Below are 44,413 nucleotides of genomic sequence, written 5' to 3' on the forward strand. Positions count from 1 at the left end.
ATTTCCTGGAGATGAACTTCGATACACGTCCGGCGGACCCCGTCGCGAAACTCACTATACGCAATCTGATCGATGCACCGGACGCGGCGCCCCGGGGCGGCGGTGCTCTAACGATCGCCGGCTCCGCCATGGGCCGCGCGCGGACGAGCACATTACCCCCGGAACTCGTCACACTCCCCCTGGCGGATGTCCGTCTGAACCGGCTCACGGGAGAACCCATCCGTTCTTTCCGCTCGAATGCGGAGGGCCGGCTCGTGCACGGAGGCCTGATCGATATCCCCCCGGGCACGCCAATCGTGATGACGACACATACTTCATCCAGTGCGGATGCCAGAATCATCCAAACACTGCCGGTTTAATCGAAACAAAACACACGGTGTGGCACTGTACTTGAACATGCCGACTTGTCGCAATTTCTTACGTTTGATATTCCCGCGGGGCCGTGACGCCTCTCTTTTGTAACCAGTTCCTCGATGTCTCATAACGGTCATGTCCAGCCTGCTTGAAAAAGCGTCAAGCCGGCGTTCGCCCCTGGAGATCAGCGCGATGGTGCTCATCGCGCTGTCGTTTTTTGCATTTCTGGTGTTCGGGGGTGAAAAAGTCGTCCTGCTCCTGAACGGACTCTGTCTGGCCTTCGGATTGGTACTCGTGGCCTATAAATACCACTGGGTCATGGTGGGGCTCTGGGGGCTCGCGACGCAGATCATGGTAGAAGTCGTGATCTGGGACTATTCGAACTATGTCGAGCCTTCGATCAGCGCCGGGGGCGGCGTCGACATGTTATATGGCGACCCGATTCTGTTCGCCATGCTTACGGCAATGTCCATCAAAGTGGCTTCCGGCGATCTACGGGCCCGCCATGTACTGTTAAGGGAGAACCTGTGGTGGACCATCTTCATGGGCTGGATGGTGTTCGAACTGGCTCGCTCGATGATGCTGTTTGGTATTGTCAGCCCCATGGGCGAATTCCGCACGTACTTCCGCGAAATCCTCATCGTGCCCTACGTGATCATCTTTGCCCGCAGCCGGCACGATCAATGGCGCGTGTTCCAGATCCTGGTGGGCCTGTCTCTTTCCTTCATCGTGATCGGTCTTTTCCGCGGCGCGTACGTCCACAACTTCGCCTTTCATGCCTACGCCAAGTGGCTCTATCAGCATGGCTCGCTCGGGCTATTGTGGGGTACACTGGCGATCTACCTCATGAAGCAATTCGGCTTCTGGTGGCGGAGTAACACGTTGCTTGCGATGCTGATCGGTATCTCGATGGCGCTGACCATCATCGCCAGCCATCGCTCGGTATGGCTGGCGGCCATCGTGTCATTGTTCGTGCTGTTCCTGATGGGGTATTTCCGGATGGGCACGATCATGAAACTGGCGTTTATCGCCATGACCGCGACGATCCTGCTGGGTCTCGTCTATGAAGAACTGGATCTCTTCGGCTATATCCAGGAGCGGATGACCGCGTTGACAGCCCCATCCCAGGATCAGACGGCGAGTTGGCGCTTCTATTTGTGGATGGACGCCATTGAGCAATCGAAGGCGCATTTTCTCGAAGGAAAAGGACTCGGCAATTACTTTCAGTTGCGGTCTCCGACCGGATCGATTGTAACAGCGATGCTCCACAATCAATATATTCAGCTTCACTACCAGATCGGGATTATCGGGCTGGTGCTTTACCTCGCTTTCGCGCTCCAAACGTACGTACGACTGCGTCGTACGTACGTGGAGACGCTCGACCCCTTTTACAAGATGACGGCCCTGTTGAGCCTGGTGGTACTGCTGGGCGCGTCGGCCTATTACGTGGCGTACGATTTTGAACCGTTTACCTGGTTATTCGTGAGCCTCGGACTTGCGATTGCGCAAAACCACGCGGAGGAGAAAGAGGCCGCGCGGTTGTATTATCGGGCTTATTATGCCCAGAACCGAATGTGATACCCCTCCACGGCGCCCTTGCGTCGTGCATGCGATCTGCACCGATGAAACAAGCGTTCATAAATTCACTCCCGAAGTCGGGCACACACCTTACGGCGAAATGCCTCAAACTGATGGGGTATTCCGAACGGGACCATGTGGGATCCGCCCAGGTGCTCAACCCGGGCCTGGCGAGCAAACTCCGCCGGCTATCGTGGTTGCCGGTGCGCCAGGGTTACCTCGTGGGGATCGACACACCGGTGGAGATTTCGCGCAGGGCGGTGCATCGGATGCTCCGCCGAGCGCCGGCTCATTCGTTTTTCACGGCGCACGTGGGCTACGCGACAGCCTTGCTGGATGCCGTAGTGGCCCACGACGTGCGGCCGATCGTTGTTTTTCGGGATCCGCGTGCGGTGCTGGTTTCGTTCGTCCATTATGTCGCCGAGCGTAAAGAGCACGTCATCCACGAGGAGTTTGCGAGCCTCACCATGGAGGAGCGGTTCGACGCCGTGTTAAACGGCCGGCGCTTCCGCAACGCCTACCTCGAATCGCTGCGAACCCGCTGCCTCGCCCTAGAAGGCTGGCTGAATTCGGACGATACCGTCAAAATCCGATTCGAAGACCTGGTGGGTAATCGCGGAGGCGGATCGGACGAGATCCAGCGCAACACGTTGCAGCGTCTGTGCGACAGCCTGGACATTGTGAATCCGCCTATCGACAAAGTGGTCGAGGAGCTGTTTGGCCCCGGTCGTCACACCTTCCGTAAAGGCCAGGTCGCCTCCTGGCAGGAAGAGATTCCCGAATCCCTCATGCCGGCCGTCACCGCGAAGGTAGGCGACATCATCGAGCGCTGGGGGTACCACGAGCTGTACAAGGAGCTCGATACCGTTTCATCCTCCTGAGGACCTCGTTCCTCCGTCGGGTTTATCATGCACATCCAGGCTCGCTCGGGTATGGCGGGAGATTTTCTTGCGCGGCTCCGCGGCCAAGGACTGGTCGCCCAGCTCGTCCGTGGCTCTAGCAGCGGCCTCGTTTCGAGAATCGCTGCCGCCGGGGTCGGGTTCGTATCCGTCGGCGTGCTCACCAATTACCTGGGCATCGAGCACTACGGTGATTATGCGTACGCGCTCGCCTGGCTCACGATGCTGGCCACCGTAGGACGGCTCGGGTTCAATAAATCCGCGATTCGTTACCTCGCCTCGTATCGTGCTTCGTCGGACTGGCCTCGGATCCGCGGCTTCATCTTGTATTGCCGCAGGATCACCTACTGGATTTCGACGGCGGCGGCGCTGCTAGTGGCCGGCGTATTATGGCTCGCCTGGGATCCCATCGCTGCGTATTACGGCAACGAGCGATTTCTGATCGCCATGATGCTGGCGCTCATCTCCCTCCCCCTCCTCAGCTATTTACAGGTCAGTGAAGGCGTCCTGGATGGATTTAAAAAGGTCGCGCAATCTCAGATCCCCCTCCGCATCGCCCGTCCGGGGCTGATCGCCCTGTTTACGGTGATGGTCTATTCCTGGACGACGATGGGGCGCACCGTCAGCACCAGCGGAGCGACGGTCATGACGGTTGAATCCGCCATGATCATCAACCTCGCCGCGACGTTGATGGCCTTGCTCCTTGCCGGCGTGCTCGTACGCCGCACGCTGCCCGCAGAGGTCAAGACCGCTAATCCGGTGTTCGAATCCCGCGACTGGTTCATTACTTCGCGGGACATGATGTGGACATCCGGCTTCAACCTGGTGATCTTTGAGGCGGACCAGATTCTACTGGGCCTGTTTTCCACAACCGAGGATGTGGGCGTATTCAGCGTCGCCTCGCGTGTCGCCCAGTTACTCATTATCGCCCTCACGGCCACGAACGCCATTCTCTATCCGATGACAGCCGACCTCTTTGCGCGCAAGAAGATGCACGAGTTGCAGCGGATCGTGACGCTCGGCGCCAATGCGGTGTTTTTCATCGCGATTGCCCTGGCCGTCGTACTCTTCGTCGGCTCAGGCTATCTGGAGTTGATATTCTCGGAGGGATTCGGCGCCTCCACGCCGCTTTTACGCGTGTTGATCATCGGCCAGATCGTGAACGCGTTCACCGGGCCGGCGTTGTTGCTCCTCAATATGACCGGCCATCACCGGGATTCAGCTCGCATCCTCGGGTTCACGGCCATCATCAATGTCGTGATGAACGTAGGCCTGATCAAGCTGTACGGAGCGATGGGCGCCGCCGTCGCCACGTCGCTTTCCATCATCCTCTGGAACACGATTGCGGCCTTCGTCGTCTGGCATCGCTTAAAAATCGTATCGACTGCCCTCTACTGGCCCAAAAAACGGGGTAACACCAGTGAGTGAGACAGAGCGTGATCCAGAGCGTGAGACGAAGCCTAGGACAGCTCGTGATCCGGTCAACGACGCCGCGCAAAAGCCTGTCCAGCCCATCTTTCTGTTATCGCTCCCACGCAGTGGGTCGACGCTGCTGCAGCGCATCCTCGCCAAACACTCGGCCATCGACACGGCCGCGGAGCCGTGGATCCTGCTCCCGCTCGTCAGCACCATGCGCAGCGAGGGGGTCTACACGAACTACGATCAGAACGCCGTCGTCGACGCCATTCGGGACTTTTACACCGCGATGCCCGGCGGCCGCGCTACGTTCACCGGCGCCCTTCGCGATCTGGCCCTGCGGCTCTACACGGATCGAGCCCGCCCAGGGGCCCGGTATTTTCTCGACAAAACGCCCCGGTATCATCTCATCCTCGATGAGATTTTCGAACTCTTCCCGGACGCCCGCTTCGTCTTCCTCTGGCGGAACCCCCTCTCCGTCATCGCGTCCATGCTGGATACCTGGCACCGCGGTCACTGGTACCTCTACTTTTTCAAGATCGATCTCTACGAGGGATTCGAACGGCTCATGGCAGCCCATGAGAAGTATGAGAATAGGGCGTTCAGTATTCGTTACGAAGACATAATCTCCGAACCCGAACTATCTTGTAAGGACTTATGTAGGTACCTTGATATCCCCTTCGAGCCCGCCATGATCGACGATTTCCAAAGCGTCGACCTCGGCGGTGAGATGGGGGATCCGACGGGCGTCAAGGCGTACCGCTCCATCAGCGATGGCTCGCTGGATAAATGGAAGCAGTCGCTCCGGAATCCGATCCGCAAAGGATGGTGCCAACGGTACCTGACGTGGCTCGGCGAGCGCCGGCTCGCGGCACTTGGCTACGACCTTGATGAACTCCGTACCGAACTACACACGATCCCCTTTTCCATGAAACGAGCGGGCGGCGACATCCTCCGAATGACGTACGGCCTCGTGTATCAGTTTCTGGAATTGCGTTTACTCCAAGATAAACTCAAGCGTCTCCCCCAGCTGAAACGAGTTCATCCTCACCTGTAACTCCGATCGCCGAGCGTTTTCGCTCATAGAAGTCTGGTCACATGACGTATCTCATTGCGACTCACTCGCAATTGTTCGCTCTTACATTTGATGGGAACTGGCGTGTGACGGATGTCCGCCCGCTGGCCCGAGGCCATCATTACGGCATCGGCTTTCTAAAGAACGAGGAAGTGGACGCTGTGTTAGTGAAGCAAGATGACCGCCGGCTGCGCGTGCTAGACCGTCAATCGCTCGAAGAAGTGGCGGACCCTATCCCCTTCCTCGGCGAAACCGGCGCTATCCACCAGATCAGCTGTTCAAACGGCGGCCTGTATTTTACGAACACGGATTTTAATAACATCGTATACCAGACGCTGGATGGTACGACGTACCATTCGTACCACTTCGAAGGGAAGAGTTTCGATCACAACCACATCAACTCGGTGTTTCCCTGCGGCAACCAGATCTACGCCTTGCTGCACAACAAAGGACGCACGTTGACCGAACTGGCGATCCTGGACCACGACCCACGCGCCGGCTTCACCTACCGCCAGTCGCTCAGTATCTGGGACCACGGGTGCCACAACGTCTTCCTCGAAGGCACGCGGATGTATTATAATGCGTCCTCGACCGGTCAGTTTGTGGCCGTGGATCTCTCAACACAACAAATCCTCACCCGGCTCACCTACCCGGGGCATACCAAGGGCATCTCCGTCGTTGGGGATCACATCGTGATCGGCTTCTCAGAACACGCCGAACGCCACGCCCGCGATAAAACGCGGGGATTTCTGGCGGTGATCAACCAGAAGACGCTCAAGGAGATCGACATCATCGAGCTGGACGAACTTGATCTTCCAATCTCGGTGGGCAACATCAACGAGGTGCGCTGCATTTCGGGAGGCGAGCGCACCCATGCCGCGGAAGCGCCACTCGATCTGGACTGGACCTACCTGCGCCTTGCGCGCCGGAATCCAGCCGAGTATTTATTTAAACACGTCTCCCTGTACGCGACGCGGAGTCTGAAAAAACTCACGGGAAACCGCAAGCTTTAGACGCATTCCCGCGGCACCGATACCTCTGACGTCACGTGCCTTCGCTTTCAGCGAAACCCGGAGGGGTGTAACGAATTGGAAAGGCACACCATGGCAACGGATTCGCTCCGCGCGCCATTGCGCGCGTGCACCGGGTGAACCCGCCTCGTCCCTAAGCGCCCATCGCCTTTGTTACGCAGCCTCCACTCAATCCGATGTCCGCAACAACCCGCATTACAGCCGTCCTGGCCTGCCACAACCGCAAGCCCCTGACGCTGAAATGCCTTGAGAACTATTTCGCCCAGATGGTCGATGACACCGTGGCGTTGGAGGCCGTCGTTCTGGACGATGGCAGTTCCGATGGCACGAGCGAAGCGATTGCCGCGCGCTTTCCCCGGGTGCGGTTGCTCCATGGGGATGGATCGCTCTTCTGGAATGGCGGGATGCATCGGGCGTTTGGAGAGGCCACGGCCACTGGCTCGGAGTATTACCTGTGGCTCAACGACGATACCCAGCTCTATCCGGACACCCTCGGTCGGTTCATGAAAACCGTTCGCCAACTGGAGGTGGCCGGGTACGAGCGCAACATGATCGTCGGCTCGGTTCAGGACCCTGCGAGCGGCGCATTGACGTACGGAGGCTCCGTGCGGAGCAGCACCTGGCACCCCCTGAAATTCGAACTCGTCGCCCCGGCGGATCATCCCTTGCCGTGTGTGATCATGCACGGAAATTGTGTGCTGATCCCGGACGACGTGGCGCGGCTGGTCGGTAATCTCGATCGTGGGTTTTCTCACGCTATCGGGGATATTGACTACTCGCTGCGCGCCACCGAAAAGGGTGTTTCCGTGTGGATCGCCCCCGGGTACGCCGGCACGTGTGCGACGAACCCGATCGATGGCAGCTGGCTCGACACGCGGCTTTCGCTGCGCGAGCGCTGGCGCCAGGTGACAGGCCCCAAAGGCCTTCCGCCCCGTGAGTGGATGTACTTTGCGCGGAAATATGCCGGCATGATGTGGCCTATCTACGGGTCGCTGCCGTATGTACGCATGACCCTGTCCGCCGTGACGGCACGGTTCGGGCACCAGAAATTACGACCCATCGCGTGATGGGCGCTCCCGCCTAGACCGTTTGACCCCTATTCCCATGGTTTACGTCGTTACCCCGGTCTTCAACCGAAAAGCCATCACCCAGCGATTCCTGGCCTGTCTGCAGCAGCAGGACTATCGCGACATCCGCGCCGTCATCGTAGACGACGGGTCGACTGATGGGACGTCTGACATGATCCGGGCCGAATTTCCAGAAGTCACTATTGTGACCGGCGACGGCAATCTTTGGTGGACCGGGGGCACCAACGCCGGCCTTCGCCATGTCCTGGCGGAAGCCCGCGCGGATGACTTCGTGCTGATCATCAACGACGACCTGGAGTTCGACGCCGCCTACGTGGGCCGGCTGGTCGCCTTCGCCCAGGCGCATCCGCGCACCCTGGTAGGATCCGTGGTGATCGACATCGAAACGCCGGACACCATCTGGGACGGCGGCCGCATCACCAACTGGTTCACGGCCAAGGACCGGGTGCTGCATGTAGGCCGGCGATTGTCTGAATTCTCACCGGGTCATGCCGTAGAAGTCTCCCAGCTCACGGGCCGGGGCATGCTCGCGCCGGTAGGCGTATTTAATGAAGTAGGGTTGTATGACGAGGTGCATTTCAAGCACCGGGGCGACACTGAATTCCCCGTGCGCGCGTGCCGGCGTGGGTACAAGCAGGTGGTCGCCTACGACGCGTCCGTGCGTAGCCACGTACATAAAACCTATGAGTTCGACGTCAAGGACGTATATCGATTGGGCGACATCAAACGCTATTTCTTCGACTTTCGCTCGTCGTTTTGGGTCAAGTTTCGCTTCTACTTTGCGCTCAAAACCGCTACCTCGCCGCTGCAATTCGTCTCATTTTTTACGTGCGACATGGTCCGCGTAACGGTACACTTTCTGAAACGTCTGCGATTGAGCGCTTGAAGGCCCGCTCCCGCGCGCGCCATCCCGTGTATTTGCCCATCGTTCATACCCAGGGGAGGGTTCATGAAAAGAAATAAATCGCGCAAGGAGCGGTGTCTATTCATCGTGTGGAAAGGGTATCAGCGCCGCGCCGAGGTTCTGGCGCCGTTGTTTGATGCCGAAATCAAGTGGGTACCCCATCTTTTCCGGAGCAAGCGTCTGCGGCCGCTCGACTATCTCTACAAACTCGTCGTCACCATCTTCCATATCCTGCGCAAGCGCCCCAGTTATGCGATTGTCCAGGCGCCACCGCATTATGCCGCCCTGCCCGCCATCCTGTGCCGGTTGCCTTACATCCTGGATGCACACAACGGAGTGTTCCAGTCCTACTGGCATAAACTCCCCCTCTTTAATCGAGTGATGCGCCGCGCCCAGGCCGTGCTGGTGCACAACCCCGAAGTGTTGGCTCTCTTTCATGGCGATTACCCGGAGAAGCCTTTTTTTGTCGTCGCCGACCCGCTTCAGCGCATCGAGGCGCCGAACGCGGTGCGTGAGGCCAGTAAGATACTCTTCATCTGCTCGTTCGACCCGGATGAACCCGTCGAGACCATTGCCGATGTCATCGCCCGGGTGCCAGAGTACACGTTTGTCATCACGGCCGATCTAAAAAAGTTGCCCACGGCGTTACGTCAGCGGATAGAAGGGTATCCCAACGTCCTTCTCACCGGTTTCCTCAGCACCGGCGACTACCACCGGATGTTGTGCACCAGCACCGCCGCCATCGCGCTCACGAACATGGTGGCCACCCAGCAATCCGGGGCCTGCGAGGCTCTTTCGTCCGACACCCCGCTCATTGCCAGCCGCTCCAGCCTCTCCGAGAAGCTTTTTGGCGAGTGGGCGACGCTGGTTGAAAACACGCCCGACGCGATCGTCGCCGGCATCCGGAGTCTCGATACAGCGCCGCTACATCTCGAAGCCTATCGCACGGCGTGGAATCAACAGGTCCGTGCGGGCGTGATCTCTGTTCTGGAGGAGGTGTTACATGTCCCGGCGGGAGATTCGGCGCCTGACGTGCGCGAACAGCATCTCACTTCGTGAATTCTAGCGAGGATTCCTACGTAGCAGGCGGCTACAGGCACGGGACGTGATAAGTTTGGCACAATTCTGCATGGGGCTGCCGACATCGTATCACCGATGCCGACAGCCCCCTCCTGTTTCGTGCATCTCCGATTGCGCCGGCGCTGGCCGCCGCAATCGCTCCCCCGGTGTTTACCAAATTACTCGCTACGCCAATCTCTATGCGATTGACCCGACTCGTGTGCCCTTTCGCGACGTTCTTGACGATAGTTTACTCCCTGATCCTTGTCCCACCCGCGCTCGCCCAGCAATGTTATTTGCAGCAGGACTGCGGACCCGGCTCGATGTGTGGCGCCAACGGCATCTGCCGGCCCGTACGTGATGTACTCACCGCCGGCGGCGGGGTCATCCACTGGGTAGATGCCGCGAATGGCAGCAACAGCAACCCCGGCACGGAAGGCGCCCCCTGGGCGACCGTCGTTTACGCCGCCCAACATACCAGCGTGCAACCCGGCGACGCGATCCTCATCCGTGAGGGTACCTATTATGGCGAAATCATCCCGGCGCGCGGCGGTACATCGGGCAACCGCATCGCCTATGCGGGATATCCCGGCGAACGCGTGGCGATATCTGGAGCCGTACCCCTCTCAGGCGCCTGGACCCTGGACGCCAGCCAGATATGGAAGATGACCTGGACCCTGCCGCCGCTCTGGGTGCGCCGTGTAAACGATGGTGTGCCCCAGGACGACGACGCGCGCCGGCGCGACGTCCTCATCGCCGACGACCAGATGCTCAAGGCCGTTTACACACGCGCCGATGTTGTGGAAGGCACCTTCTTTCTCGAAGGATCGCCGGCGAACCCCACCCGGATGTATGCCTGGCTGCCCGGCGGGATAAATCCAAATAACGCCCGGATGGAGACCAGTCGCACGAACAACCTGTTCACACCCTCCGGCAGTGAAGCCAACTGCAATGTGGGCGAAATTCGTGGCTACTTCCATTTCGTCAACCTGATCTTCCGGCATACCGCGAACGATGGACTCACCGGCGCATTGTGTGTCGGTAGCCAGGGGTCGCTGGTCGAGAACGTGACGGCAGAGTGGAACAACGGCGCCGGCATTTTCATGCGTGGCGACGACCACATCGCCCGTGGTGTGTACGCCTTCAGCAACGGCATGAGCGGTGTCCGAGGCGAATATTGCGATCGATGCTTGCTCGAGTATGCAGAGAGCCGATACAACAATTGGAAGGGATACAAACCCTTCTGGGAGTCAGGCGGCGGAAAGTGGCTTTATACGACGAACTCCACATTCCGCCACCTCAACTTTTCAGACAATGAAGGCCCCGGCCTCTGGCTGGACACCGAGAACTACGGCAATACGATCGAACGCAGCGTGTTCGACAACAACTACGGGGTCAATGTATTTCTGGAACTGCTCACAAACGACACCATCGTCCGCAACAACGTGATGACCCGCGCCCGGTTCGCGCGTCCAGCCTTCTACGGATATGGCCTGCTGGTGCATGCCGCGAACGACAATATGATCCTGCACAACACCATGCTGGCGAATGAAGGGGGCGCGATGCGGATTCGGGCGGACTACCGGGGCAAGTCGACCGGAAACCGATACTACAACAACCTGTTTGTCGCCAACACACTCATTGAGCATGGCACCGAACGGCGATCCAGTGAGCTGTCGTTTGAAGAACACGTCACTGTTGACGATGCACGCAGTAACACGGGTGACGGCAATGTCATGTGGCACCGCAGCTATGCGTCACAAGAGTATAATACGTTCCAGTTCCGGCCGGCCAGTGGCGTGAACGTCGTCCACTCCTCCAACTTGAAAGACTGGCAGAACGCGGCGCTGACCGACTACAATTCCATCGTGGTGGACCTTTCAAAAGCGCATGTCGTTGACACCACCGACATGGTTAAGGGTTGGCGCCTGGCCGACGGTTCGCAGATCATAGGCAAGGGAGTTGCATTGCCTTCGGATATGCCGCCCTTGCTCGCCGATTTCGACGGCGACCCTCGCCCTGTCAAAGGCTCCGACCCTGGCGCGGATCAATTCAGTAGTGACGCACCGGACAATACGACGGCCGGCGTGCCGGGGGATGCCTCGGGCAACGGCCTGGTTACGGCGCTAGACGCCTCTCTGGTGCTCCAGCATGCCAGTGGCCTGCTCAATCTGGGGGCTCAACTCGTTGCCGACGCCAGCGGAGACGGCGCCATCACGGCCTTTGATGCTTCATTGATCCTAAAATTTATAACCGGCTATATTTCCTGTTTCCCGGTCGCCCCGGAATGCCAGTCCGCGGGGAAGCAATCGCTTTGACCCGGGATTCCGCCACCTTGTCGCCGGCGCAATGAGTGCGTAGCGCTCGACCGCTGGAGCGGCGCGCCATTCGCTGAACGAACGAGCTATGAGAGTATTGTTAGCGGCCTACGCCTGCGAGCCCCATCGCGGGTCAGAGGAAGGGTTCGGCTGGAACTGGGCCACCCATCTCGCCAGCCAGGGGCACGACGTCTGGGTGATGACACGTCCGCTGGCCCGGTCGGCCATTGAACGCGCCATGACCGAGGCGCCGATGCCGAATCTGCACTTCGTCTATGTGGATATCCCGTCTCGGTATCGCCGTTTTATCAAGGGCCTGTTCGGTGTCTACGCGCACTATTTCCTGTGGCAACGCTCCGCGTATCGGGAGGCAAAAAGCGTCATCGGCCGGCAGGAGATTGACCTGGTTCACCACGTTACCTGGGGCAGCCTCATCGGAGGATCGTGGCTGTGGAAGCTCGGGAAGCCGTTTGTGTTTGGCCCGGTGGGCGGCGGCCAGGTGGCGCCTGCCGCCTTCTCCCGGTATTTCCCGACACGCTGGCGGGAGGAGTCGCTCCGAACCTACATTACCGTGAAGTGGCTGCCTTACTTGCCCTCGACGCGGAGGATGTTGCGGCACACGACGCTGCTCCTGGCGACCAATAGCGAGACCCTCGCCATCGCCCGTCAGATGGGCGCACCGCGAGCCGAGTTGTTTCTGGACACCGGGCTGCCGGCGACTTATTACGCCGCCGAGCCCAAATATCATTTTCGAGACCATACAGCACACATCCTCTGGGTAGGCCGTCTGCTGGAGCGCAAGGCGCTGCTGCTTTCACTGGAGGCCGTCGCGCGGCTCAAGATCCCTTTTTCGATGACCATCCTGGGAGATGGTCCGCAGGACGCCGATGTGAACGGCTGGATCGAATCGCTGGGTCTGACCGGGCGGGTACACGCCCCCGGGCGCGTCGCCTGGAGCGAGGTACAGCGTGCGTATGAAGAAAACGAGATCTTTTTGTTTACCAGCCTGCGGGATTCGTTCGGGTCGCAGTTGTTGGAGGCGATGAGTAACGGCCTGGCGATCGTCACGTTGGATCATCAGGGTGCGCACGACTTTGTACCGGACGAAGCCGGCCTCAAGGTGCCTGTCACCACGCCGGAAGAAACGGCCGAGCGCCTTGCCGATGCCATTGCAGCACTCTATCGGCAGCCGGAGCGGCTGGCCGGCATGAGTGCCGCCGGGCTCGCGTTCGCCCGGACCAACGAATGGACCCTTAAAGCCAAACAGGTGACGCGCCTGTACGACACGATTACTCCCCAAACCCCCCGTCGCGAACCCGTGTACTGATCTTCACCGCCTCTTAATCTGCCCGGACCGTCGTATTTTTCAGCGATGGCGCAAGGCTGATACGAACGAGTCAGTAAGAAATACACGGCCGCGCGTCACAGATTCTCCAGTCGTAACGGTATATGTACACCGCCCCAAGGGACAGTCGCACCATCCTCACGATGCAGGTTGATGTGACGAGTTATCCCGATGCGACGCAAAAAGTGGTCAATTGGGCGCGTGAGGGGCGCTCACGCATCGTGTGCGCCGCCAACGTGCACATGGTGATGGAGACCCACGACGACCCCTCGTTCGGGAGCATCGTGAACGGTGCGGATCTCGTGACACCGGATGGCGTGCCGCTTGTATGGGCGCTCCGTCTGATGGGGGTCGAGGAAGCCACCCGCGTGTACGGACCCGATCTGACATTGCATGTCTGCGAGGCAGCCGCGCTGCAGCGCATCCCGATCGGGCTGTATGGCGGCACGCCGGAGAGCCTCGACGACTTCGAAACGTTCCTGACGCAGCGGTTTGCCGGCACCCATATCGGCTGCAAGATCGCGCCCCCCTTCCGCCCGCCCACGCCGGAAGAGGATGCACGGTATATTCAGGAGATTAATACGTCCGGCGTTCGGATCCTGTTTGTGGGCATCGGTTGTCCAAAACAGGAGAAGTGGATGGCGGAGCACAAGAATACAGTACACGCCGTCATGTTGGGCGTCGGCGCCGCGTTCGATTTTCATACGGGACGCGTGCGCCAGGCCCCTGGCCTGATCCAACGGTTGGGTCTGGAATGGGCCTTCCGCCTGGCTATGGAGCCCGGGCGACTCTGGAAACGATACCTGAAGCACAACCCTCGCTTTGTCGTGCTGTTTTTGCGTCAACTGCTCGGACAGCGTGCGAAGAAAGGCATCAACACGAAACGATAACCAAAAGGAAAGGATGAGTACGTTGACCCTGATCGAACCCCATGGTGGTGAACTTTGCGAGCTCCTGTTGAAGGACAAGAAATTGGAAGCCGCGCTGCAGGAAGCCATCAATCTCCCCTCCATCACCCTGAACGCGCGCCAGCTGTGCGACATTGAGCTGCTCCTGAACGGAGGTTTCTCGCCGTTGCGCGGCTTCATGTCGCAGAAGGATTACGACCAGGTCGTCGAAGCCATGCGCCTCGCCGATGGCACGTTGTGGCCGATGCCGATCACGCTGGACGTGGCCGAAGCCACTGCGAAGGACTACAAAGGGGGCGACAAGATTGCCCTCCGCGACCCGACGGGCCTCCTGATCGCGCTGCTCACCGTCTCCGACGTGTGGAAACCGAATAAGGAGACCGAGGCCCAGAAGGTATTCGGCTCGCTCGACAAGAAGCACCCGGCGGTGTCGTACCTGTTCGACCAGTCCGGCGATTACTACATCGGCGGCTCGCTCGAAGGCGTTCGCCTGCCGATCCATTACGACTTCATGGAGCTGCGCCATACGCCCCGCGCCCTGCGCGCCGAGCTGGAAGCGCGCCAGGCCGAGAAAGTCGTGGCGTTCCAGACGCGTAACCCGATGCACCGCGCTCACAAGGAGCTGACCGACCGCGCCGCGGCCGAAGTCGGCGGGCACCTGCTCATTCACCCGGTCGTCGGGTTGACGAAGCCGGGGGACATCGACTACTTCACGCGCGTCCGCTGCTACAAGAAGCTCGTCACGCACTACCCGGGCAACCGGGCGCACCTGAGCCTGTTGCCGCTGGCGATGCGCATGGGCGGCCCACGCGAGGCCGTCTGGCATGCGATCATCCGCAAAAACTACGGGTGTACGCACCTGATCGTTGGCCGCGACCACGCCGGCCCCGGCAACGACAGCACCGGCAAGTCCTTCTACGGACCGTACGACGCCCAGGAGCTCGTCTCGAAGCATGAAGCCGAACTCGGCATCAAGATGCTCGACTTCAAGATGATGGTGTACGTGCCCGCACTGGACACGTACAAACCCGTCGACGAAATCAAGCAGGGCGAAACCACCCTGGATATCTCCGGCACCGAATTGCGCAAACGGCTCCAGGATGGCGACGAAATCCCGGCCTGGTTCTCGTACCCGGACATCGTCGAAGAGCTGCGCACGACACACCCGCCGAAGCACCAGCAGGGCTTCACGGTCTTCTTCACGGGCCTCTCGGGCTCCGGGAAGTCGACCATCGCCAACGCACTCATGACGCGCTTGCTTGAGCACTCAGGCCGGCCGGTCACCCTGCTCGACGGGGATGTCGTTCGGACCCACCTGACGAAAGGCCTCGGCTTTACGAAGGAGGATCGCTCGATCAACGTCCAGCGCATCGGCTATGTCGCCAGCGAGATCACGAAGCACCGCGGCATCTGCCTCAGCGCTCCGATCGCGCCGTACGAAGCCGACCGCCAGGCCAACCGCGCTTCGATCGGCGCCTACGGGGGCTACATCGAGGTGTATGCGGAGGCGTCGGTGGAAGTGTGCGAAAGCCGCGACACGAAGGGACTCTACGCCAAAGCGCGCGCCGGCCTGATCAAGGGCTTCACAGGGATCGACGATCCCTATGAGATCCCGACGAACGCGGAAGTGGTCTGCGTTACCGAGAAGGAAACGATCGACGAAAGCACGGAGAAAGTCCTCCAGAAGCTGTTCGAACTCGGCTTCCTCAAGGCGGGCGCCTGATCCGCGCGAGGTAAGTGATACCATGATAACCGGACGAAGGGGGCGCACGCTCTCTTCGTCCGTTTCTTTTCGGGAGACTTCTTTTTCAGGGGGCTCCGCCGCGCCGAAATGACGATACGAACGGTGAGACGGATCGAGTGAAGCCAGTACCCCCCTGTCAGATTCTAACGACCGCACATCCCGTCGCCGCCCTTCAACACGCCATCCTGGCCATCGGCCTGCCGGCTGTTTTCTTTCCCAATTTTGGATCGTAATTCCAGGTGCGACGTACGCAGGAAATCCTTCCTGGCGCCGCCACCCGGTCTCATTTTTGATAGTATTCGTTTTAAACTCTGCGCACTCATGCATGTAGCCATCATAGGAACTGGATATGTAGGCCTGGTATCGGGAACGTGTTTCTCCGAGATGGGCAACGCAGTCGTCTGCGTCGATATCGATCGATCGAAAATTGAGCGGCTCACTTCTGGTAAATTGACGATTTTCGAGCCCGGTCTGGAGATTTTCTTTGAGCGCAACCTCCGCGAAGAGCGTCTGCATTTCACTTCCTCGCTGATCGATGCCGTTCGACACGCCGAGATCATTTTTCTGGCGTTGCCCACGCCATCCGCGAGCGATGGCTCGGCAAATCTTTCCTACGTGCTGGGCGTCGCGGCCGACATTGCCGATCTGCTCCGCAAGGACTCGGCCCTCGGCTACAAGGTGATCGTAAATAAAAGTACCGTACCCGTGGGCACGGCAGACCGCGTGACAGCGGTGTTTCTCGAACGTGGCCTGGTGGCCGGCGAACACTTCGATGTCGTCTCCAACCCGGAATTTCTCCGTGAAGGCGTGGCCGTGGAGGATTTTATGAAGCCCGAACGCGTCGTGGTCGGTTCGACAAGCACCCGCGCCCTCGAGCTAATGCATTCGCTCTATGAGCCCTTCGTTCGCCAGGGCAATCCCATCCTGGATATGGATCCACGATCGGCCGAGATGACGAAGTATGCCGCCAACGCCTTCCTGGCCACGAAGATCTCGTTCATGAACGAGATCGCCAATCTCTGCGAATCCGTCGATGCCAATGTCGACATGGTCCGCGTGGGTATTGGCCTTGACAGCCGCATCGGAAAGCAGTTTTTGTACCCGGGGATTGGCTTTGGTGGGAGCTGTTTCCCGAAAGACGTAAAGGCCCTGAAGTACACCGCGGATGAATATGGCTATACGTTTGCCGTGCTCAACGCGGTGCTGGATGTCAATGAGAAGCAGCGCGGCCTGTTGGTAGACCGCGTGCTCGCGTATTTCGGAGGCGACATCGCCGGCAAGAAGGTCGCTATCTGGGGCCTTTCCTTCAAACCGAATACGGACGACGTACGCGAGGCGCCGGCGCATGTGATCATTCGGGGGCTGCTCGCTCACGGCGCCACAATCGGTGCCTTCGACCCTGAAGCGATCGAAACCACGCGCGCCGAGCTGGGCGAAACGATTACGTATCACGAGGATAGCTACAGCGTTCTCGACGATGTGGACGTGCTCGTTATCTGTACGGAGTGGAATGAATTTCGGCGGCCCGACTTCGAGAAAATGCGCAGCCTCATGCGCCATCCGATCGTGTTCGACGGCCGCAATCTCTATAAACCTGAAACGATGGCTACCAAAGGATTTACGTATTTTTCGATCGGCCGCCCCCACGTTCCCGCGAACGTGGGCGCCCTCGAAATGGAGCGATAGATTCTCAATGGCGTTGAAGTAACGGACTATGAAACGTACTCTTGTCACGGGCGGAGCCGGCTTCCTGGGATCGCACTTATGCGATCGGTTTATCCAGGAAGGGCATGAAGTCCTCTGTGTGGACAACTTCATCACAGGCCGGCCCGATAACATCGCGCACCTGATCGGCAACCCCCAGTTCACGTTTATCGAGCTGGACATTACAAACTACATCTACGTGGAGGGCCCGCTGGATTATATCTTGCATTTTGCAAGCCCCGCCTCACCAGTAGATTACCTGAAATATCCCATCCAGACGCTCAAAGTGGGCGCCCTGGGCACGCACAAGGCGCTTGGCCTGGCCAAGGCCAAAGGCGCTCGCTTCCTCAGCGCGTCTACGAGCGAAGTCTACGGAGACCCACTCGTACACCCGCAGTCTGAAGAATACTGGGGCAACGTCAATCCCATCGGGCTGCGAGGCGTCTACGACGAGGCCAAACGCTTCGCGGAGGCTATGACCATGGCCTATCATCGCTATCACGGTGTCGATACGCGGCTCGTTCGCATCTTCAACACCTACGGTCCGCGGATGCGGCTGGACGACGGCCGGGCACTCCCGACCTTCATGAAGCAGGCGCTCAACGGCGAATCCATCACCGTGTACGGCGACGGCAGCCAGACACGTTCGTTCTGTTATGTCGATGATCTTATCGAAGGCATCTATCGCTTGCTGATGAGCGACGAGACGGGCCCGGTGAACATCGGCAACCCGGACGAGATCACGATTCTCGATTTCGCCCGCGAGGTGATCTCCCTCACCGGGAGCCCGAGCGAAGTGATTTTCAAGAATCTTCCCGATGACGACCCCAAAGTGCGCCAGCCGGATATCAGCAAAGCGAAGCGGATATTGAACTGGACGCCTCAGATCGAGCGTCGAGAAGGACTGCGGCGAACACTGGCCTATTTCCGTAAGGAAGAAGCCGCACTGCCCCAGCACTGACACGACTATAGCCGCGGAGGCCGGCCCCATCCCATGCGCCCATCGGCTATGCCCCACATAGCCTTATTGGATAGGCACCGGTAGCCTGCGGCACGTAGTGACGCGTCCTACCATCCTGGTGGCGCATGTCGCTTGCGCTCAAGGTTGAACGGCCCGGTCAGGGGGTGACGTAACTTGCGAGTCACGTCACCCCCTGGTCTGATCCCTGGAGTCCGTATCCCCGCGCATTTCCGAGCGGTACGGACTCCCCGGTCACTCATTTTTGAAGGGTCACAGTAATGGAACTTGTTGAGGTACTTTCTGAACGCACGTTCTACGACCGGCTTCCGCGTAGAGGGGAATGGCTTGTCTCCTACCTCAGACACCGCCTGCAGAACGTCCTGGTGCTTGCCGCGAGCGACATGATCGCCATCGTACTGGCTTTTCTACTGGCCGGCTCGATTCGCCTGTTCTGGCAGGGCGCGCTACTGATCCCGGATTGGGCCTGGTATCTGATCCCCGCCTGGTGGATCGGCACGGCCATCACACAACTTTTGCCCAGTTGGGGGCTCGGCCCGGTCGAGGAACTCCGACGAACGGTCCTGCTGCTCATTGTAATATTCGCCGGCGCCGCCGTCGTGTTGTTTATTAGCAAGGCCTCCGAGTCCGTCAGCCGTATCACCCTCACCCTCTCCTTCCTGTTCAGCGTCGTAACCGTCCCGTTCATGCGGATGCTGGTCAAGCACCTCCTGATCCGGCTCGGGGTCTGGGGGCTGCCCACGGTCATCTACGGCGGCGGGGAGTTCGCGGAGCGCATCGTGCGCTTCCTCCAGGCGGAAAAGGGCCTGGGCTACAAACCCATTGGCATCTTCGACGACGACCCATCCTCCTGGAATACCGCGCTACTCAACGTTCCGATCGAAGGCGGGACCAACCTCGTGACGCCGGAAGCATCGGTGGCCATCCTCGCGATGCCGAGTATGTCCAGTGCTCGCGCCACCGAACTGCTGGAAGGCCCGCTCTCGTATTACCGCACGGTGTTGCTCGTGCCGGACCTCCTGGAGTCGCCCTCGCTCTGGGTCAAGCCGCGCGACCTGAGCGGGATGCTGGGACTGGAGATCACGTCCAATCTCATCAATCCGGTCTCCCGATTCGCCAAGCTTACGTTCGACGTGCTCGTCGTCCTGCTCACCAGTCCGATCTGGTTTCCGATCTGCGCGACGCTGGCCTTCCTGATCTGGTTCGAGGACCGGCAGAGCCCCTTTTTCTTGCAGGAACGTGTTGGGCGCGGGGGCAAGATGTTTCGCACGTTTAAATTCCGCACCATGGTGCCCAACGCGGAAGCGGTGCTACGGCAAAAGCTGGAGACCGACGAAGTGATGCGGACGGAGTGGGAGACGTTTTACAAGCTGCGGAAAGACCCACGGATTACCAAGATAGGCCGGCTGCTTCGCCGGCTCAGCCTGGACGAATTGCCCCAATTGATCAACGTGCTGCGGGGCGAAATGTCGCTTGTGGGCCCTCGCCCCCTGCCCACCTATCACTGCAATGAACTGCCGCGACGCGTCCGCGAATTGCGCGAGCGGGTTCGGCCGGGCATCACGGGGCTGTGGCAGGTGTCCGGCCGGAGCGACACCGGCAACGAGGGCATGGAGCAGTGGGATCCCTACTACGTCCGAAACTGGTCGCTGTGGCTGGATGCGGTCATCCTCGTACGCACCATCACGGCGGTCTTGAAAGGCTCGGGCGCCTACTGACGCACGAGTCGGATCGCGAGCACCCCGATGCCGACCTGCATCGCGCCGAGAGCGACGGCCGCGCTTCGGTCATACCGCTGGAAACTGCCCCGAAGCCGTGGATCGCCGTCTACCGCATAGAGCTCGTAACGGGAATCGGCTTTCATCTTATAATGGACCGCCAGCACCCCGGAAGCCACGGCGGCTCCACCCAGGGCGACGTTGAGCCAGCGCCCACGCGGTCTCCGGACCAGCTCGTCGACGGCGTCGAGCGCCAGGTCCGGCGCGGCCGGCTGCAGGGTTTCATCGTGCCGGTTCCAGATGCGATCCCCGGGGGTGAGTCGTTTTAATTCATACCCATCCTTTTGAAGCAGAAGCACACCCATCAGCGGCGCGGGAGCCGTGTGGAGCAGCGGCGTCGTACCGAGTAATGAGCGCCCCGCCGGCGTTTCGAGCAACACATTGGCGTCGAACGGATCGGAGGTGATCGCGTAATGAAACATAAAATCCAACGTGACATCCAGAGTATCCACGGTAAGCAGGTTCACGGATACGTGTGCTGGCGTCATTGACCAGTTGTCACCCGAGGGATAGACGAGGCGGAGCCGGGTCGTTTCGCGGGGCACCACAAACCACTGCGTCTGGGCTCGGCCGAGATACAACGAGTCCGCATAGACGAGCGCATCTGGCGTATTACTCCTGAGGGAAATGACCGCCGCTTCCTGGGCGACTGCCGGCACGGTCGCAGCGAACGCCAGCAAGCCGGCAACCCAGGCGGCGGATAAGGAGGGGGCCAGGCGCGGGAATCGTTCCATCTTCATTTACTCGGTTACGGCCGTCTCCGCAACGCGGAAGGCGACGAGTCGTTGAGGTTCCGAAAGCACGAACACCATGTCGTCGGTTGCCGCCATAGCGGATTGGACGCGGCCGGGCATCGCATACTCCCAGAGCTTGAGGCCCGTGTTTCTATCCAGCGCCACCAATTCCCGTCCAAGCGTGCCGGCATAGACGGTGCGTTGCGTCATCAGCGGGGCGGCGGTCACCGGCGCCTCTACATCGACGCTCCATAATTCAGTCCCACTCAGCGCGCGAATCGCCCGCACAAACCCATCCGTCGTACCAACGACCAGGACGCCGTCGCGCGGGTCGAAGGCGGTGGCGGAGAAGCGAACCGTGGTGTCCGGCAGCGCCAGCGTCCAGCGCGTCTCGCCGGTGCGGGCGTCCAGGCCGTACATCCGGCCACGTGTGGTCGGGACGATGACCACGCCGGAACCCAGGCCCAGGGATTGGAGCACCGGCGTGTGCAGATCCCGCCGCCAGCGACGGACGCGATCCACGACATCCACTCCGAACACTACGCCGGCCTCGTTGGCCACATAAACCATGGGCCCATCCGCGACAGGAGTACTGAGGACATAGGCCATGGAATCGAGGGCATGCGCCCAGCGCTCGTGGCCCTGTTCCACCTCAACCACGCGGAGCATGGCCGTGGCATCGATGACGACGGCGAGGGAATCAAGCGCGAGCACGCCGGCTTCGACCGACGCCTCGCGCAGTTTCCAGGCTTCCTTGCCCCGAACGAGATCGAATCCCGTAATGGATTCCTTGCGCTTGGCTCCCGGCACGAGCAGCATCGTGCCGGCGATGGCCATCCCCCCTTCGACAGGCGCACTAAATCGAACGCGCCCTACCCGTTTGCCTTTCTCGACATCGAGGGCGAGCAGTTGACCTTTTCGGTTGGCGACCAGAACGAGGTCGCCGGCAACGAGGACCGACCCGGGCCCGGTGCCGGCCCCGACATCGAATTCCCAGGCTTCTTCCAGCGGAGGCTCGATACGCCAATCGGCCATCGACGTGCGCGCCAGGTTGGCGCCCGACGACAGCCAGTCGTCGGGCTCGATCGTGCGTGACGTGTAGGAAAACGAGTTGCAGCCGGCGAGCGTTAGCGCCAGAAGCACAATCGACAGGAGCGAAGCCGCGGGGGTGCTAGAAGTCATAACCAAAGAAGAATTGCCGGAACATCCGGTCGGAGGGCACCCAATCGCGGTAGGAATAACCGAGATCATAGCGCAGCACGATGCCTCCAAAGAGGTTCATCCGCAGACCAACACCAAGCGCGCCCAGCGTCTGCCCGGTTCGGATATTCGGCTGCGCGTCGTTGTAGCCGTCGTTCCAGGCGTGCGCGGCGTCGAAGAATAGCGCGCCCCGCAGGTTGGCCACTCCGAATGGCGCGAGCACCGGGATATAGATGGTCGGGTTGTTCAGTATCGGAAAGCGGAGTTCGTTGGAGACGAACCACATTTTTTTGCCGCGAACGCTGAACAGACGCTGGCCGCGCAGGTCCCAGCTCCCGCCCAGGATAAAGAGCCGCGCCTCGCGCCCCTCGTTGAGCCGGCCGACCACGCGCGACGCAAACGTGAGCTGGCGCGTTAGGCGGAGATAATACCGGATATCGGCCATCAGGCTGAAATAATTGACGTTGGAATACCGTACGTCCGACGTGTAGCCGGCCGTCAGGTTGGCGCGCCAGCCCTGCATGGGCCCATTCATACCGTAGAGCGTGTTGTCGTGCACGAGGGAGATCGTATTCGACAGCAAAATGGCTTCTCGATTGATCTGCTCGACCGGGATCTCGCGGTGATTCCAGTTCAGTGACGTACTCAGCTCGACGCGCTGGAACATGGAGATCGGGTAGCTGACAGCGCCCATGCCGCCATAAATCGTCTCAAAGACAAACGGAAAGCTCGTCGGGGCGTCGGGGTCCGTAATGTCGTAGCGTTCGCCGCCGTACCGATACAGACCGTAGGAATAATTGGTCCTCCGGTGGGTCTGCACTCGGGTGACAGCCACGTTCATGCTCTGGAGGAAGTCCTGCCGGGAGCGGCCCAGGTTGAAGAGCGTGAGGAACCACCGGTCGTTGCTCATCAGGTCCGACACGGCGACGAGAGCACCGCCGTAGGTGCCGAGCACCTGATTCTGGCTGACCATGCCCTGCGCGACATCGAGCGAATACTTGCGCTTATAGGGGTTCAGCGTCACCTCGCTCTCGGCGTCGATGCGATCGAAAGCCCAGTGTTCACCGGTCAGGGTGATCGGGTGTTCGATTTCGGTGCTCGGATGTAGCAACAGTGAATCGGCGCCGGCGAGCGTCCGGATCGTAAAGCTCATCTGCTCGAAGCTGGTGAAGACGATCCGGCCGTCGCGCGTCCAGACAGGATCGTACGCTGCCGTGGTAATGTCGGTGAGACGGCTGGCGGTTCGCGTCAGGGTGGGCGCCGTCAGCAGGTTCTCGATGGGCGTGCGCGAGGCCGAGGCGACGGCTGGCGGCACGCCAATCTCCTGTGTCATGTCGATCGCCCAGATATTCTGCGGCCCGAACCGCCCGACACTGTCTCGTCGGGCGCTGGTATACAGCAGGAATCGCCCATCCGGAGTCCACTGCGGTGAGAAATCGTGCTGGGTGCCGAAGGTGACGTAGCGGATCGAGCCGTCGTCCAATCCGTAGGTGAACAGATTGTAGGCGCCCTCATCGCCGGATGACGTGCGGTCGGACGAGAAGGCGATATGCCGACCGTCCGGGCTCCAGGATGGATCGCGTTCGTCGTAACTGTCGTTGGTAAGCTTGGTCAGCGTCTCTGTGCGGGTGTCGAAGCGATACAGATCGTTAAATCCGCTCCGGTCGATCGAGGTAAAGGCCAGCTGTTCACCTTCTGGATCCCAGGAGGGCGAGTATACCGCGATCAAGTCGTCGAACTGATACGACGCCGCCAATCGATCGGCGACGAGATCGTATACATGCAGGCTATTGCTGCCCCCGCTTTTGGTGACAAAGGCCAGCTTACCATCGGCCGAGATGCTCGTCCGGCTTTCGAAAAAGTGGAAGGCCTCAAAGCGATGATCGCGTTCTCCCTTGATCAGCACCCGCTCTTTGCCCGTCGGCCGGAAGAGGGAGTCCAGCTTCACCTCATAGAGGTTGGTGTATCCGGTCCGGTTTGCGATGTAATACACTTTCCGGGTGCCGTCGGCGAACTCGTAGAACGCCGGCTTCGAACTGAACCCCGGCCGCGATAACGGCTTCGACATGAGCGAAGGCGGCGCGGTCGTGGCCAGTTCCGGGTAATATTGCTCCTTCATCCACGCGACCCACCGGTCGGAGATGCGGGTGAAGTCCTCGTGTAGCGTCAACTCAAGCACTTTTCGGAAATCCGTCTCCTTCCAGAAGTTGTCGATCAGCCGGAGAATCTTTTCCTCGCCGTACGTCTGCGAGATAAATCGAAAAACGGCCTCGCCCTCCTTATACATGAGGTACGTGCCGCTGATGCGGTGCATGCTTTCGAGGGGCACCAGGTAGTTCGAGAAGATAGCGTCTCGCATCACCATCTCGTGCTGATAATCCGGTTCGCCGGACCAATACTCGGCCAGCCCTTCCGTAAACCAGAGCGGCGGTAGTCGGTTGGCCGGGATGCGGTATTCCTTCAGCACCCGGAGCACTTTCACGAACGTAAACACATGGACGAGTTCGTGGCGGATCACCCGGCGGAATTTGTGGATATCGCCGTTGGCCGGGATGACGACGCGCCCTTTCAAAAACTCAAAAAACCCGCCGACGCCGTCCGGAATAAAACCGGACGTGGTGTTCGTTTGCTTAAAGTGGAGGTTGGACGAGTAGAAGATGAGCGGCACACGGTGGTTGAGCGTGTAGTTAAACCGATTCTCCAACTCGGCATACACGGTTTCAGCGAACTGCGCCCCATACTCCGCCAGCTCCTGCATCTCGGGGTAATAGAGCACATCGAAGTGCTCGGTCTTCATCACCTGCCAGTCGAAATTCTCGTACTGGATCTTGTTGCGGCCGAAGTGATACTGCGCCTGTGCCGGCTGGATGACGCACAATAGCCCGAGAAGTAGCGTAACAACGCCCTGTCGAAATGTCGCCATGATACACGGATCCTGTAGATGTATGAGCCACATACCGCACGCGAACCGGCGCCAGGGCTTTCGGCCTGCGGCGGGCTTCATCATTTCTTGTTTTCTGGCAACGATGCAGAGGCAATTCTCGTTCCCCCGTTGTGCGGCCAGCCCACCAGAGATACTACGCGCGAAGGGTAGCAAACACCTACCGTCCCGATCAGGTGAACCCGCCGGCCCAGCATAAATGCGTCCTGAGTGGCCGATTCAAGGCTCCGAGCCGGGAAGTGCCCTGCCAGGAGCCCTGCGGGCGACTTATACTTTTGCCAGCGCGTCCTTCAGCTGGTCGATGAGCCCGATCGGCGTAGGGTCGACGCCACGCAGGTAGGCGGCGTACAGGCTCGCCCAGTCGCCCAGGTTGATGAGCGACACCATCCGGGTCAGACGATGGTCGCCCTCGGATTGGACTTCGGCCCAGCTGCCGGCGCGCGTGTCGATGAGGGAGCGGGTTACGTTCATCCGGTGCTGGATACGCGGGTGGTCCTCGCGGTCCCGCAACACGATCACGCCCATGTGTTTCTGGAGCGATGGCGCGCCGGTTTGCTCCCAACCCATGATCTCGTTGTGATTCAATTCGGGGTACAGGTTGCCCGCGGCCATCATCTTACTATTTTCCTGAAATTGGCCCCGCCAACGCAGATTGACGGCCTCGAGCAGTCCGTTCGAGCTATACACGAGCGGTATCCGTCCGACGACGCCATCCGCGATCGTCCGGGCGAGGTGGGTGGACGCGGGGTCGCTGTACCGCGCTGTCTGTGCACGCAGGAGGGCGTCTGCCTCGTCCCACGCGCCGTCGGCCACCTGGATGAGGCCCATTTTCCGGGCAAATACCATCAACACGGCGAGCGAGTATCCGATGGCGGCGCGGGGCGACATACCGCCCGGGATCTGGGCGTAGGGTAACCCATGTTTCCGCGCCAGATCCAACAGTTGACCCCCGGATGCGATGCACACGATGGTCGCCTTCCGTGCGATGGCTTCTTCGAAGCCGGAAAGGGATTCCTCGGTGTTGCCCGAGAAGCTCGAAGCGACGACCAGCGTCCGGTCGTCCACGGACGCCGGAAGCGCATAGTGCCGAACGACCTGGATCGGAATGCGCGACTGGTCGACGGCGTAACACCGGAGCAAGTCGCCCGAGATGGCCGATCCGCCCATGCCGATCACCACCAGCTGGCGCATGGTTCTGGCGTCGATCGATAACGAGACGGCCTCGGCGATGGCGCGTCCCTGCTTGAAGTGGTCGGGGAAGCCGGCGACCAGGTCGTACATGCCCTGGGTGTCGATGCGGCGGATATCGGAAAGCGTCAGATTTGTTTGGGATTGCATAACAACGAGTTATAATGATCAGGCATACCCGATCGGATCAATGGACGGAAACTACTGAAACGACACATCCGCGGCCGGCCGAGACGGCCCTGTGATGCATCACGTGAGAGAGGCCTGGGGTGACGTGACGCCGGCGTCTGCGGCGCCTTCAGCGTCATCCCTCATGAACTGGAAATAGTCGATATCACGGTCTTTAAGCCAGCCAAGCAGGATGCGCGTGCGTGTCTTCTGATCGTGCGTCTCCATCATCTCCTGCGCCAGAAGAACAGCTTCCTGTCGTTCCATCGACCGGATCACGCGTTTGATTTCCGGCAAAAAAATGGGTGCGGCGCTCAATTCATGGACGCCGAGCCCCACAAGGACTGGGATGGCGCGTGGATCCGCCGCCAGTTCCCCGCACACACTGACCGGAATACCCTCCTGTTCCGCCGCCTTCACGATTCTGGCGATGAGAAGCAGCACGGAGGGGTGGAGGGACTGGTAGAGGCCGGAGACGAGGTCGTTGCCACGATCGACCGCCAGCACGTATTGCGTCAGGTCGTTTGTGCCGATCGAAAAGAAATCGACCTCACGGGCAAACCGTTCGGCCGCGAGGGCCACCGCCGGCACCTCGACCATGATGCCAAAAGGAATGGCCTCGTCGAACGCCAGACCCTCCTCGCGCAGCGCGACCTTCACCTCCGCGATGAGCTGCTTGAGTTGCATCACTTCCGACAGATCGGTGATCATCGGGACGAGGATGCGGACGGGACCGTGGGCGCTGGCGCGCAAAATGGCGCGCAACTGCGGCAACAGCAGGTCCTCCTGTTTATCCAGCAACACCCGGATACCGCGCCAGCCCAGAAACGGGTTGTGCTCCCGATGCGCCATGGGCAACATCTTGTCGCCCCCCAGATCTAGCAATCGCAGCGTCGTGGGACCGCCGCGATTGGCGAGCACGATGTCGCGGTAGGTGGCATACTGCTCATCCTCCGTACAGCTCAGCGTGCCTCGCATGAGAAACAGGAACTCGGTGCGAAACAGCCCGATGCCCTCCGCGCCATACTCTTCCACGAGCTCGATCTCCTCCTTGAATTCGAGGTTGGCGCGGAGGAAGATGTGCAAGCCGTCTTTGGTCTCGGACGCGAGCGGGATGTAGGCGCGTTGTTCCTCCAGAAGCCGCTGGTACCGCTCGCGCAGGCGTTCATACACGCGGAGCGTCTTTCGGGTAGGGTTGACGATCACCCTACCGTTGAAGCCGTCCAGGACGACCCGATCGCCTTGCTCCACCTCGCGACTGAGACGATGCATGCTCACCACCGCCGGCACCCCGAGCGCGCGGGCCATGATCGAAACGTGTGAGGTCGGCCCCCCGAAGTCCGTGGCGCAGCCCCGGATGTTACGCCGGCTGAACAGGATGACGTCGGCCGCTGTCAGGTTTTCGGCGACGACCACCGTCTCAGGTTCGATGGCCGAGATCAGCTTGCCGCGCCGGAGGTTGCGAATGATGCGGTCCTGGACGTCCAACAAATCGTTTGCACGCTCCCGGATGTACTCGCTTTCGCTGGACTCCATTCGCTGGCGGCTCTCCGTGATGGCCGACTTGACGACGTAGCCGGCGTTGATGCACTCACGGCGGATTCGGTCGATGACCTCTTGCTGGAACGCAACGTCTTGCAACATCAGGGATTGCGCCATAAAAATGCCAGCGCTGGTGTCCCCCAACTTCTCCCGTGCTACCGAGGCGATCTTTTCCAACTCACGCTCGGCGCTACTCACGGCACTGAGGAAGCGTGTGACTTCAAGTTCGACTTCTTCCGCCGGCACATCGTGCCGCTGGACATCGATGGCTTCGCGCGCGTACAGATACACCGGCCCGATGGCGATACCCTGCGACACGCCGATCCCGTGTAGGATGCGCTCGCCGGCTTCGGCGGGCTCGGCAGCGCCCCGTTCGAGCGCGTCATAAAAGCTCGGCCTGTCTGCGTGCATGGCGGGAGTACGTTCTGGTGGAAGCGGACGAGGTCGTTTTACTTCTCTTCGCCAAATCCGTCCGCGAAGATGCGGGCGATCTCATCGGCTGCCTGGTGTTCATCGGAGCCTTCAAAGGTTAGGGTAAGGATGGCGCCCTGTTCGGCAGCGAGCGTCATTACGCCAATAATGCTTTTGCCGTTGATCTCGTACCCGTCTTTTTTGATGTAGAAATCCGACTTGAATCGTGCGGCGGCACGCACAATCATGGAAGCCGGCCGCGTATGCAGCCCCGCCTTGTTGGTTACCGTTACTTCCCGAACGAGCATCTCCGAATCACATGGTTTACACTGAATGGTACGGCAGGCACGCCCTGTCGAAAACGGTCGAAAACAGCCGGGGACCTCACCGTCAGTGGATGCGATGCTGAAGACGGGCAATCAGATGGTGGAGCGTCGCGCGGGCGGACGACTCGGGCAACACGGCGAGGCCGGCCAGGGCGGCTTCGCTATGCTTGAGGACGGCGCGGCGGGCTTCCTCGAGCACGCCGAGTCGGTCCATCCGCGCCCTGGCCTCGCCAATCTCGGCTTCAGGCAGCCCAGGCGTGTCCACGATGCGTCGGAACCAGGCGCGATCGTCGCCTTCGGCCACTTCCAGCGCCCTGAGCAGAAGATAGGTTTTTTTCGCCTCTTGAAGGTCCCCCCCTACTTTTTTTCCCCACCGTGCGTCGTCGGCCACGAGATCGAGCAAATCGTCCTGGATTTGAAAAGCAAGCCCGACATGCCGGCCCAGATCGCGTAGCGCTTCGCGGAGCTTGGCATCGGCGCCGGCAATCCAACCGCCCAGTTCAAACGACGTTTCGATGAGCGCGCCTGTTTTCCGATAGATCATCTGAAAATACTCTTCAACCGTCACATCGGACCGGGACTCGAATTCCTTGTCCATCGCCTGGCCTTCACACAGATGGCGCACCATGCGGAAGTACGTCCCGAACAGGTCCGGCAGATGCGGGGAATCGACCCGGGCGAGCAGGTCGTAGGACAGGGCTACCAGGTAGTCCCCGCACAGAATGGCGGTGGACTCGTCCCACCGCGCGTGCACCGTGGCCGCGCCGCGCCGCGTGAGCGCATGGTCCATGATGTCGTCATGGACGAGGGTGAAGTTATGAAAGACTTCGACAGCCAGCGCCGCAGGCAACGCTCGGACCCGGTCGGCGCCGAGCGCCTCCGCCGTAAGGAGGAGCAACACGGGGCGGACTCGTTTACCGCTGGCCTGGAGGACGTATCGAACCGGTTCATACAGGGATGGTGGTTCCAGTGCCGGCTCGAGGCCGAAGAGACCGGCATCGACCAGCTCACGCAACGTCTGCGCCAGCTCATCGGGCGATCGGGCGGCGAGGGAAGCCTGCGGCATAGGAGATCGGAGGTGTGCCCGCGCGATCAGTCCGCTTCCGTGGCCGGGATATCGGCCATGATCAGATCCACGATGGCATCGTGGACTTCCTCTTGCGGCATCGTACCGTCGATACGGGCGTATTTCGGATGCCCTGAAAAATGGCTTTCGACGGGTTTTGTTTCTTCGTGGTAGATGCTCAGCCTTTTTCGAATGGCTTCCGGGCGATCGTCCGGGCGCTGTACGATGAGCGACGGATCCAGCGAGGCCGGCGGCGGCTCAAATTCGAGGTGGTAGTTCTCGCCAGTCTTTTTGTTGACCCTCCGGGCGGACAGACGCTCGACGATCACATCGTCGGGCACTACCAGTGAGATGATGGCATCCAGGGGCGCGCGATTACGCGACAGGAACTGCGTCAACCACTCCGCCTGTTCGACCGTACGGGGATATCCATCCAGGATGAATTGATCATAGCTCTGCTCCGCAATGGCTTCCTCCGTAATCTTCTTCATGACCGGGCCGGGCACCAACCGACCCTCGTTGATATAATCCTTCGCGATCGCACCCACGGGCGATTTCTCCACGATGGCCGCACGGAGCATGTTGCCCGTGGAGATATGCTTGAGTGTAAATCGCTCGATGAGCCGGCCGGCCTGTGTGCCTTTCCCGGCGCCTGGCGGCCCAAATATCAGGATGCGCATGATCTATTACTATCCGGTTGGATGCGGACTGTCACTTACTTCCTGGAGCACTAAAAAGGTTTCATCAAGAAAGCGAGTAGCTTGCCTGAGCCGTCGAGCCGGCGCCCCGTCGGCCCCATGCGCGATCAGCGGCCTGAGGACCGTCCGTCACCCACAGTGCTGTCGTTCGTAGGCGCCCCTCTGGCGGAAAGTCTTTCTTCCAGAAAGCCCAGAACCGACCTTCTAGCGAAGTCGATTGCAAGTCCAGAAGCTATACCAAATACCTTGCCCGCGATACCGCTTCCGCGAGAGGGTGGCAATGAGTCGGCCAACGAAGGGGCCACCTCGCGCACAGCCCCCAGCAGGAGGGTAGCCATCTCTGTATCGGAAACGTCGGCTTCCTTGCCGATATCGACCAGGCGATCCACGTATCCGCCGACCCGGGAGCGACGTACCGCTCCCTCCCGACGTTTGCCCAGCAGCAGCCCTATGGCTACGCCGGCAACCACGCAGGCGGTAACTCCTACCCAGGGTTTCCGCTTTACGTAATCGCGCACATCCTGGCCGGTTCGCTGCACTTCGTCCTGCAACGCGTCCAGATGCTTCGATATGGCTTCTTCTGACGCTACTAATTGCGCCTCCAGATCAGGCAGTTCCGTCTTCATGCCGTTCGAGTTCAGGCAGCGTAATCCGCCCGACGTCGGACGTTTCGCGCACGCCCTCAATCGGTATCGAACGTCTACCGCGTTTTCGATGATTCAGGGCAAACAGCAAGGCTGCGCCGCCAAACAACACCCCGCCTACGATGAGAAAGCCCCAGATGGGGCCCACCCACACACTCACACCGAGCGCCAGGGCAACCAGGATAAACTGCAGTCCGGCGAGGGCCACCACGCCGGCAAGCACATCCAGCGCCACCTGTTTTCCTTTCGCCTCCACCTCTTCGCGTACCCCCGCGACCGCTCGCTGGATCTTGAGATCGACCCATCCGCGCAACTCCTCCATGAGGCCCCGCGCATGGCCGGAAATACGCGTGAGTTTACCCTCGAGGTCCGGGCCGGCCTCGGGATCAATGCGTACTCGGTGATTGGTCTGCTCGTTCATCTTCATACGGCTTAGTCCAGCAACCTCACGGCGGCTGAGCGGTGTAATAGTGAACGTCTAAATCTACGCGCAAACGGCGGATTCGCAATAAGAAGCCTTATGTTATGCCTGGAGTACATGCCTCACCTACGCCCAACCCCAACAGCTTGAAGTTCACGCTGGCGCGCGGCCGGTTTCTCGAAGAAGGCATGGCGTCGTTTCGGTCGTCCGACGAGGCGGCAGGGACCCCTTGGGCCGAGCAACTATTCGCTATCGAGGGCATTGCGAATCTGTTCGCGATGCCGCAATTCCTCACCGTGACAAAAACGGCCCAGGCATCCTGGGATACGCTGTACGGCGAAGTCGAGGCTGTGCTCATGGCCTTTTTTGTAGCTGATCGCGATGTCTGAGTCTGTCGCCGTACCCCTTCCAACCTCCGACATCCCCTCCGGTTCATACCCTCTCCCCGCAACGTACCAGGAAATCGATCGTGTCGATGGCGTCCGGGCGCCAGTCCAGGGGGGGACGCTGAGCATCACCGGGCTGGCACCGAGCTACGTGCGTCTGCAGCCGAGGGCCCAGACGCTCTGTCATGGAGACGATCTGCAGATCGTCTCGCCGAGCCTCCAGCCAGGTCTCCACCTCTTCCAGGCGTGTATACTCAGTCCAGCGGATGTGGCCCGGCTCCTGGGCCTCCGGCTCACCCTTGCTAAGCAAAAAGGATAGGTCCTCGCCATAGGCATGCGGCATGCCCAGAGCCTGCAGCATGGCCTGACGCATCTTGAGCGAGGTGGGCGTTTTGTGATGGGCCGGAAATACGCCTCGAAAAGCGGCGAACGCCGCAAGCATGGCATCCGGCGGGGACCCCGCCGGCGCCCAGATCACGGCGACATTACGGCATCCCCTGCCCTCGTGCAACAGTGCGTCCTCGGCCATCGCTTCCAGTTCGTCCTCTGTCTCCCGACCATCGAGAATCCCCACCCCGAACCGGTGGCCCCGCAACAACCGGCACGCCGGCCCGATGCCCTTTCCCTCACACACGGCCTCGATCTGTTCCAGCGTATCCCCATGGCCACTTGCAATAACGGATTTTGCCATCCGGGCGGCCGAATCAAACGGAACAAACTGGACGGGCAACCCTTCGACCCGCGACGCCACGCCAGCCATAAATGCCGGCAACAGATGGGGAGAACGCGACGATAGTGCGCCCAGATACCGATGCCCCGTCAACACCACCGCGAGCACATCCTGAAACTCCACAAACGGCACATTGCCGGGATTAAGCACCGCGATATCCATCGCTCGGGGCGTTCGACGGCCCTTGAGCCACGCACGCAGCCCGTCCGACGTAGCCAGCGCGACCTGCTGATTCACAGCGAACGCGATCGCCTCCTCGGTAAAGGTGTTGTCCAGCGCCAGTGTACGATCGACCGCCTCGGCGCGATCCGGAAACGCGGGATCACGCCAGAGGGCCGCCTGTTCAGTGATGGCGAGGATCAACGCCTCGGCATCAGTCGCCACCCGGGACGCCGTGATTGCCTTCCGCTTCGAGCTCATCGATCGTCCAGGTCTCTTTCCGATCCTTCACATGGCTCCGAACGGCGGCCACTTCAGCCGGCGTCACGGCATCCGCCGCGTTGCCGAAATTGGTGCGGACGTACGTCAACACATCGGCAACCTGCTGATCGTCCAGGAACGACCCCCACGGCGGCATCATGCCACTATACGTGACACCGTTCACAACCACCTCGCCGCTGAGACCGTTCAGGATGACACGGATGAGCCGGCCCTTGTCGCCCCCGACGAATTCGGACTCCTTCAACGGAGGGAATACGCCCGGCACTCCCTCTCCGCTCATCTGGTGGCAGGAAGTGCAGCGGGTGAGATAGATTTCCTGTCCATCCACCTGAATCGTCTCCGGCGCAGCAGGCGCTCCAGACAATGGTGTATCGGAGACGCTGAATGCGGCCAGAAGAATGACGGCGGCGGTGGTGGTTACAATCGCCAATGGCTTCATTACGTTTTTCGGCAGTTTGATGGTAGGTGGAGACGGCCGGCGCGTGCGCGTGCCATCAAGCGATGTATCGGATTCGGGGCCCGTTAGTTCCGAAAAACCCCGGAAGTTTTAGCAAGAACGAAGCAGCCAGCCGTAGTGGTGTACAGCGTTCTACGGTGGGTACAGCCATGTTATCGAGCCCCTTTTGGCCGTTCCGTTTCTGGCTCCTCTTTAAACAGGAGGAAAAACGCGATGGCGAACACGAGTGTCGCGCCGGCGAAGAGTCCCCAGAACAGGCGCCAGTCGGGCAACGCGAGGGTCCCCCCCTGCCCGTACGTGTTGACAAACGCCCCGGAGATCTGTGTGCCCAGAAAAAACCCAACGCCCTGGGTCAGCAGTACCAGAAGACCCTGCACCTGGCCGCGGATTTCGGGCGACGTTTTTTTGTCGATGTAGATCTGCCCGGTCACAAAGAAAAAGTCGTAGCAGATCCCATGGATCAGGATGCCGATCATCACCAGCCAGAACGTGCCGCTGAGTGCGGCGCCGGCGAACACCGTAAAACGCACCACCCAGGCCAGCATGCCCAGCATCAGCATCCACTTCACCCCCAGGCGAGCAAAAAAGAAGGGAATGAGGAGCATAAAAACGATTTCAGACGCCTGACCAAAGGACATCTCGAAGCTCGGATTCTGGAAATGCGGGATGTTCAGATTGTCGTGCAGCGCCTTGAAGTAGACCGGGGCATACGGGAAGTAGGTGCCGAAGGCGATGAAGATCAGCATCGCGGCGACGAGAAAGACGACGAACGAGCGCGTTTTCAGCTCGCGGAGGGCGTCGATGCCAAGGATCTGCTTCCAGCTCGTTTTCTGGCCGGCGGAGGGCGGCGGCGTGAGCGGCAATGTGAAGCTATAGACCCCCAGAAACAGGGCGGCCGCCCCACCGATATACAACGGCAACGGCGTCGAATCCGCCTGAAGCAGCTTCCCGATCGTGATCCCCGCTACCACCCAACCAATGGTCCCGAACACGCGCACCACCGGAAACTCCTTCTCCGGATTCGTCATGTGATGAAACGCGAGCGTTGCCGTGAGGCCCAGGGCAGGGAAGTAACAGATGGCATGGACGAACAGTAGCGGCAGGAAAAGCGCCGTGCCGGCGTAACTCGGCATCGCCATCATGGCCACGCCAGCGATGAGGCTGAGCACGCCGAGCACCTTTTCGGAGTCAAAAAAGCGATCCGCCACCATGCCCAGAAAAAACGGCGCGATGATCGCCGTCAGGGGGCCCAGCGAATACGCCCAGTTGATCGACTCCCCCATGCCAATTGTACCCATGTAATTCCCCAGCGTGGGCGCCCAGGCGCCCCAGATGAAGTACTGCACGAACATCATCAGACTCAATCGCGACGTCAGGAGCAAATTCATACGGTTGGTGGTAATGAGTTGGCCGGCGCGAAACACCCATTTCGCGCCGGCAAGTAAACAATCGGCCCGCTGGTTCGCAAGCCCCCGGCCAGGCGCAGGCGCCGATTCTAAGGATTGCCGATTAAAGGATTTCAGGGTACAGATTCAGCACTTAATTCAGTACGCGATTCTAGATGTCGTATCCGCTCCGCTTCCTCATCTTGCCCATTCTCCTGCTTACATCGCTCCACTGCGTGTCCGCGCAGGAGGTGCTGGAACCGGCGTTTCCGAACCTCTCGTTTCGTCGGCCGGTCGATCTCCAGTCGCCGCCGGACGGCACGAATCGACTGTTTGTCGTGGAGCAACCCGGCAGCATTCGAGTATTCGCCAACGAGGCCGGCGTCCAGGGGGCGACCGAGTTTCTGGACATTGAAGCCCGCGTGAACGACCGTGGCAATGAGGAGGGCCTGCTCGGCCTCGCGTTTCACCCCGAATACAGCGAGAACGGCCAATTTTACGTCTACTATACCGCCGACAATCCCCGGCGCACCGTCGTCGCTGGATACAGGGCCGACCCCTCCGACCCGAACCGCGCGCTCGGCGACAGCGAGTCGGTCATCCTGGAGGTCAATCAACCCTTCAGCAATCACAACGGAGGGCAGATCGTTTTTGGGCCAGACGGCTACCTGTACATCGGCCTCGGGGACGGCGGCTCGGCGAACGATCCGATGGGGAATGGCCAGAACCGCCAGAGCCTGCTTGGCGCCATCCTCCGGATCGATGTGGATGCCCCGGCCGGTGGATTGGCCTATGGCATCCCGACGGACAACCCGTTCGCCGGCAATGCCGAAGGGTTCCGCGAGGAGATCTTCGCTTACGGCCTCCGCAACCCGTGGCGATTCAGCTTCGACAGCGAGACAGGATTCCTGTGGGCCGCGGATGTCGGGCAGAATAGTTTTGAGGAGGTTGATATCATCGAAAAAGGGGGCAATTACGGGTGGAATATCCGCGAAGGGTCGCATTGCTTCTCTCCGCCTTCCGGTTGCCCACAAGACGGCCTGATTGACCCCGTCTCCGAATACGGCCGAGGCGACGGGGGCTCGATCACCGGCGGCTACGTCTACCGGGGGGACGCCATTCCAGGCCTTTTCGGTAAGTATATCTTTGCCGATTTTAGTTCGGGGCGTATCTGGGCGCTGACCCTGGATGGAAAACGTGTCACAGATCGGGTAGAATTGCTGAATTCGAACCTGAATATCTCGGCTTTTGGTGTCGACGGCGCCATGAACCTGTATCTTTGCGCCTTCGATGGGTCCATTTACCGGCTGCGTCTCCCCGAATAGCCGGCCGTCTCTTCTGTAACGCTCTCGCTGTCGTCTCATGTCGATCTCATCCAGGTCAGCCTCCGCTGTGGCCCTTGCCCGAAACGTACAACTTCCCAGCACGCGCGAAGCCGGCGCACAGCTGGAACGCGTTCCCGTCCGCATTTTTGAAGGCTCGGACGAACTCGCGGAAGAAGTCGCCCGCTACATCGGCCATTTGATGCGCACCCGGCAAGAAGCCGGCAAACAACTCGTACTGGGCCTACCCACAGGGTCCACACCGATCGGCGTATATCAGGCCTTGATCCGCGCTCATCGCCAGGAGGGGCTTGATTTCAGCCATGTCGTCACGTTTAACCTGGACGAATATTACCCCATCACTCCGGACCAGCTGCAGAGCTACCACCGGTTCATGGCGGAGAACTTCTTCAACCACGTCAATATTCCCGCGGAGCAGATCCACATCCCGAAGGGCGACATTCCTCGTTCGGAAATCGAGGCCTTTGGGTATACGTACGAACGGGCAATCGAGGAAGCCGGCGGGATCGATCTGCTCCTGCTCGGCATTGGCCGCAGCGGCCATATCGGGTTCAACGAGCCAGGCTCCGGCATCACGACCCGCACCCGGCTGATCACGATCGACGAGATCACCAAGAAGGACGCGGCCAGCGATTTCTTCGGCGACGAATTTGTACCCCGCGAAGCGCTTACAATGGGCGTAGGCACCATCCTGGCCGCCCGGGAGATCATCCTGATGGCCACCGGAGAACACAAAGCCGGCATCATACGCAAGGCCGTCGAGGAGCCCACCAACTCGAACATAACAGCATCGTACCTGCAGGAGCATGACCGGGTGTCGATCTACCTGGACGAACCTGCTTCCGGAGAACTGACCCGCGTAAAAACGCCGTGGCTGGTCCGCGACGTGGAATGGACGCCACTGCTGACGAAACGCGCCGTCATCTGGCTCTCCGAACGCGTCGGGAAGGCCATCCTCCGCCTCGAGTCGGCCGATTTCTTCCAGAACAACCTCCATAGCCTCGTCTACGCCCACAAAAACGTGGATACCCTGTGTCGGAGCGTGTTCGAAGACCTGCGCCGGCGCATCGTGTATCAGGACTATCTCTTCCGTCATAAACGGGTCATCTGCTTTAGCCCCCATCCCGACGACGACGTGATCTCGATGGGTGGCATGCTGGACAAGGTCGTGGCGAATGAAAACGACGTGACGGTTGCCTACATGACCAACGGCTCCGTCGCGGTCTTCGACGCCGACGTGCGCCGCTACCTCCGCTTCCTGGACATGAGTCTGGATGTGTTTCAGTTCGACGCCCGAACACGCAAGCAATTCGGGGAAAAGACGTCCCGCATTCTGGATTTCCTCGAGCGGAAAGGGTCAGGAGAGATCGACCTGGAAGAGGTGCAGCGGATCAAGGCGTACATCCGGTACGCCGAGGCGATCGCCGGCATCGAAGTCCTCGGCTTAAAATCTTCCCAGGCACGCTTTCTTGATATGCCGTTTTACAGGACCGGCACCGTACGCAAAGCGCCCGTGGGCGAGGCAGATGTCACGGTCGTGCTCAATCTCCTCCGCGAGATCCAGCCACACCATATTTTTGTCGCCGGCGACCTCTCCGACCCCCACGGCACCCATCGGATGTGTTACGTCGCCATCCGGGAGGCACTTCGCCGGTACCGCATCGAACGAGGCATCGCCGATCCAGACCAGCTTGCACTAACCCCCGAAGCCATCGCCCAGGCCCCGCCGGACGATCACTGCCCGCTCGTCTGGTTGTACCGCGGCGCATGGCAGGAATGGGAAATCCATAAGGTGGATGTGTTTATCCCGATGTCGAAGGCAGACCTCGACCGGAAGATCGAGGCCGTCTTTAAACACGAGAGCCAGAAGGACCGCGCCATGTTTCCCGGAGCCTACGACACCCGCGAATTCTGGGAACGCGCGCGCGACCGCAACCGTGCCACCGCCGAAGCCCTTAACCGCCTCGGGCTCCCGGAATTTTATGTTTCCGAGGCCTTCGTGACGGCGTATGGGATGTAAGCGATGCGCATTGTTAAGGGCGCCCTGGTGTGTAGGTGGATCATCCCCCCTGGTAGGCGATGATGTTCTGCCTATACTTGTCAGCGAAAACCTCGATCGAGGCGCGCTCGTCTTCCGTCAGCGGGCGGATGACGCGAGCGGGGTTGCCGTAAACGAGTGATCCCGGCGGGACGACAGTCCGGCTCGTCACCAGCGCGCCGGCGCCTACGATGCTGCCCGTCCCGATCACCGCCTGATCCAGAATGATCGACCCCATGCCGATCAACACCCGGTCCTCCACCGTGCAGCCGTGAACGATGGCGCCATGACCAATGGTAACCCGATTGCCGATCGTCGCTGGTCCCGTAACGCCGGTTACATGCACCACGGCATTGTCCTGGATGTTGGTTTCGGAGCCTATCCGAATCCGGTTCACATCGCCCCGGATCGTGGCATTGAACCAGACGCTGCAGTATGGCCCGAGCACGACATCGCCAATGACATCGGCGGAAGGAGCCAGGAAAACGGTGCGGTCGACCGTCGGAACAATTCCTTTAAAGGGATGGAGCATACGAGTTGGTGGGTGTGCGAATCCTGATCTCGAACGGAATAAACGAGATTGTAACCTGACCCGCGCACGCTGCGTAAAGATTTTTGTTTTCCAGACTGCCCAATCCGTTCAATGTCTTTGCCACCTTCCATGCGAAACACCGCCATTTTTCTCTGCGCGATCAGTTGCCTGGCCCTTGCTCCACGCGCCGGCGCCGACGACACCCCAGGCCGCATCTATGGACGCATCACAACCACCGATGGCGACGTGCTGGAAGGACTGATTCGCTGGGATCGTAATGAGGCGAGCTGGGTGGATGTATTAAACGGCTCGAAAGTGATCTATACGGACGCTTCACGATCGGGGGGCGGGCGGCGCATCGAGATTTTTGGGTATACGGTGTACGAGTCGACAGGCGACGACACCTATTCGCGCACATCGGGCATCCGCTTCGGGTCCATCCAATCGCTCGAGCGAGCCGGCAACGAAAAAGCCATTCTAATCCTCCAGTCGGGCGAGGAAGTCGAACTGATCAATGGGTCGACCGACATCGGCAATGACGTGCGGGATGTGATCATCGAGGACGCGGAGCGCGGACGAGTCGAGCTTCAGTGGCGCGATATCAAGCGCGTGGATCTGTTCCAGGCGCCGGCGCCGATCGATTCCGCGTTTGGGGAGCGGCTGTTCGGTACGGTAATCACGCGGGACGGAATGGAGTTCACCGGATTTGTGTGCTGGGATGTGGACGAAGTGCTCACGGCCGATATCCTCGACGGCAATGACGAAGAAGGCGAAAGGCACAAGATCCCGTTTAGTGAGATTGCTTCCATTCGCCGCAACAGCTCCAGCAGTTCGCTGGTGCGGCTGATCGATGGCGAAGAGCTGGTTCTGCGCGGCACGAACGATGTCAACAGCAGCAATAGCGGCATCCTTGTGCTCGATCCCGAGCTGGGCCAGATTGAGCTGGATTGGGACGCATTCGAGGAACTGATCCTCGACTCTCCCGATACGGCCCCCAATTATGCTTCCTTTGCGCGGATCGGCCGCATCGCCGGCACTGTGTTTACCCGCAGCGGCGACCGGCACGAAGGGTTGATTCGCTGGGACGATGACGAAACCCACACCTGGGAATTTCTTGACGGCGAATTAAACGACATCCAGTTCGATATCGAATTCAGTAAGATCCGCTCAATCGATCGCCTGTCTTCCCGCGAGGCCGAAGTGGTATTGCTGGACGGCCGGCGTTTCGATCTCCGCGGCTCCAACGACGTCGACAGCGACAACGATGGTATCTTTGTGATCGATGAAAAGGGCAACGAAACCCGCATCGACTGGCAGGACTTCGAACGCGCCGTCTTCGATAAGCCTTGAAGGGTTTAGGGTTCGAGGTTTAAGGTCGGAGTCCCTTAAACCCCGAACCTTGAACCCTTCTCAAAGCCACTGCTTCAGCTCCACGAGTTTGAGCAGCGCCTCCACGGGCGACATCCGCTCCGGGTCGATCCGGCGTAGTGCGTCGGCGACTTTCTGGGCCTTCGGGTCCTGCACTTCGAACAGCGAAAGCTGCAGCCGGTCGTCCGCAGCTTTTGGAGCCGGTGCGACGGCCTGCCGCCGGCCATCTCCCCCAACCTCCAGACGCTGACTCTCCAGTTGGTGCAAAATCTCCTGTGCTCGTGCAATAACGGCCTCCGGGAGGCCGGCCATACGCGCGACCTCGATGCCGTAGGAGTGATCCGCGCCGCCGGGAATCAACTTGTGGAGGAAGATCACTTTCCCGTCGTGCTCCTGGACCTGGACGCGCATATTCACGATCCGATCGTAGCGCGAAGCGAGTTCGTTCAACTCGTGGTAGTGCGTGGCGAACAAGGTGCGCGCGGCCACCGCCGGCCGCTCGTGGAGGTACTCGACGAGCGACCACGCAATCGATAGACCATCGAACGTGCTCGTCCCACGGCCGAGTTCGTCGAGGAGGATGAGGGAATCCGGCGTGGCGTTGTTGAGTATGTTCGCCGCCTCGTTCATCTCCACCAGAAAGGTACTCTCACCCGATGCAAGGTTGTCCGACGCCCCAACACGCGTAAAAATCCGGTCCACAACCCCTATTCGCGCCCGCGTAGCCGGCACGTACGACCCCACCTGCGCCATGAGGACAATCAAACCCACCTGGCGGAGGATGACACTTTTGCCGGCCATGTTGGGGCCCGTAATGATAATAATCTGCTCGCGGACGGGATCGAGCGAAACGCTGTTTGCGATAAACGGCTGTCCGTGCGGCAAGAGCTGCTCGACCACCGGATGCCGCCCGTCCACGATATCGAGCCGGCGCGAATCGTCGAGCTCCGGCCGGACGTACCGGTGGCGAGTCGCGGCCTCGGCGAAGGACGCCAGGCAGTCCAGCTGCGCAAGGCTATCCGCGTTGCGTTGAAACGCCGGCACCTGATCGGCCACCCGCGCGCGCAACTCCTGATACAGTGTCGTCTCGATCGTCAGCATCCGCTCCTCGGCCGTGAGGATCTTCTCTTCGTACTCCTTTAACGCCGGCGTGATGTACCGCTCGGCGTTTACCAGCGTCTGCTTTCGTATGTAGTCCGCCGGCACCTTGTCCCGATGGGCGTGGGTGATTTCGATATAATATCCGAAGACGCGGTTGAAGCCGACTTTCAGCGAAGGAATACCTGTCCGCGTGACTTCGTCTTTCTGCATCCGGGCGACCCAGTCTTTCCCGGTGCGGGTGAGGGTCCGTAGTTCGTCGAGTTCGGCGTTATACCCTGGCCGGAAAACCCCACCATCGGCGAGCGTCGCCGGCGGTTCATCGACGATGGCCTCGCGAATCAGGGTGACGACCTCGGTGCAGGGTTCGAGCCGGTCCACGAGCGCGGCGATAAAGCTGTTGGTTGATCCGGCCAGGAGCTGGCGCACGACAGGGATGACTTCCAGAGCCGAGCGAATAGCCATCATGTCGCGCGGTGTCGCGCGGCCCGTCGAGAGGCGCGCCGCGAGGCGCTCGAGGTCGCCGATCGGGCGGAGTGTCACACGAAACTGCTCGCGAAGGGTGGCGCCATCGACGAACGTGCTCACGGCCGCCAGGCGCTCTTCAATGACGGCAACCTGCCGCAGCGGCTGGAGCAGCCAGCGACGCAGCCGGCGGGCGCCGATCGGCGTGACGGTGAAATCCAGGATCTCGACCAGGCTCCCCTCCTGCCGGCCGTTCTGCATCGACGCCACGAGTTCGAGGTTGCGCTTCGTCTGCACGTCCAACGCCATGTAGGCATCGCTGGCGTGGTAGGTCAACCGCGCGATGTGCGGAAGGCGGCCTTTCTGGGTTTCATTGAGGTAATAGAGCGCGGCGCCGGCGGCCACGATGCCGATCTCGTATGCATCCACTCCAAACCCCTTAAGCGAATGGGTCTTGAAGTGACGCAGCAGGGTTTCCAGCCCGAAATCGTACCCGAAACACCAATCTTCTTGCGGTGTGACCAGGTATCCGTGGGCGCGGAGCCATCGGATTTCGTCCTGCCGGCGCTTGTCCACCAATACCTCCGCCGGCGATATCATATGAAGAAACTCCAACAGCCCTGAAGCGGATACTTCCGATAGGGCGAATTCGCCTGTGGAGGCATCCAGATAGGCCACGCCGGCCGTATCGTTTTTGACCTTTCGCCCGCCCCAGTGCACGGCGGCGAGGTAGTGGGATTGTTTGGGATGAAGGAGCTGCTCGTGGAATGAGACGCCCGGAGTGACCACTTCGACAACGTCGCGCTTGACGATCTTCCGGGCGAATTTGGGATCTTCTAGCTGTTCGCAGACGGCCACGCGGTAGCCGGCCTGCACCAGTTTGGGGAGATAATTGTCGAGGGAGTGGTAGGGAAAGCCGGCGAGCGGAACCGTGCTGGCCTTGCCGTTCGATCGTTTTGTGAGCGCGATACCTAGTACCTTGCTTACCGTCTCGGCATCTGTTTCGAACGTTTCATAAAAGTCCCCCATGCGAAACAGGAGGATGGCGTCCGCATGACGCTCCTTGATTTTATAATACTGCCGCATGAGCGGTGTGAGCGCGCCGTCGGCTGCGCTCTCCTTCGAGGCGGAGGGGGCCATAATCACCGATCGGGTCACAGATCGTGTACAAATGCCGAACGCGGCGTCGAGCCAACAGGAAAAGGCGCAAAATACAACACAGCAAGCAACCCGGTAGACATTTTTTCCTCGATCCGCCCCTTTTTACCCGGAGTCGATGCCGTACTACGCCGTCTCGACTGTGTTACTTCGGGACACGGCGACCGATTGTGTGGCACATATCGGTATCAAAAATACTCCTGTCAGCCTGTAAGCAATCGCTTTCCATCTCTCTCACTTCGTGGCATACTTTTTTCGGCGTTTCTCGATTCACCTGCGCCAATTCGGGCAGAAGCGCTGAGAGCCGAGCACATCACACTGCTCTCGTTCCGCAGTCGTTGGCACTCTTAACTATTCTCCAGGGCTCTATCAATGATCAACCGTTTACAACACCTCTTCGCGACACCATTTCGTCGACAGAACATGGCCACTTGCCTGGTCGCATTGACCGCTTTCGCCATTCCGTTCGTTTCCTTCGCCTCCGCTCGGGCTGATTCGCCCGATGGACCGATCGATCTCACGCGGTACGGCCGGCTCCTCCAGACCACCCCGCTCTCGAGCGTCTCACTGTTATTCTCCGCTCCTGCGTTCACCGAGCTGGCCGCCGGCGACTTGGCCAACCCGTTCCCGGCCGGCAACCCGGAAACATTTGGCACGCCTTCTCTGGGCGACATCGATGGCGATGGCGACTTCGACCTCGTCAGTGGCGAAGAGTTTGGGGGATTTGTGTACATCGAAAACACGGGCGACAACACAACGCCGGCGTACACCCAGCAGTCAGGCGTGGCGAATCCGTTCGACGGTCTCACCACGGGCGCTAAAAACGCCCCTGTTCTGCTCGACATCGACAACGACGGCGACCTTGATGTCATTGCGGGCCAGGAGGATGGAACGTTTACACTCCTAGAGAACTCGGGAGATGCGAACACTCCGAACTTTGCCGTGGCCGGCGTGAATCCGCTCACCGGCGAAGATAACGGTAGCCGCAGTGCTCCGGCCGCAGGCGACCTCGACGGTGACGGCGATCTCGACCTCGTCGTTGGCGACCTCTCGGGCGCTCTGTTCTTCTACGACAACACCGGCACCGCCGCCGCCGCCGTCTTCACCCTCGTCTCGGGCGTCTCGAGCCCCTTCGACGGCATCGATGTCGGCGCTCACTCCAAGCCCGCCCTCGTCGACCTCGACAACGATGGCGACCTTGACCTGGTGGTGGGGGAAGACACGGGGGTCTTCTTCTACTACGAAAACACCGGTGACGTCAATGCGGCCGCCTTCTCGGCCGTAGTCGGCGCCTCCAACCCCTTTGATGGCTTCGACGCCGTCTCTAAGAGCGCGCCGGCCTTTGCCGACCTCGACAACGCCACCGGCGTCGACATGGTCAGCGGCAACACGAACGGCGACTACTACTACTACGAAAACGCCGATCCCCTGCCCGTCGAGCTCACCAGCTTCTCGGCTGTCTCCAACGGCAGCCAGGTCACGCTTTCCTGGAC

General features: G+C 60.2%; 36 protein-coding genes. 21 read left to right on the forward strand and 15 right to left on the reverse strand.

Annotation, left to right across the window (positions count from 1 at the left end):
• The 16 genes from SH809_07080 to wbaP form a co-directional block, all read left to right on the forward strand.
• A partial coding sequence (locus SH809_07080) for a hypothetical protein (protein ID MDZ4699450.1) occupies positions 1 to 359 on the forward strand: 359 nt, incomplete at its 5' end.
• Between the two features lie 130 nt (positions 360 to 489).
• Positions 490 to 1,932 carry an O-antigen ligase family protein gene (locus tag SH809_07085; GenBank protein ID MDZ4699451.1) on the forward strand — a complete coding sequence of 481 codons (1,443 nt, stop codon included), beginning with the start codon at positions 490 to 492 and terminating at the stop codon, positions 1,930 to 1,932.
• A gap of 44 nt (positions 1,933 to 1,976) precedes the next feature.
• Positions 1,977 to 2,813 (forward strand): sulfotransferase domain-containing protein, encoded by an 837-nt coding sequence (locus SH809_07090; GenBank protein MDZ4699452.1) that lies wholly within the window; start codon positions 1,977 to 1,979, stop codon positions 2,811 to 2,813.
• Positions 2,814 to 2,840: 27 nt separating this feature from the next.
• Positions 2,841 to 4,259: a flippase gene (locus SH809_07095; protein MDZ4699453.1), complete on the forward strand. Its 1,419-nt coding sequence runs from the start codon at positions 2,841 to 2,843 to the stop codon at positions 4,257 to 4,259.
• The gene (locus SH809_07100; GenBank protein ID MDZ4699454.1) at positions 4,252 to 5,304 is read left to right on the forward strand and encodes a sulfotransferase; all 1,053 of its coding nucleotides are present in this window, start codon (positions 4,252 to 4,254) and stop codon (positions 5,302 to 5,304) included. Before SH809_07095 ends, SH809_07100 begins: the two co-directional genes overlap by 8 nt.
• Before the next feature lie 41 nt (positions 5,305 to 5,345).
• On the forward strand, positions 5,346 to 6,335 hold the full coding sequence (locus SH809_07105; protein ID MDZ4699455.1) for a hypothetical protein: 990 nt from the start codon (positions 5,346 to 5,348) through the stop codon (positions 6,333 to 6,335).
• A gap of 194 nt (positions 6,336 to 6,529) precedes the next feature.
• Positions 6,530 to 7,420 (forward strand): glycosyltransferase family 2 protein, encoded by an 891-nt coding sequence (locus SH809_07110; protein MDZ4699456.1) that lies wholly within the window; start codon positions 6,530 to 6,532, stop codon positions 7,418 to 7,420.
• A gap of 37 nt (positions 7,421 to 7,457) precedes the next feature.
• Complete coding sequence (locus SH809_07115) at positions 7,458 to 8,327, forward strand: glycosyltransferase family 2 protein (protein MDZ4699457.1); 870 nt, start codon at positions 7,458 to 7,460, stop codon at positions 8,325 to 8,327.
• Between the two features lie 63 nt (positions 8,328 to 8,390).
• The gene (locus SH809_07120) at positions 8,391 to 9,404 is read left to right on the forward strand and encodes a glycosyltransferase (protein MDZ4699458.1); all 1,014 of its coding nucleotides are present in this window, start codon (positions 8,391 to 8,393) and stop codon (positions 9,402 to 9,404) included.
• A 239-nt stretch (positions 9,405 to 9,643) separates the two neighbouring features.
• The gene (locus tag SH809_07125; GenBank protein MDZ4699459.1) at positions 9,644 to 11,722 is read left to right on the forward strand and encodes a right-handed parallel beta-helix repeat-containing protein; all 2,079 of its coding nucleotides are present in this window, start codon (positions 9,644 to 9,646) and stop codon (positions 11,720 to 11,722) included.
• An 88-nt stretch (positions 11,723 to 11,810) separates the two neighbouring features.
• Complete coding sequence (locus SH809_07130; protein MDZ4699460.1) at positions 11,811 to 13,049, forward strand: glycosyltransferase family 4 protein; 1,239 nt, start codon at positions 11,811 to 11,813, stop codon at positions 13,047 to 13,049.
• A gap of 122 nt (positions 13,050 to 13,171) precedes the next feature.
• Positions 13,172 to 13,957: a WecB/TagA/CpsF family glycosyltransferase gene (locus SH809_07135; GenBank protein ID MDZ4699461.1), complete on the forward strand. Its 786-nt coding sequence runs from the start codon at positions 13,172 to 13,174 to the stop codon at positions 13,955 to 13,957.
• Positions 13,958 to 13,970: 13 nt separating this feature from the next.
• A complete protein-coding gene (locus SH809_07140; GenBank protein MDZ4699462.1) occupies positions 13,971 to 15,698 on the forward strand; it encodes a bifunctional sulfate adenylyltransferase/adenylylsulfate kinase in 1,728 nt (575 codons plus the stop codon).
• Positions 15,699 to 16,040: 342 nt separating this feature from the next.
• Positions 16,041 to 17,405 carry a UDP-glucose/GDP-mannose dehydrogenase family protein gene (locus tag SH809_07145; protein MDZ4699463.1) on the forward strand — a complete coding sequence of 455 codons (1,365 nt, stop codon included), beginning with the start codon at positions 16,041 to 16,043 and terminating at the stop codon, positions 17,403 to 17,405.
• 28 nt (positions 17,406 to 17,433) lie between these two features.
• On the forward strand, positions 17,434 to 18,384 hold the full coding sequence (locus SH809_07150) for a UDP-glucuronic acid decarboxylase family protein (protein ID MDZ4699464.1): 951 nt from the start codon (positions 17,434 to 17,436) through the stop codon (positions 18,382 to 18,384).
• Positions 18,385 to 18,662: 278 nt separating this feature from the next.
• A complete protein-coding gene (wbaP, locus tag SH809_07155) occupies positions 18,663 to 20,120 on the forward strand; it encodes an undecaprenyl-phosphate galactose phosphotransferase WbaP (GenBank protein MDZ4699465.1) in 1,458 nt (485 codons plus the stop codon).
• On the opposite strand, the gene SH809_07160 is transcribed toward wbaP, so the two are convergent.
• From SH809_07160 to SH809_07205, 10 genes are all read right to left on the reverse strand, one after another.
• Positions 20,114 to 20,914 (reverse strand): hypothetical protein, encoded by an 801-nt coding sequence (locus tag SH809_07160; GenBank protein MDZ4699466.1) that lies wholly within the window; start codon positions 20,912 to 20,914, stop codon positions 20,114 to 20,116. The two genes, wbaP and SH809_07160, sit on opposite strands and share 7 nt — an antisense overlap.
• A gap of 6 nt (positions 20,915 to 20,920) precedes the next feature.
• Positions 20,921 to 22,096, reverse strand: a complete 1,176-nt coding sequence (locus tag SH809_07165; GenBank protein MDZ4699467.1) for a PQQ-binding-like beta-propeller repeat protein — start codon at positions 22,094 to 22,096, stop codon at positions 20,921 to 20,923.
• A complete protein-coding gene (locus tag SH809_07170; GenBank protein MDZ4699468.1) occupies positions 22,086 to 25,037 on the reverse strand; it encodes a BamA/TamA family outer membrane protein in 2,952 nt (983 codons plus the stop codon). The genes SH809_07165 and SH809_07170 overlap by 11 nt, the downstream gene beginning before the upstream one ends.
• A 285-nt stretch (positions 25,038 to 25,322) precedes the next feature.
• The gene (locus SH809_07175) at positions 25,323 to 26,393 is read right to left on the reverse strand and encodes a bifunctional phosphoglucose/phosphomannose isomerase (GenBank protein MDZ4699469.1); all 1,071 of its coding nucleotides are present in this window, start codon (positions 26,391 to 26,393) and stop codon (positions 25,323 to 25,325) included.
• A gap of 99 nt (positions 26,394 to 26,492) precedes the next feature.
• A complete protein-coding gene (gene ptsP / locus SH809_07180; GenBank protein ID MDZ4699470.1) occupies positions 26,493 to 28,364 on the reverse strand; it encodes a phosphoenolpyruvate--protein phosphotransferase in 1,872 nt (623 codons plus the stop codon).
• Between the two features lie 38 nt (positions 28,365 to 28,402).
• Positions 28,403 to 28,672, reverse strand: coding sequence for an HPr family phosphocarrier protein (locus SH809_07185; GenBank protein ID MDZ4699471.1), 270 nt, complete (start codon positions 28,670 to 28,672; stop codon positions 28,403 to 28,405).
• Positions 28,673 to 28,754: 82 nt separating this feature from the next.
• Complete coding sequence (locus SH809_07190) at positions 28,755 to 29,756, reverse strand: polyprenyl synthetase family protein (protein MDZ4699472.1); 1,002 nt, start codon at positions 29,754 to 29,756, stop codon at positions 28,755 to 28,757.
• A 26-nt stretch (positions 29,757 to 29,782) separates the two neighbouring features.
• On the reverse strand, positions 29,783 to 30,436 hold the full coding sequence (locus tag SH809_07195; protein MDZ4699473.1) for an adenylate kinase: 654 nt from the start codon (positions 30,434 to 30,436) through the stop codon (positions 29,783 to 29,785).
• Between the two features lie 125 nt (positions 30,437 to 30,561).
• The gene (locus tag SH809_07200; GenBank protein MDZ4699474.1) at positions 30,562 to 31,080 is read right to left on the reverse strand and encodes a hypothetical protein; all 519 of its coding nucleotides are present in this window, start codon (positions 31,078 to 31,080) and stop codon (positions 30,562 to 30,564) included.
• Positions 31,061 to 31,519 carry a phage holin family protein gene (locus tag SH809_07205; GenBank protein ID MDZ4699475.1) on the reverse strand — a complete coding sequence of 153 codons (459 nt, stop codon included), beginning with the start codon at positions 31,517 to 31,519 and terminating at the stop codon, positions 31,061 to 31,063. The genes SH809_07200 and SH809_07205 overlap by 20 nt, the downstream gene beginning before the upstream one ends.
• A gap of 104 nt (positions 31,520 to 31,623) precedes the next feature.
• Between SH809_07205 and SH809_07210 the strand changes: the two genes are divergently transcribed.
• Positions 31,624 to 31,908: a NifU N-terminal domain-containing protein gene (locus SH809_07210; protein ID MDZ4699476.1), complete on the forward strand. Its 285-nt coding sequence runs from the start codon at positions 31,624 to 31,626 to the stop codon at positions 31,906 to 31,908.
• Between the two features lie 43 nt (positions 31,909 to 31,951).
• Here SH809_07210 and SH809_07215 read toward each other — a convergent pair whose 3' ends face one another.
• From SH809_07215 to SH809_07225, 3 genes are all read right to left on the reverse strand, one after another.
• Positions 31,952 to 33,055 carry a hypothetical protein gene (locus tag SH809_07215; GenBank protein MDZ4699477.1) on the reverse strand — a complete coding sequence of 368 codons (1,104 nt, stop codon included), beginning with the start codon at positions 33,053 to 33,055 and terminating at the stop codon, positions 31,952 to 31,954.
• Positions 33,009 to 33,515, reverse strand: coding sequence for a cytochrome c (locus tag SH809_07220; protein ID MDZ4699478.1), 507 nt, complete (start codon positions 33,513 to 33,515; stop codon positions 33,009 to 33,011). The genes SH809_07215 and SH809_07220 overlap by 47 nt, the downstream gene beginning before the upstream one ends.
• A 170-nt stretch (positions 33,516 to 33,685) precedes the next feature.
• Positions 33,686 to 34,921 carry an MFS transporter gene (locus SH809_07225; GenBank protein ID MDZ4699479.1) on the reverse strand — a complete coding sequence of 412 codons (1,236 nt, stop codon included), beginning with the start codon at positions 34,919 to 34,921 and terminating at the stop codon, positions 33,686 to 33,688.
• A 173-nt stretch (positions 34,922 to 35,094) separates the two neighbouring features.
• Here SH809_07225 and SH809_07230 point away from each other — a divergent pair, with 173 nt between their 5' ends.
• Both SH809_07230 and nagB read left to right on the forward strand, forming a co-directional pair.
• On the forward strand, positions 35,095 to 36,243 hold the full coding sequence (locus tag SH809_07230) for a PQQ-dependent sugar dehydrogenase (protein ID MDZ4699480.1): 1,149 nt from the start codon (positions 35,095 to 35,097) through the stop codon (positions 36,241 to 36,243).
• A 67-nt stretch (positions 36,244 to 36,310) separates the two neighbouring features.
• Positions 36,311 to 38,281 (forward strand): glucosamine-6-phosphate deaminase, encoded by a 1,971-nt coding sequence (gene nagB / locus SH809_07235; GenBank protein ID MDZ4699481.1) that lies wholly within the window; start codon positions 36,311 to 36,313, stop codon positions 38,279 to 38,281.
• 40 nt (positions 38,282 to 38,321) lie between these two features.
• Here nagB and SH809_07240 read toward each other — a convergent pair whose 3' ends face one another.
• On the reverse strand, positions 38,322 to 38,831 hold the full coding sequence (locus SH809_07240) for a gamma carbonic anhydrase family protein (protein ID MDZ4699482.1): 510 nt from the start codon (positions 38,829 to 38,831) through the stop codon (positions 38,322 to 38,324).
• A 129-nt stretch (positions 38,832 to 38,960) separates the two neighbouring features.
• On the opposite strand from SH809_07240, the gene SH809_07245 reads away from it, so the two are divergent.
• The gene (locus tag SH809_07245) at positions 38,961 to 40,181 is read left to right on the forward strand and encodes a hypothetical protein (GenBank protein MDZ4699483.1); all 1,221 of its coding nucleotides are present in this window, start codon (positions 38,961 to 38,963) and stop codon (positions 40,179 to 40,181) included.
• Positions 40,182 to 40,241: 60 nt separating this feature from the next.
• Here the strand turns inward: SH809_07245 and mutS are convergent, their stop codons facing one another.
• Positions 40,242 to 42,902 carry a DNA mismatch repair protein MutS gene (mutS, locus tag SH809_07250; GenBank protein MDZ4699484.1) on the reverse strand — a complete coding sequence of 887 codons (2,661 nt, stop codon included), beginning with the start codon at positions 42,900 to 42,902 and terminating at the stop codon, positions 40,242 to 40,244.
• Between the two features lie 441 nt (positions 42,903 to 43,343).
• Here mutS and SH809_07255 point away from each other — a divergent pair.
• Positions 43,344 to 44,413 (forward strand): FG-GAP-like repeat-containing protein (locus SH809_07255; protein MDZ4699485.1); only part of this gene is annotated, 1,070 nt, incomplete at its 3' end.

The sequence above is a fragment of the Rhodothermales bacterium genome (genome assembly GCA_034439735.1).
GTDB lineage: Bacteria > Bacteroidota > Rhodothermia > Rhodothermales > JAHQVL01 > JAWKNW01.

Coding starts and splice junctions, on each gene's coding strand:
- SH809_07165 (MDZ4699467.1), bottom strand. CDS start 22,096: ATGACTTCTAGCACCCCCGCGGCTTCGCTCCTGTCGATTGTGCTTCTG.
- SH809_07210 (MDZ4699476.1), top strand. CDS start 31,624: ATGCCTGGAGTACATGCCTCACCTACGCCCAACCCCAACAGCTTGAAG.
- SH809_07240 (MDZ4699482.1), bottom strand. CDS start 38,831: ATGCTCCATCCCTTTAAAGGAATTGTTCCGACGGTCGACCGCACCGTT.
- SH809_07085 (MDZ4699451.1), top strand. CDS start 490: ATGTCCAGCCTGCTTGAAAAAGCGTCAAGCCGGCGTTCGCCCCTGGAG.
- SH809_07160 (MDZ4699466.1), bottom strand. CDS start 20,914: ATGGAACGATTCCCGCGCCTGGCCCCCTCCTTATCCGCCGCCTGGGTT.
- ptsP (MDZ4699470.1), bottom strand. CDS start 28,364: ATGCACGCAGACAGGCCGAGCTTTTATGACGCGCTCGAACGGGGCGCT.
- SH809_07190 (MDZ4699472.1), bottom strand. CDS start 29,756: ATGCCGCAGGCTTCCCTCGCCGCCCGATCGCCCGATGAGCTGGCGCAG.
- SH809_07095 (MDZ4699453.1), top strand. CDS start 2,841: ATGCACATCCAGGCTCGCTCGGGTATGGCGGGAGATTTTCTTGCGCGG.
- SH809_07130 (MDZ4699460.1), top strand. CDS start 11,811: ATGAGAGTATTGTTAGCGGCCTACGCCTGCGAGCCCCATCGCGGGTCA.
- SH809_07145 (MDZ4699463.1), top strand. CDS start 16,041: ATGCATGTAGCCATCATAGGAACTGGATATGTAGGCCTGGTATCGGGA.
- SH809_07135 (MDZ4699461.1), top strand. CDS start 13,172: ATGTACACCGCCCCAAGGGACAGTCGCACCATCCTCACGATGCAGGTT.
- SH809_07225 (MDZ4699479.1), bottom strand. CDS start 34,921: ATGAATTTGCTCCTGACGTCGCGATTGAGTCTGATGATGTTCGTGCAG.
- mutS (MDZ4699484.1), bottom strand. CDS start 42,902: ATGGCCCCCTCCGCCTCGAAGGAGAGCGCAGCCGACGGCGCGCTCACA.
- SH809_07230 (MDZ4699480.1), top strand. CDS start 35,095: ATGTCGTATCCGCTCCGCTTCCTCATCTTGCCCATTCTCCTGCTTACA.
- SH809_07170 (MDZ4699468.1), bottom strand. CDS start 25,037: ATGGCGACATTTCGACAGGGCGTTGTTACGCTACTTCTCGGGCTATTG.
- SH809_07215 (MDZ4699477.1), bottom strand. CDS start 33,055: ATGAGCTCGAAGCGGAAGGCAATCACGGCGTCCCGGGTGGCGACTGAT.
- SH809_07245 (MDZ4699483.1), top strand. CDS start 38,961: ATGCGAAACACCGCCATTTTTCTCTGCGCGATCAGTTGCCTGGCCCTT.
- SH809_07205 (MDZ4699475.1), bottom strand. CDS start 31,519: ATGAACGAGCAGACCAATCACCGAGTACGCATTGATCCCGAGGCCGGC.
- wbaP (MDZ4699465.1), top strand. CDS start 18,663: ATGGAACTTGTTGAGGTACTTTCTGAACGCACGTTCTACGACCGGCTT.
- SH809_07200 (MDZ4699474.1), bottom strand. CDS start 31,080: ATGAAGACGGAACTGCCTGATCTGGAGGCGCAATTAGTAGCGTCAGAA.
- SH809_07120 (MDZ4699458.1), top strand. CDS start 8,391: ATGAAAAGAAATAAATCGCGCAAGGAGCGGTGTCTATTCATCGTGTGG.
- SH809_07220 (MDZ4699478.1), bottom strand. CDS start 33,515: ATGAAGCCATTGGCGATTGTAACCACCACCGCCGCCGTCATTCTTCTG.
- SH809_07110 (MDZ4699456.1), top strand. CDS start 6,530: ATGTCCGCAACAACCCGCATTACAGCCGTCCTGGCCTGCCACAACCGC.
- SH809_07090 (MDZ4699452.1), top strand. CDS start 1,977: ATGAAACAAGCGTTCATAAATTCACTCCCGAAGTCGGGCACACACCTT.
- SH809_07140 (MDZ4699462.1), top strand. CDS start 13,971: ATGAGTACGTTGACCCTGATCGAACCCCATGGTGGTGAACTTTGCGAG.
- SH809_07115 (MDZ4699457.1), top strand. CDS start 7,458: ATGGTTTACGTCGTTACCCCGGTCTTCAACCGAAAAGCCATCACCCAG.
- SH809_07175 (MDZ4699469.1), bottom strand. CDS start 26,393: ATGCAATCCCAAACAAATCTGACGCTTTCCGATATCCGCCGCATCGAC.
- SH809_07185 (MDZ4699471.1), bottom strand. CDS start 28,672: ATGCTCGTTCGGGAAGTAACGGTAACCAACAAGGCGGGGCTGCATACG.
- SH809_07150 (MDZ4699464.1), top strand. CDS start 17,434: ATGAAACGTACTCTTGTCACGGGCGGAGCCGGCTTCCTGGGATCGCAC.
- SH809_07105 (MDZ4699455.1), top strand. CDS start 5,346: ATGACGTATCTCATTGCGACTCACTCGCAATTGTTCGCTCTTACATTT.
- SH809_07195 (MDZ4699473.1), bottom strand. CDS start 30,436: ATGCGCATCCTGATATTTGGGCCGCCAGGCGCCGGGAAAGGCACACAG.